The organism is Thiocapsa imhoffii, from assembly GCF_016583985.1.
In the GTDB taxonomy this organism is placed as follows: domain Bacteria; phylum Pseudomonadota; class Gammaproteobacteria; order Chromatiales; family Chromatiaceae; genus Thiocapsa; species Thiocapsa imhoffii.
On sequence record NZ_NRSD01000004.1, the window covers coordinates 230,687 to 271,181 of the forward strand.

Sequence of the window (40,495 nt, forward strand, 5' to 3'; positions counted from 1 at the left end):
TCTTGAGCGTGTTAGAGTGATGGTTGAGAGTTCTGCCCCCTTCTTGCCCCCAGGCTGCAAGGAATAGAGTTCACCATTGCGCAACCGCTCCAGGATGATTCTCACGCAGGCGCAACGGTCGACAACCGGATGGGTCGCACTCACCGTCGCGTTGACGATGAGTGTCTTGATCGTCCACCAGGCAGCCATTGACATCCCCTCTAGGACGCGCGCGCAGCAGGAAATGATCGCGAGCGCCTTGCTCGAGCGCCTCGCCGCCGCCATCCCACTGGAACTCGATGAGGCCGATACGCATTGGGTCGAGCGACTCCTCGCCCTGGAACGTCTCGACCTTCAGGTGCTTGAGCTTGACCTGATCGCGGACGCACCAGGAGAGCCGGTAGGAACCTTCACGTCGACCCAGGTTGGCTGGTTCGACGGGGACAGCGCCACGCGGTCGAACCTGCTTGACGCGGCACGCACAGCGGCGATGCAACCACAGTTCGCCACCCTGACCGAGCCGCGCCGCCTCCTCGCCATCATGGCGCTCGGCGATCCTCCAGCAACACCGAGCCCCAGCAACGCTGCGCCGCCGCCCCTCCCGGTCGTCTCGTTGGTGATGGAGCTCGCGGCCATCGAAGCGGCACAACGCCGACAGTTGCTCGCCTGGACGAATCCATTGATCTGGCTCTTCGCGGCCGCTCTCGTGCTCTCCATCACCCTGATAACAAACGCATCCCCCCATCAGGCGGGCACCAGCACCCAGGGGGGTCGCACGCTCCTGAATCGCGCGACCGAGACGCCGCTCCATGGGGTTCGAGCAACGGATGCCTTCAGTCAACGCCTCGCGGATCTCGAGCACATTCTTGATATCGCCGCGGTCGTGCTGGTCGGGATCGACGCGCGGGGGCACGTTCGACTCGTCAACCGCAAGGCGTGCTTGGTGTTAGGCCTGGCGCGCGATCAGATCATCGGTCGTGACTGGGTCGACACCTTCATCCCGGAGCGGGAGCGTCCTCGGACCCGGCACATCCTAGCCAACCTGATCGACGTGGAGCAGGCCGACCACGCAGAACTCATCTCCGGGATCGAGGGTGCGCTCCTCTGCGCGGACGGATCAGAGCGTCTGATCGAGTGGAACAACAGCCGGATCTTGGATCCGGCGGGTCACATTATCGGCGCCCTGGGTTCAGGCACCGACATCACCGAACGCAAGCAGGCTGAGCGGGCCCTGTCCTATCTGGTGACCCTCGAGACGGTCCTGGTCGAGACCTCGCGCTCCTTGGTCGCGGCCCCGGCCGACGCCGTCGGGCCAGTGGTCGAAAATGCATTGGGCGCGGTCGCCCGCCGCATGCATGCCGATCGGGCCTACGTCTTCGTGCTGAGCCGCGATGGCCTGAGTATGCGCAACACCCACGAGTGGAGCGCGAGCGGCTTGGGCTTGATGAATGAGTCGAGTGCCCCGCGCGTGCCCACCTCGCTCATCCCGCGCTGGATGGAAACCCTCCAGTACGGTGATGACATTCGCATCGACGACGTGGCGCGACTACCCGAAACCTGGCGCGTGGATCGGGAGCAACTCGAGCAGCTCGAAGTGCGCGCGGTGGCGGCCGTTGCCTTGCGTGTTGCCGGGCGGCTCGGCGGATTCGTTGCCATCGAAATGGTCAGCGAACCGCGTGTTTGGCGCGATTCGGAGATGCGGGCGCTCGGTTTTCTTGGTGATCTGATCGGGGGGGCCTTCGAGCGACGACGCAATGAACTGAAACTGATCGAGAGTCGGCGCAAACTTGAAGAAATCGCCCTCTACGACCCCTTGACCAGACTCCCAAACCGGCGGCTGCTCGCCGAGCGCATGGACGAGGCGGTTGCGCAAGCACGTGAGCGTGGCGATCTGCTCGGCGTCTGTTACCTGGATCTCGATGGCTTCAAACCCATTAACGACACCCTGGGACACAAAATGGGCGATCGGGTTCTGATGACGGTCGCCAGCCGCCTCCGCGCCTGCGTCGGCGAACAGGATACGGTTGCGCGTCTTGGGGGCGACGAATTCGTGTTGCTCATGACCCACCTGGAGTCCCTCTCGGATTGCGCGGCCGGGCTCGAGCGGGTGCTCGCGTCCCTCGCCCAACCCATTCTCATCGACGGCGAGACACTCGGGGTCACGGGCAGTCTTGGCGCCACGCTGTTCCCGCAAGACGCAGGGGATGCCGACACCCTGCTGCGACATGCCGACCACGCCATGTATCAGGCGAAGCAACAGGGCCGCAACCGCTATCAGTTCTTCAAGTCACTCGACGATCCGTCCGATCAGGCACAGAAGGCCGAGTTGTCGCGCATTCGCACCGCGATCGAGGGGCATGAACTGCGCCTGCACGTCCAACCCCGGGTGGACATGCGTTCCGGCCAAATCGTGGGCGTGGAAGCCCTGGTGCGTTGGGAGCATCCAGAACGCGGGCTCCTGCCGGCACGGGAATTCGTACCGCTCATGAAGGGCGACGAGCTCCTGAAAGACCTCGATTGGTGGGTCATGGAGCATGCGCTCGAGCTCCTGGAAGCGTGGCAGCAGGATCACCCTGGATTATCGATGAGCCTGAATCTATCCGGCTGCACGCTTGATGATCCCGCCTTCATCACCCGCCTGCAGGACGTGCTCGCCCGGCACCCTACGATTGCCCCGGCGCGCCTGCAACTCGAGATCGTTGAATCCGAGGCCCTGCACGATGTCGAGACAACGGCCTCGGTCATCCGCGCCTGTGCGGTCCTCGATGTGCGTTTCGCGCTGGATGGCTTTGGCAATGGCTATGCGTCACTCACTGATTTTCGCTGCCTCCCGGCACAGATCGTCAAGATCGACCAAGTCGTGGTCCGCGATATCCTGCGGTCACGCGACGACCGCTGTCTCGTCGAGGGCGTCATCGGGATTGCGCATGCCTTCGAGCGCGAGGTCGTGGCCGAGGGTGTCGAATCGGCCATGCATGGACTGCTGTTGATGGACCTCGGATGCCGGCTCGCGCAAGGCTATGGCATCGCCGAACCCATGCCGCCCGAGCAACTCCGAGCCTGGATGACCACCTATGCCGTGCCATACCTATGGAACGAGCGCCCGAAGGTGGATTGGACGGTGGAGGATCTCACGCTCTTGAGCCTGGAGGCACTGGTCCGCGGCTGGGTCAAACGGCTCATTCGCAGTGCGTCCTCGGACCCGGCCGCGAGGCCGCTCGAACCGCGCGCCGAAGCCAGCGAATTCAGCGCCTGGCTTGCGGGTGAAGGGAAGACCCGTTATAGCGACCGGCCGAACTTCATCCCACTCGAAACCTCGCATCAGCGACTCTGCGAACAGGCCTCACTCCTGCTCGAGGCAAGCCGTTTCGAACGCAGCGCCGCGGTACATCGCATCCCGGCATTGTTCCAGCAACGCGATGCCCTGATCCAGGCGATTCAAGCCCTGCAACAGGACATCCTGGAAGACAGGGATCGCCACTCGGGACGCATTGTGCGGTCGCAGCATTCCGCTATACTCGAAGCTCGGAATCGCAGTGCAACGCAGGCATGAGCGCGGCACATTCCGAGGTTGGCCCTCTGCCCGCGGTGATTCTGAGCCGCCTCGAGGAGCCGTGCTGAGCCGGCGTCGTCGAGAACCGACTCGCTCATCCGGCCCGCTCCATCGGGTCCCCTCATCGGGCTGGGTCGAACATCGCGATACAGACGACCGAGGACCCCATGAAGCCACTTGAGCCCAATTTCAAAACCGCCGATCTCGTCGATCAATACGAAGAGAGCGTGCGCGTCTGTGATCCACTTTTTCGCGACTTCGGAGGGCACACCCGCTTCCATGGACGCGTGGTCACCCTGAAGTGCTTCGAAGATAATTCGCTGGTCAAAGCGACACTCGCCGAGCCCGGGCACGGCCGCGTGTTGGTCGTCGACGCCGGCGGATCCTTGCGCTGTGCCATGCTGGGCGACCTCATCGCGGGCAGCGCGGTCGAACAGGGTTGGGCGGGGGTCATCCTCCATGGCTGCATTCGCGACAGCCGCGAGATCGCGGCTATGCCGCTCGGGGTCAAGGCCCTCGCCACGCATCCACGCAAGAGCCTCAAGCGCGGCGAGGGACAACGGGATGTTCCGATCACCTTCGCCGGCGTGCGCTTTGTGCCGGGTGACCTCGTCTACTGTGACGAGGATGGCATCCTGGTCAGTGAAGAGGCCTTGTGTCCTGATCACTGAACAGCCTGCCGGTCAGCGCCAGGATTCCGGGTCCGGGCCGAGCCCTCCGCTCGTTCGCCGGTCACCGCGCAGCATCTCTGCGATGCATCCTCCGCCCCACTAGCGGAGATCCTGCCCCGCCGGCGCGCCAGCCAACGTCCCAGGGCGACTTGGAGACGGTAATTCGACAGCTAAATGCCTTGAGGTGATCGCATGGCCTGGACCGAAGCAAAACAAATCGCCGAGGCGATTCTTGATGGATTCGGTCGTCACTATCGGTTGTTCCGCGAGATCACGGGTGGGGCGCGCACGCGTTTCGAGTCAGCGCAGTGGGCGCAGGTGCAGGCCGCGGCACGCGAACGCATCACCTTTTACGATGACCGGATTGGTGAAACCGTCGCGCTCCTGCGCCGCGAGTTCCACCTGCGCGACCCCAATGACGTCCTGTGGCGCCGGATCAAGATCGAGTATCTGCGCCTGCTCCCCCTGCACCATCAGCCAGAACTCGCGGAAACCTTCTATAATTCCGTCTTTTGTCGGCTGTTCGATCGCCGTTACTACAATAACAGCTACATCTTCGTCTGGCCGATGATCTCGACTGAGCATCTGGAGGCCGAAATCCCCATTTTCCGGCCGTACTATCCAGCACGCGACGGTTTCGCGCATGTCATCGCCCGCATGCTCAGCGACATGGGGTTCCAGCGCCCCTTCCGCCACCGTCGCCATGACATCCGCTGTTTGATGCGTGCGATCCGGGATCGCTTTCCACGGCGACGCACACTGCACCAAAATTTTCAGCTCGCCGTCCTGTCCGAGCCGTTCTACCGCAATAAGGCGGCCTATATCATCGGCAAGGCGATCAATGGCGCGGATCAAATTCCCTTCGCGATCCCGATCCTCAACGACGAGGGCCATGACCACTCGCCCGGCGGTCTCTATGTCGACACCCTGTTGTCGGGCGGGGACGAGATATCCGACGTCTTCAGTTTTTCGCGGGCCTATTTCATGGTCGACACCGAAGTGCCAGCGGCGGTGATCGACTTTTTACGCCCCTTACTCCCGCACAAGGGCAAAGCTGAACTCTACACTGCCATCGGTCTGCAGAAATTCGGCAAGGCGGAATTCTATCGTGACTTCCTCAAACATCTTCGCTACTCCGCCGATGACTTCGTGATCGCACCCGGTATCCGCGGCATGGTGATGTGCGTCTTCACACTGCCGTCCTTCCCGTTCGTCTTCAAGGTGATCAAGGACCGTTTTCCACCACCGAAGGAGATGACGCGCGAAACCGTCAAGGAGAAGTACCAACTCGTCAAGCTGCACGATCGTGTTGGACGCATGGCGGATTCCTGGGAATATTCCCACGTCGCCTTTCCGCGTCATCGATTTTCGCCAACACTCATCGAGATGTTGGAGAACGATTGCGCAAGTAGCCTTGAGTCGGACGGTGATCAGCTCATCATCAAACATCTTTATATCGAGCGACGCATGTCGCCGCTGAACCTTTACCTTCACACCGCGGATGATGACGACATTCGTCATGCGATCAGCGAGTATGGCAACGCCATTAAACAACTGGCCGCGGCCAATATCTTTCCAGGCGATTTTCTGTTCAAGAATTTCGGGGTGACGCGCCAGGGTCGCGTGGTCTTCTACGACTATGATGAACTCTGCTATCTGACCGAGTGCAACTTCCGCGAGATCCCAGAGGCGCCTTATCCCGAAATGGAGATGGCCGAGGAGGTCTGGTACAGCGTCGGTCCGAACGACGTCTTCCCGGAAGAATTCGAGACCTTTCTCTTGACCGACCCTCGGATTCGTCGGGTCTTTCGTGAGCTGCACAGTGACTTGCTCGATCCAGGCTGGTGGCGAGCGCGCCAGGATCACATCCGTGCCGGCCACCTCGAGGATGTGTTTCCCTACGCCATCGACAGACGGTTTGACTGTGCTCCAGAGCAGGAACGCACGCTGGAGCCTCCTACTTCACACGAATTCAGGATCACCGATGGGTCGTGACCCCTGATTCGCCATCTAAGTCGCACGCCGACTGCCACGCGTGCCGCCTCACCGCGGCATCGCCACCGGGGCGTCAGGCTCGCCCCATCGGCGCGTCGAGAATATTCCTGACGATGGATTGTCTGATGCAAGATGCGGACAGCACTCAGGTCGCGTGCGTCCTGAACGTCACCTCGCAATGTACACGCGACGCCAGACCCGCTCAGGTCGCCTCCGCTCACCGCCTTTGCAGCGGACAGGAGCAGGATCCAAGACCATACAAAGATGACGGGCAACCCCCACGCCGCCCGCGCAGTCTCCTTGAGAACACCACTGAACAGGAGCAACCATGAAGATATTCTCGACGCGGATCGCCCAGATGTGCTGGCCACTGCTCCTGGCCAGTTCACTGGTCACAGCCGCCACCGATGGGCCAGCCGACCTCGGTCCCGCACTCGTCAATCCCGGATATCAGGAACAGCCAGACTGGTTCAAGAACTCCTTCCTGGATATCCGCGAGGACATCGCCGACGCAACGGCCGAGGATCGGCGCCTCATGCTTTATTTCTATCAAGACGGTTGCCCTTACTGCGTCAAGCTGTTGCAGGACAACTTCGGTCAGCCGTCGATCGCCGATTACACGCGTGAACAGTTCGACGTGGTCGCCATCAATCTGTGGGGCGATCGTGAGGTCACCGGCTTCTCGGGCGAATCCACCACGGAGAAAGACTTTGGTGCCGCCCTAAAGGTTCAGTTCACGCCGACCATTCTGATGCTCGACGAGGCGGGACAGGTGGTACTGCGGATCAATGGCTATTTCCCACCTCATCGGTTCCAAGCGGCCCTACGGTATGTTGCCGAGCGGCGTGAACAGGTCGGCGAATCCTTTGCGGAATTCGTCGCGGATCTCCCCACGGCCGAGGCAACCGGCTCGATGCACGAGGTCGGCGGCTTCCTGTCCAGTCCACCACGGCTCGCGGAGAACCGCGATCATTCCATGCGTCCCCTGGTCGTGATGTTTGAACAACCGATCTGCCGAGACTGCGATGAATTGCATCTCGACATCCTGCGCCGCGAGCCGGTCGCCTACTCACTGAGCGCATTCGACGGTGTGGTGTTAGACACCTATTCATCCGAGCGGATCCAAACCGTCGACGGCCGCGAGATTCCGATTCAAGACTGGGCGAAGGAACTCGGGATCACCTACACCCCGACCCTGGTCTTCTTCGATCCTGCCGGTCGCGAGGTGTTTCGCACCGAAGGCTACTTCAAGGCCTTCCACATCCATGGTGCCTTGGATTATGTTGCAACCGGCGCCTACCAATGGGAGCCAAGCTTTCAGCGCTACCTCGCCACACGTCGCGAGCGACTCGCCGAATTGGGCGTTGCGGCCAATCTCATGGACTGAGCGCGGCGCACATTTTGGATCAGGACGTCAGCCCCTTCGACCGCAGCGCGCGTCATGTCAGACCACCTGGACTGAATCAGGGGCGCCCGAGGCGACAGCACCGACGGCGGCGTACACCAGGCGTCCGGTTCAGACAGCCAGATCGGAGGTACGAACAGTCCATTCAGCCGGATTCGGGGGGACCTCGAGAGTCACCGCGGAGGGGCGAGAAAAGGCTGAGAATCGACCGAACCATTGGAGATGATCGACCCGAGGGAGACTGATGCGGGCCGGCCACCAAGCGCTTTCGCTTCAGTGCCCGGTGGTGGTCAGGCTCGCCAGCCAACGTTGAACGTGCTCGCATCGCCGTTGCTCGATGAGCCGGTTGCGAATCGCCGCACGAACCTCGCTAAAAGCTCGGAGGCACGCGGGATACACACGCTCACAGTACAGCAGGTGCGTCCCGCGGGCGGTGATGACGGGCTGGCTCACCACGCCCTCTCGCAAGGAGAACAAGACGAGGTCGAGTTCAGGGGGCAACCGGCCGCGGTCCACCACGCCGAGCAAACCACCAGCGACAGCGGTCGCACGATCATCTGAATAACGGCGTGCGAGATCGTCGAATTGCTGCGATTCGATACGACCCGCCTCGCCCAAGGCAGCGGCCAGTTCCGCAAGCCAAGTCGAGGACTTCTCGGCCCCAGCTGGTGAGCTCTCGAGCACCCTGGATGTCACCAGCAGGTGGCGCGCCAACCTCCGCTCGGGATCAGAGTAACGCTCGGGATGTGCCTGGTATTCGGCCCACTCATCGGCCGCCTCGACGGGCGCATGATCGGCTGCGACGCGTTCCAACACCACGTCGTAGACCAGTTGACGTCGCAGGCCAGAGGCCAGGGCGTCGATCGTCAGACCATCACGGCCCAGGGCCGTCATGAAGGCGTCTCGGTCAGGGTAGCAGGCATTGAGATCGGCGATGGCCAGCGAGACATGGCGCGGCAGGATCACCACGCCGAGCGCAGCGGGTGAGGCGAGAACCTGATTCTCAAGATCGATGTTCAGTTCAGCCTGGCGTGCCGCCTCCGAAAGCTGACGTCCGCTCAGCTCCTCGAGATGGCAACCGAACCGCGCGGTGACCACCCGATGCATGTGATAGGAAAAGAGATCGTCATCTGCTTCCTGTGAGTGATCGCTGCTTGGGGTCGAGAGATTGAGTTCGAGTGCCATATCGTTGTCGATTCGATTGCACACGTTTGAAAGAGAAGGCGGTTCGACTCACCGTCTGGTCGACACCCAGCGCCTGGTTCTCTTGCTCTTTCATCCGTGCGTCTCCATCCGCTCCAGGATTAACCCGGGCAATCTTACCGCCCGCAAGGCAACGACGAGGCCATCGCGCAAAAATCTTTCACATCGGGTAATCAATCAATAATACAATCAATCAATAAATATTTTTAATATGATAGAATTTTTTTCTGCGCGAACTCTGATTCTGGGCAGGGTTCTGAGGACACCTGTAAGCAGAGACTCGTGCCGCATGCGCGTCACAAGCCCTGAGACGATTGGCAGCCGCCGGTGATGCGATGTGCTGGAATCCACTCGGCTCATCACGAACCGAATCCGCTTGGGCAGGACGGGAATGACGCGACAGTCCGACCCGGGCTACTCCTGATCCATCCCCGGTGAGAGCAGGCGGGCCAATTGGGCGATCGTCAGTGGGAAGGGAGCGTCATGGCGTCGCCGATGCTGTTCATCGATCAACCGGGCAAGACCGGATTTGTTGAGTCGGAGTGCATCACCCTTGATCGCCACGCGTCTGACGTCATTGAAGCGTGAGTCCAGGATCTCGCAGAGCAAATCGAGCGCGAGGGCACGATAACGCAATCGTTGCTCGGTGCGGCCATGCATGGTCAAGCGCGCCACGGATTCAGATTCCGAGAGCTTCAGGCGCAGTTGCTCCAGCTCGTCCTGCGCGGCCTTCAGCGACTCGGCCAGGGCTTGATTGCGCAGCTTGAGATTGGCGGTTGAGATCGCCGAAGCGGCATCGGCGGCAAGCCCAGTCGGACGCGGGACCTCACCCAACAGCAGTGTCACCAGGGTACAGCTATAGTAGAAGGGATCCCCCGCGGGTCCCCGCGGGGCGATCTCGCCGTAGGTTTGAAAACCCACGATCGGCATCTGGGTCACGAGACCTTCGGTCGCCGCGCGATATTCATCGGCCGGATCCTTCTCCAGCACGAGTGCGCGATTCACACAAGAAAACCACAGCACCCCCGCGGCGGGAGTCAGCTCCGCGTCGTTGGCGAGCGTCTGTAGCAGATTGCGGCGCGCCGCCCGGACGATGGCAGGAGGATCTGGCTCGGTCAATTGAATCTGACACAAGCTGGGCAGGCTCTGGGCGCACTCAAGCATACCCGTTGCGGTGTCGAAACGGATCACATCACACAGCAAATGGTCGTCACTCGCGCGATCTGGATAGATCGCGAAGGGATGGACGTAGGACCAGTCGCGACCTTCTACCGGGTAGCGCGTCGTCAGGTAATCGAACACCGGCTCCCCTTCGATCGTGCGGATGAAACGCCCCTCGCACACCGCGTCCAGCCGCTCGCTGACCGGATCCCAGCCCGCGCTCAAACCCTGCGTGACCGACCAACTGAACCGGAGTGGACCGAAAAAGAGGAGATAGGGAACCGCGTGCTCGAGGATCTCGGTCTCGAAGAACTGCAGGGTCCGCTGATTCTGCAGGTTTTCGGCAGTCGAGCCGCCAAACAATGGCGTCTTCGGCAAGACATTGGCAATGTTTCGAACCACGGATGTCCCGTCCACGCCCAGACCGTCTGGCAGCAGCAGGCCGAGGGCAGGCTGTTCGGACGGTGCTCGCAGATGCCCCAATTGTCGCTCGATGGAATCGGCTTGGGCGAGTTCGTCGTCACCCCTCAGATTGCGTAGCACGCCAGTGCGGATCTCGATCGTATCGCTCGCGAACAGGATCAACAATGACGAACCCAGGCGATACCCGAGTGCGCGCGAGACCTCGCCATACGAGCTTCCCCCCACGATCGAACAGTCGGGCCATTGCCGCTTCAACTCCCGCAGCAGGGTGGCATGGTCCAAACCAAAGGTGGAGAAGAGCAGCGCGGCATGAGGTGTTTCACCATGCAACTGGGCGGTCGTCTGCGCGACGAGCGCAGTGGCGCAGATCTCCATGTCTGCGGCAGTGCTATGTCCAACGGCGATGACGAACATGTTGAATCGACCTGCTTTCCTTGCGGTGACCCGGTCGCTACGGCTGGCCGGGGCGGAAACCCGCATGACCCAAGCTGATGTGACGGAGGCGGCGCCGATGGTAACGCGGCGAACGTCGCGACACGTGGCTGTCCCCAATTCAAGATGACTGATCTCGCCGCAAAGGTCAACAAAGCGCGGACTCTGGTTTGGACCCCGGAAGCCTGAGCGGACCGCTAGCGCTCGGTTTCATCAGCGATGCGCGGCGGCGCGCACTCGGTGGCGCGAGCCAGATCACACTCAGCCTGTACGAACCCTCCAGTACACGCGCTCAAGACATCGGGAACCCGCTGAATGGCCTTGTTGGTTCATGGCACTGCCCTCAGCCTGGGATGCCCTAGACTCAGGGCCAACGCTGTGACCCAAGTTCGAACATCGGCCTGCTTTCTGGACCAGCATCATGGAGCGCCGGATTCAAGCGATGCAGATCCAGCGATGGTTTGACCTTCAAGGAGAGCAGCGAGGGATCGAGGTAGCGTTTCATCAAGCGCCGGGCATCCCCAAGATTGCGTGTCCCGCGCAGCGCATGCACCTGATTCAGCGCGGCCTGCGTGGGCTGCGTCCCTCCATTGCGGCGATAGAAATTGATCACCGCCTCGGTGTAATTCAGGGTCTCCCGATAGGTCACTTGACTGTTGGTCCGATCGACAACCCCCTCCCCGGCATTGTAGGCCATGATGACCCGGCCATAGTCATTGTCGTATTTGCGCAAGAGCCGTTTCAGATGACGGGTGCCAGTGTCCAGATTGATCTTAGGATCAAATAGATCGTCGACCGACACCACGCCATAATCGGCAGCCGTGGGCGGCATCAACTGCATGAGACCGATCGCACCGGCACGGGAAATGGCGTGCGCGTCATAATTCGATTCCGCGGCGACGACCGCCTGGACAAGCGCCACTTCAACCCCGTGACGCTGCGCGACCGCTGGGATCATGGCCTTGACTTCGGCGCGACTGGGGCGCGGCCGCTGTGGCGGGACCGCGAAGGTGGTTCGTGTGGCCGCCGCGGTGGTGGCTTGAGGCGCTGAGGCCGTGGCCGCATCCGCGGGCTCTGCGTTGGCCTTAGGCACGGTCCCCGGCAGGCTCGCCCAGCTGACGAGCGGCACGCACAGTACCAGGGCAGCAAGCCCGCGTCTGACGTGCGCGGAGCATGCGCATGATCTTGGCTTCATCCGTTCACCTCGCTGTGTCGACGGGCAGGAGCGGGGGCGCATCCGGGCCGCCTTGCCCGGCCCCTCGGTCCATGGATGCGGAGCCGAGCCAGGGCGAGAGGAGATCCGCCACCTCAGCGGCTCCGGTTGGCGCTTGGGCGGGCGGTTGCGTCGCACCCAAGACGTCCGCGATCGCGTCGCTCAGGCGACCAGCCAGGAGCGCATCCAAAGCGATTTCGCGGGCAGGCATGCGTGCGGTCAGCCAGGTCACCAAGGCGGGTTCCTCTGGCCAATCGCCGCGTTTCACATAGAGAACCGAGGTGCGATTCACCGCCGCCTCGGCGAAGGTTCCGTAGCCTGGTTTGCAGATCATCAGGTCGCACGATCCAATGACCTGAGGCACGATCAAGCCCAGCGCGCTCAGGCTGGTTGCATCGCGGCGTCTGCGTGCGGGACGCTCCTGGACCAAATAATGCACCTCATCCTGTTCAGGCCAGTCGCGTAGCGGATCGAAACCCGCAAAGCCACCGAATTGCACCAGGACCAAGGGGCGCTCGTTCGGAATCCCGCGGCGCGCACGAAGCGCCGCGCGAAGGTCCGGGTAACGGCGCGCGATCGGACCCACGTCCCGGGCGTTCGGCAACCACTCCATCGGCATCGAAGGCGCCGGACGAATGAAGAGGTCGGCCCCCGCGTAGACGGTTCGCATGCGTTCCATCACGGTCGCCGGCACCTGATCCGCAACCGGCCCCAAGCGCAAAATATCAAACCAATTCAGAGAGCACAAAGCCACGGCCGGGATGCCCAACCGATGCGCGGCATCAAGCGGCAACCAAGGGACATCCGCCAACACCAAATCGGGGGCCGCGGCGCGCAAGAGACTAATCTCACGCTCAAGATGCTGGTCGTAATCGGCTTCGAATGCGGCATAGTGCTTCACACTGTCCGCCCAGCACGTGCGCAGGGGGCCGTCCATGAGCAGACCGACGTCGGTTGCCTCCGGCAGATGCTGAAACGGCGCGGGCAAAATGCGACGGGCCAGATCGGGATCGATGTCGCTCTGCAACGTGAGCCGCAACCTGGGCCAACGTCGAATGAGTTCATCGATCACCGGAGCCACCTGCGCCAGATGGCCAAAACCGTGAGCGGTCACGGCGAGCAGGAGATGCGGCATGGACAGGGTCCGGATTCTGTTTCGAGTCCGTACGCTGCGTGCGGACTCGCCAACCGACCTGACATGACGATGGAGCAAGGGGTATCCGTCAGTCTGTGGTGGGTCGATCTCTGGGGGGCTTTAGACGTCCCATGGACGAATGGTGCCCATGATCAAGGATCACTTATGACACTGATAACCAATTCCGAGACACTATAGCATCATCCCGCGTTTCTTTGATGAACCCACTCCGGCTGATCTCAAGACGTGGGATGGGCTTGCGCCGCGGTTGCCAGAGGCTGTGGATCACCCCACCCGACCCGGAGCACCCCGACACCCAAGCCTTCGATCACGAGCTCTTGCGCGTTCAGATCCACGAGGATCGGAGCAAAATCCGGATTCTCGGCACGCAATTCCACCAGGTGCGCTGCCGCATCCGGTCGATACAACCGCTTCACGGTGACCTCGTCGTCTAAGCGCGCCACGACGATCTGGCCACTCTGCGCCTGGGAGGTGGCATGGACGGCCAGGAGATCCCCGTGCAGGATGCCGACATCGCGCATGCTGTCGCCGCGCACGCGCAGCAGATAGTCCGCGCGGGGTCGGAAGAGGTTCGGATCGATCCCACAGTCGTCCTCGACATGGTGCGCGGACAGGATCGGACGCCCGGCGGCAACCCGCCCGATGATCGGGAGCCGGCACTCGCCCTGGCACGGATTGGACCCGATCAGGCGAATGCCGCGCGAGCGGCCCGGCGTGAGTTCGATCACGCCACGACGCGCCAAGGCCCGCAAGTGGTCTTCTGCCGCGTTAGCGGAACGAAAGCCCAATTTCGCAGCGATCTCTGCGCGTGTTGGGGGCACGCCGGTCTCCTGAATATGAACCTTGATCAGCTCCAGGATCTGACCTTGACGTTGTGTCAATTCGCCACGCATCGTGGTTGTTATCTCTCTGCCACCGTCAAAGCTGATAGTTTATCCAGCAACCGGATCATTTCAATCGCATTTCAGTATGCCGGTGCCGCGATCCTTCAGGCATGCCGTTCCCGTGCAGGATCTGGGATGCGATGATCCGCCGCAACCAGGCGGTCACGGCGCCGAGCAAACCTCATTGTGGTGTCATGAATCAGAACAAGCGCATTCAGATCTTCGAGCGATGGAGCGCAGCCAACCCGGCGCCGACGACCGAATTGATCCACGGCTCACCGTTCGAGTTGCTCATCGCCGTCATCCTCTCGGCGCAAGCCACCGACAAATCCGTCAACAAGGCAACCCAGCCGCTCTTCGCGCGCGCCAATACAGCCTCGGCGATCCTCGCACTCGGCGAGGACGAACTCAGGACACACATCCGCAACATCGGGCTGTTCAATAGCAAGGCGAAGAACATCATCAAGACCTGCGCCATCCTCGTCGCCGAGCATGAGGGGCAGGTTCCACGGGACCGTCAGGCTCTGGAGTCACTCCCGGGCGTCGGGCGCAAGACCGCCAATGTCGTTCTGAACACCGCTTTCGGAGAACTCACCATGGCGGTCGACACTCACATCTTCCGGGTCTCTAACCGGACGGGCATCGCACCGGGCAAGACACCACTCGCCGTCGAGCGAGCATTGCTCCGCCACATTCCAAAGCGCTTTCTCAAGAACGCCCATCACTGGTTGATCCTGCATGGACGCTATACCTGTCTCGCGCGCAAGCCGCGCTGTCCCGAGTGTCTGATCGCCGATCTCTGCGACTATCGCGACAAGACAGCAGCGGCGGTTTAACCCACTATGCTCTGACCCAATTGTGTTTTTGTGCGGGCTCGCCGTACGGCCGCCCCACGTCATCGAGATCCATCACGCCTGAAGGACGCCGACATGTTCCCCTCCGATCGTCAAGGCCATCGCAGGATCTTCATCCAGGCTTGGCAAAAGGCTCAAGCCGGCGTACCACTTGAGCCGCTGGAGGATCAGATTGTGCTTCTCCTGCGCCAACATCCTGAATATCACGTCCACCTCGATGCGACCGAGACGCTGCTCGATCAGGACTTCCCACCTGAGCTAGGCCGGCCCAACCCCTTCCTTCACCTGGGCCTGCACCTTGCGATTCTCGAGCAACTCAGCATCGATCAGCCCACGGGCATTCGGCGACTCTATCAAGGGCTCATGCAAGCGACCGGTGGTGATGCCCATGCTAGCGAACACCAGATGATGGACTGTCTTGCCGAGGCCCTCTGGAGGTCGCAACGCAATCAGGCCCCCTTCGATGTGACGGGCTATCTCGATTGCATCAGACGGGCCGCGCAACCGGCTCGCTCACACCCATGACTTCCGCTCCGGGCCTGTTAAACTGAAGTTGACGGGTGCGCTGAACCAGCCGTCCAACCGAGGCCCCGGCTGACACTCGCATCCTCTTATGACCTTCGCTAGGGTCGCAGGAATCGCCAACGGCGGATCCTGACGCCAGCATCCGTCGCAGCCGACGCCTCACCGGGGCGGCCCTGTGATCCAGGGGTTGCCGGCAATGCACGCGATGATCGCCAGCCCGCGCGAGAGGTCCGGTCCCGGTCGAGCACGACCGGGCTCAGAACGTCAGGCTCAAAACAGGAGTACCGCGACATCATGTCAACCTGGATATTGGCCGCTGACAACAGCCGCGCGCGCATCTTCACTGCCACCAAGGCCACAGACCCACTGTATGAGATCCATACCCTTGCATTCCCCGAGGGCCGCCTGCACGAGGGCGACCTGACAACCGACAAGGGTGGACGCGGACATGACAGCATTCGGGGCGCGCACGGAATCGACACGGAAGGGGCACATCGGCAGGAGAATGCGGAGCGCTTCGCGAGTCTTATCTGCGATACCCTGGAGACCGGCCGCAACAAGGGAGCGTTCCAAAAACTCTACGTGATCGCGGCCCCGGCGTTTCTCGGTCTCCTTCGCAAGCATCAATCCCCGCCTCTCAAGCAACTGGTTGCAGGCGAGATCGACAAGAATCTGACCACGCAACCGCCCGCGTCCATTCGCCAGAGCTTGCCAGACTTTCTTTGACCCAACGCCTTCCCCGAGCCGCCTCGGGTGAGTGAGTGCGTCTGCACGCGGCGACACGGAAGTCGCCGTTCAGTATCCCGGAGGAAGGCCCCACCCCTCCCGTAACCGCCCTTGACACCTCAGCGGAGACCGCCCCCATGACCAGCAGGACCTACGACACCATCGTGATTGGCTCTGGCCCCGCAGGTGAGGGGGCCGCCATGAAGCTGGCCAAGGCAGGGCAGCGTGTTGCCGTGGTTGAGGTCCATGACGCCGTCGGCGGTGGATGCACCCATTGGGGCACCATCCCCAGCAAGGCATTGCGTCATTCGATCCAGATGCTGGCGGATTATCGTCGCAACCCTCTCTTCCAGCACACACAGCATCAAATCGAGGCGGCCTTTCCCGACCTCTTGCGTGCCGCTGACACGATCATCAACGAGCAGGTAAGGACACGTTACCGCTACTATCAACGCAATCGCGTCGAAGTGGTGTTCGGGCGCGCGCGCTTCTTGGATCCCCAGCGCATCGAGGTGCAGCGCCCGGGAGGCATCGCCGAACAACTGCAAGCGCGGCACTTCGTCATCGCGACAGGATCTCGTCCCTACCAACCGGATGACGTCGACTTCAGCCATCCCTGCGTCTATGACAGCGATTCGATCCTCGCACTCCAGTACACGCCACGATCCATGACCATCTACGGCGCTGGGGTCATCGGCTGCGAATACGCCTCGATCATGGCCGCACTCGACGTGAAGGTGAACCTGGTCAACACCCGCGACAGACTCCTGTCCTTCCTCGATGACGAGATCACGGACGCACTCGGCTACCACTTGCGTCAGCAAGGCGTGGTGATTCGGCACAACGAGACCTATTCGTACGTCGAGACACGTGACGACGGGATCGTGCTGCATTGCGCGTCGGGCAAAAAATTCAAGACCGACATCCTGCTGTGGGCCAATGGCCGCACCGGCAACACCCATGAACTCGCGCTCGACGCCATTGGTTTGACCGCCAACACGCGGGGCCAAATCGAGGTGAATAAGAGTTATCAGACAACGCACCCGCACATCTACGCGGTAGGTGACGTTGCGGGACCACCGGCGTTGGCCAGCGCCAGCTACGACCAGGGGCGTTTCGTTGGTGCCCACATCGCCGATGGGTCATGCGATTGGACCCTAATCGAGGAATTTCCGACGGGGATCTACACGGTTCCCGAGATCAGCTCCATCGGCCGCAGTGAACGGGAGCTCACCGCGCTGCAGATTCCCTACGAGGTCGCTCAGGCTGACTTCAAAAGCATCGCCCGCGCCCAGATCACCGGTCACACGGTCGGAATGCTCAAGCTGCTCTTCCATCGCGAGACGTTAGAGATCCTCGGGATCCACTGCTTCGGCGAGCAAGCCGCCGAGATCATTCACATCGGCCAGGCCATCATGTCGCAGCCAGGCGCGGGGAACAACCTGCGCTATTTCACGGAGACGACCTTCAACTACCCGACCATGGCCGAGGCCTATCGGGTTGCCGCGCTCAACGGTCTGAATCGGCTCTTCTAAATCACGACGTCCATCACCCGAGCGAGGGCTCGTCCATGGCGCGCCCCTGCGCCATGTAATCGGCCAGAAAACGGTCAAAATCGCGGTCATCCGCGGCCTCGATCGCCGCCTGCCGCGCCAGCGAATCGACCGCCAGGTGGTCGAGCAGGGCTTCGCGTTGTGGATCGATTCGATGCTGCTCGAAGGTGTGCCGATGCGCGATGGCGTGCCGCAAGGCAAAGCGAAAAAAGCTCTCCCCCGATGCGCGCATCTGGGCAAGAATCTGGGCAGACGGCGTCGCCTCGGGTTCCAGGACCTTGTCCCGTTGCCGCGCGACACTCTCGCCATAGGGGCCAGAAGAGGCCCCATCGAGCAGTTCCGCACACCCCACCATGTCGTCGAGAATCTCATGCGCCCAGGCTCGTAACGGAACCTGGGCGCGGGAACGCCAGAGACTCAGCCCGGGTGCGCGTCCATGGTGTGCCGTCAGCACCTGATTCTCGTCGATCTCGCGCCGCTCGCGTGCGGCGATGCGAGGACTGTCGAGGAGGAAACAATGGAGCATCAAGATCTCGAAAAAGCGAATCTGCTCGGCAGTCACGCCCACGGGTGAAAAGATATTGATGTCCGGTGAGCGCAATTCGACATAGCGGATCCCGCGCCGGCGCAGCGCCATGGTTGGGCGCTCCATCCAGCCGGTGATCTGTTTTGGGCGCACCGTGCTGTAATACTCGTTCTCGATCTGCAGCACGTTCGCATTGAGCTGCTCATAGCGCTCGCCCACCTTGATGCCGATTTTTTCATACTGTGGACAAGGAGTCTCGATCGCCCAGGTCAGGCTCCGAATATAGGAATCGAGGCTATCGTAGCTCGCCTTCATTCCCGTACCCTGCTCTTGCTGATTCTGGTAACCGATATCGCCCATCCGCAAGGAGGTGGCAAAAGGATAATAGAGCGTGTGCGGATCGAAGACCTCCAGATCGGTCTCCTGACCCTCGACGAAGCTCGCGCAGACCGCGGGCGAGGCGCCAAAGAGATAGGGCACGAGCCACCCAATACGCTGCAGATTGCGAATCATGCCCATCTGCGCATCAGAGCGAAAGACGACATCCGCTTCTTTCACGCCTTGAAGCGCGCCATAGAGCTCGAAGAAGCCGTCGGTGAAGGAGAAGTTGAAGTGCAGCCCGGCAATGACCTGCATGGTGCGTCCGTAACGATTCGCCAGCCCGCGCCGGTAGACGGTCTTCATGGTGGCCGCATTCGAACTCCCATACGAGGCCAGCGGAATGCCCGCGCCGCCATCGATCACGCAGGGCATGCTGGTCGGCCAGATCAGTTCTTCGCCAAGGTGCCGATAGGCGTAGGCATGCAGATCCGCCATCAAGGCAAGGGCTTCATCCACCAACGCTGTTGGGGGGGTAATGAACTCCAGTAACGCCTCGGAAAAATCCGTGGTCAAATGCGGATGTGTCAGCGCCGAGCCGAGCGCACGCGGATGCGCCGTGGTCGCCAGTCGTCCCGATGGCGACGCCCTGAGCCCTTCCTTTTCCAATCCGATGAGATTACCTTGGAGCTGCTCAGTCGCGCCCTCACAGCTCAGGCGAGCAATGCGCGCTGCGAGATCCATCCGGGGTCGATTCAAAGTGTGTTCCTGCGATCGGCTGTTCGTCACTGGGGCGCATGCATCCACTACCGCAACGGCGCATGAATGAGGTTCAAACGAGCTGGTTCAACCGACCAAGATACCGATCACAGGCTCACGCGTCGAGTCGCGCGTACCCGGAACACCAGAAAACGAGGATCTGGAGTGCTGCCATGAGGTGCTCCACGCACGATCCCTTGCAGTCTCCTCCTCACCGCCCGGGCGCGCCTCTGGACACCGGCGCCTCACCACAACCACGACCGAGAGGATCACAACATGTCTCGCCCCACCACTCCGTCCGTCTCCAGCATCCTGTCCAGCGTCCTGCTTGGCGTTTGTCTGCTCAGTCTCCCGCTGGGATTGACTGCCGCTGAAAAACCCGATGATCACCGGGCCTTGGAGGGTGTGACATCCGGCAAGGTTGCCTGGGACATCAATATGGGCAATGCCCGATCACTCAGTCTCTATTTAAAGGTCATCGATGAAACCTACGAGGACCTGAAGCGTCAAGGGGTCGAGCCAGACATGGTCTTCACCTTCCGTGGCCCGTCCTTGCCTTTGATCTCGACCGAGCACGAGGATGTGCCCCTCGACGAGGAGGAACACATCGAGGCGATCGCATCCCAGATTAAGGATCTGCTCGCCAAGCCCGGGGTGCGCATGGAGGCCTGCTCGATTGCCGCTCGCCTGTTTGGGGTGGAACGCGCAACCCTATTGCCCGGGATCGATTTCGTCGGCAACACCTTCGTCTCCCAGATCGGCTATCAGAACCAAGGCTACGCCAGCATCCCCATTTTCTGAGCCATGGCGTGCCGGGTGGACGGCCCGGCACGTACCGAACATCGTTCCATTGCGTGCAAGGATGGCTAGACCGCTCGGGCGGTGGCCACGAGCGGAGCTTCTCTTGTCGCGCGATGCCTGACTGAGATCGCGGTCTGTTGTTCAGCAGAACCTCTGGCCTGGGGGCGAGACGCTACTGCACGCCCAACCAGCCCGATCAGCGGGCGTCTGGTCTCGTGCGTCAGTCCCGCATGACGGCGCGCGGACGATCAGTGCGATCGAGCAGGATGCTATCGGCGAGGATGCGCGCGGCCTCGTCGACCTGAATGCGCGCGATCACCTCACGCTGCGCGTCGAGCTTGTCTTCGTCGATCTGTTCCGCGTCTTCATCAATCGGCTCCATGCCGCGTGTGCGCAGAAAACTCTCCTGCTGCTGCTTAAAGACGCTGCCACGACGCTCATCCTCCGCGCGACGCACATCCTCCCGCAGCGAGACCTGAGACTGGGCTTCCACATCGCGCATCAGCTTATTGCGTTCGATCAGCATCGCGAAACCGGGGTCACGCGACACCCGATCCGCTGATTTCAAGGCCAGCAGCTCGACACTGATGGAGCCGACCTTCTTGTAGTCCGCCGCGCGGATCCGCGTCCAGGGTAAGGCGTTGTCGAGGGCGCGCTCGCCATGATCAGTGACGAACTCCGCTGTCGGGAAGCGAATATCCGGCTCGACCCCACGGAGCTGGGTGCTGCCTCCACTGATGCGGAAGAATTCCGCCATCGTCAACCGTAAACGACCGAGGTTATTCTGCTCACCCGGTACATATCGGTTCAGGTCGATGAGGGTTTGAACCGTCCCCTTGCCAAAGGTCGGCTCACCGATCACGAGTCCTCTCCCATAATCTTGAATCGCACCGGCAAAGATCTCCGAAGCCGAGGCACTGTCACGATCGACCAAGACCGCGAGCGGGCCTCGATAGGCCAAGCCGGGTTCGGGGTCACGCTCGACCTCGACCTTACCGGTGGAGTCCTTAACCTGGACCACCGGGCCGGTATCGATGAAGAGCCCGGTCAATGAGGTCGCTTCGGTGAGCGATCCCCCCCCGTTCCCCCGCAGATCGATCAGAATGCCGTCGACGCCCTGCATCACCAGTGCATCGATCAACCGCCGAACGTCTCGGGTGGTGCTGCGAAAATTCCGGTCCCCAGAACCCTCGGCCTGGAAATCGCGATAAAAGGCGGGGATCTCGACGACCCCGATGCGCAGACCAGGCGCATTGCCGAGGTCATCGATCACAAAGCTTTTCGCTGCCTGATCCTCGAGCTTGATCTCATTGCGCACCAGCGACACCTCGCGGACGCGCCCGGTCATCGCGGCGGATTTCGGGAGCAGTTGCAGACGCACGACCGAGCCCTTGGGCCCACGGATCTTGTCGACCACATCCTGTAGACGCCAGCCCACCACATCCTCGATTGGCCCCTCAAGACCCTGCGCGACACCGACGATGCGATCTCCCGTCTGGACCTGTCCCGACTCGCGCGCCGGCCCACCGGGAACGGTACTTTGGATCACCGTGTAGTCGTTATCCGCCCGCAGCACGGCGCCGATCCCCTCCAGCGACAGCTTCATGCTGATGTCGAAATTCTCCGACGTACTCGGCGACATGTAGCTGGTATGCGGCTCGAGAGTCTGGGTGAAGGCGTTCATGAAGGTCTGGAACACATCATCCCCGTCGAATTGTTGGGTTCGGCGGGCTAGGCCCTCGTAGCGCTTGCGCAAGCGATCGCGGATCTCCTCATCGGGTTTGCCTGCCATGCGCAGACTCAGAAAATCATTCTTCACGCGCTGACGCCAACGCTCATCGAGTTCCGCGCCGTCCTTCGCCCACGGCGTTTGTTCCGCATCGAGCACAAAGGTCTCGTCGATCCCGAAGTCGAAATCCTGTGCGAGGAGTCGTTTCGCATGCTCAACCCGCTCATCGACGCGCATGCGATAAACCCGGAAGACATCGAAGGCCAGACCCAATTCACCACGCCGCAGCCCCTGCTCGAGTCGTCTTGCGCCGCTCTGGAAGCGGTCGATATCACGAGCAAGGAAGAATGACCGCGCGGGGTCGAGTGCCTTCAGGTAGTTCGTGAGCACCGATTGGGCAAAGGCGTTGTCGAGTGTGATTTTGCGATAATGAAAGCGCTCAAGAACACGGTTAATGACGACCGCGGACTTTTCCTGCGAGGGGCTCGGAAAAAGTTCCGAGAGTGGGATCTGGCGCGGCGCGGCGCCGGCCAGCGTCGCAACACAGAGTGCAATGAATCCGATAACGAAGCGTTTGGTGCGCAGTCTCATGGTCGATTCTCGTCTTTCGATCTCTGTGCACAGAGACAACATTGGTCACGCGCGGTTCGGCAGCGATGGGGCCCGGGTCCTCGTCTCCGCGGCATCAGCCAGTAGCATCGCGCTTGCGACGTTCAAGCGTCGCGCATCGTCACCACTGAGACATGGGGGCTGCGGTCACGTTTGATACACCTTTCGCCGGTACAGGTCAGTGCGGCGGCTGACCACCCGATCGACGAACAAGAGACCGTCGAGGTGATCGAGTTCATGCTGCACGGCACGCGCCTCGAAGCCCTCCATCTCGAAAGCGAGCTCCTGGCCCTCGAGATCCTGCGCCTTGAGCTGGATGTGCGTGGCACGGATCACATTCCCGGTATAGTCGGGAACGGAGAGACACCCCTCACGCCCGATGGCGAAGCCGTCCCAATGTACGATCTCGGGGTTGATCAGGATCAGATGGCCATGGTTCGGCGTCTTGCGCCGACCGGAGACATCGACGATCACGATGCGCTGGAAGCATCCCACTTGTGGCGCGGCGATCCCCACCGCGGCCGGTCCAGCACGACGCGTCTCCTCGAGGTCCGCCACGAAGTCGCGCAAGGCGGCATCGAAGATCTCCACTGGACGCGAACTCTGGCCAAGACGCGGATCGGGCAACGTCAGGATCTCGAGGATCGCCATGGTTCAACCAATTAGAAGATCGACCGAGGCAACGTCGACCGACACCCCATCATCGCTCAGCATGGCGAGCGCGGCGCGCACCGACTCGATGCTCCGCTCGCAAAAGCCTTGGATGCTCATGATGTAGAGGGGGCGTTCGGCATCACCCGCGACATCGGACTCGAGTTCCAGGACATGGAATCCCTGCGCGGCGAGGATGCCCGTGACATCCGCGACCAGACCCGCCCGATCAGCGCCAAAAACCCGGACTTGGAGATTGGGAAGCAGATGTTGGTGCAGTCCTCCAGGCGCGGGCTCGAGATGGATGCGCAGACCCAACTCCTCGGCGATCGGGCGCAATGCCGCGGTGAGATCCGCGCGACGCTCACCCCCACTCACCATCAGCATCATCGTGAAGCAACCGCCTAGGCGGATCATCGAGGCCTCACCGAGATTGCAGCCGTGCAGGTAGAGGGCGCGCGTGACCCGCGCAACGATTCCCGGACGGTCCGCACCGACCAAGGTCAACATGCTCCAATCAGGCATGACGCGTGCCTCCATCAGCGGCTGCGCCGTGCGGGTCGAGCCAGATCAAACTCGCCATCCGGCCGGTGACCCCGTCGCGCCGATATGAAAAAAAGGTTGCGGGGGCGGCCACCGTACAGTGACAACCACCATGGATCTCCCGCACTCCACAGCGGCGCAGACGCTGACGCGCGAGCGCGGGAAGATCAGCGAAGAAGCGCCCCGCCCGGCCGGGACGAAACGCCTCCGTCGCCTCCGGATCCTGTGTCACGAATTGCGCCCGGACCTCGGCCCCGACCTCGAATGCATCCGGGCCGATCGCGGGACCGAGCCAGGCAATGAGTCGTTCGGGACGACGCTTCCCGAGGGTCGCGCAAGCAGACTCCAGGATGCCCGCGGCGAGACCGCGCCACCCCACATGCACGGCCGCCACGCAGGTTCCAAGGTCGTCGCACAAGAGGACGGGCAAACAATCCGCGGTCAAGACGACACAGACCACCCCAGGGACACGGGTGTAGGCGCCATCCGCCTCGCACGTACCCCGAGGTGCCGTCGCGGGTTGAGGCTCCTGATGCGGGTGATCCACCTCAAGCAGCCGACAGCCATGGATCTGTGAGAGCCACAAGGGCTCGGATGGGAGATGCAGCCGCTCGCGGATCAAGGCGCGGTTGACGGCAACTCGTCCCGGCTCGTCCCCCACATGGGTCCCCAGATTCAGGCTCGCATAGGGCCCACGGCTCACGCCACCGCTGCGCGTCGTTGAAACCGCGATCACGCCCGGGGGGGCAGGCCAATCAGGCTCGATCAACTGCACGTGACGGACTCGTGTCGCAACAGACCGAGAAGATCCGCGAAATCCGCGGCCATCGGCACCTCCCAGGTCATCGTCGTCCCCAGCGTCGGATGCTCCAGGCCGAGGCGGATGGCATGGAGCGCTTGCCGTGGAAAGGTCTGCAGCGCCAACACCAGGGCCGGCGACGCCTGTTTCGGCGGTCGCGGTCGCCCTCCGTAAACCCGGTCTCCAACCAGGGGAAATTGGATCGATGTCAGATGGACGCGGATCTGATGCGTGCGTCCCGTCTCAAGCTCCACGGCCAGGAGTGTATGGCCCCTGAATCGTTCGAGCACACGATACCGGGTGGCCGCAAAGCGCCCGTCACGGACCACCGCCATGCGTGTGCGGTGGGTCGGATGACGCCCGATTGGTGCCTCGATGCGTCCGCCCGCGACTACCTCACCGATCGTCAGGGCACAATATTCCCGGTGCACGCGTCGCGCCTGCAACTGCGCAACCAGGGAACAATGAGCATGCAGCGTTTTGGCCACGACAAGCAACCCGGTCGTGTCGCGATCCAGGCGATGCACGATCCCCGCGCGTGGCACGCTCGCCAGGTTCGGGGCATGGTGGAGCAGGGCATTCTGGAGGGTTCCATCCGGATGGCCGGCTGCCGGATGGACGACGAGGCCAGCGGGTTTGTTGACGACCAGGATCTGCTCGTCTTCAAAGACCACATCGAGGGCAATCGACTCGGGGCGACAGTCTCCAATCGGCTCGATCCGGGCTTCTAACTCAATGACCTCGCCTGCCCAAACCTTATCGCGGCTCCGTCGCGGCGAGCCGTCGACCCGCACCTGACCCGACGCGATCCAGGCTTGCAGACGGCTACGCGAAATCTCTGGAATGCTCACCGCGAGGACGTGATCAAGCCGTCGTGCGGCAAGCCCGGGATCGACCCGAATCGCGCGGCGAAATCGCTCCGCGGCCGGCACGGCGGGGCAACCCAACCCGTCCGCGCCACTGAGGCGAGGATCGGTCACGTCACCATCCTTAGTCGGACGGGTCCGCAGACGCACGCGCGAGGCGTGCGACCTTCGGTTATACTCGCCAACGAATTCAACAGGTATCTCCGATTCATGAGCAGAACGTTATCACGACTCCCCGCGCTCGTGCTCGTCATCCTACTCAGCGGATGCGGGATCTTCGGCAAGGAGATCGATCTCACCGAAGGATGGAGCGCGGAACGACTCTACGCCGCGGCGTCCTCCGAGTTGGATTCGGGCAACTATCAAAGAGCGATCGAATACTACGAGAAGCTTGAGGCACGGTTTCCCTTTGGTCGCTACGCGATGCAATCACAGCTCGACATCGCCTATGCCCACTATCGTGCTGATGAACCGGAGGCCGCGATCGCCGCCGCCGACCGCTTCATCAAGCTCTATCCGCAAAATCCCTATGTTGATTACGCTTATTATCTCAAAGGTTTAGTGAATTATAATCGCAGCGTGGGATTTCTCGACCGCTATATCCCGACCGATCCCTCTCAACGCGATCCGGGATCAGCGCTCGATGCCTTTGTGGATTTTTCGATCCTCGTCGAACGCTTTCCGGACAGTCGCTATTCCGAGGATGCGCGACAGCGCATGCTCTATCTTCGCAACAATTTGGCCAAACACGAGGTCAATGTCGCCCGCTACTATATGCGGCGCGGGGCTTATGTCGCGGCAGCCAATCGCGCAACGTACGTGATTGAACGTTTTCAGCGCACGAGTGCGGTCGAGAGTGCGCTTGAAATCCTGGTCGATGCCTATCGTGCGCTCGACAAACCCGAGCTCGCCGCCGACGCCCAGCGCGTGCTCGACCTTAATCGCGAAGCCGGGCGTTTCATTGCCGATCAACCGCAGCCCGGGGATGTCAGTCTGGCACGGCGACTCTGGGATTACCTCAGCCTCGACGAAAATTGAGCGTCCGGCGCGGCCACTCTCCGTCAATGTCCCACGGCATGGGGCCTGCAATCTGTTGATTGAGCCTGTCAACCGCCCCCTCACCCCTGCCCTCACCCCTGACGGAGCCGGGGTGAGGGATCATGACAGCGGCCTCAGATCGCGGCTTCGTTCTCCTCGCCGGTGCGAATCCGCACCACATGCACCACATCGGAGACGAAAATCTTACCGTCGCCAATCTTGCCGGTGCGTGCGGCGGTCGTGATGGCGCTGATGCAGGCATCGACCTGGTCATCGCCGAGCACCAATTCGATCTTGACCTTGGGTAGGAAATCGACGACGTATTCGGCACCGCGATAGAGTTCCGTGTGACCCTTTTGGCGCCCGAACCCCTTGACCTCGATCGCCGTCATCCCGGTGATCCCCGCGGCCGAGAGCGCCTCGCGGACGTCGTCCAGCTTAAAGGGCTTGATGATTGCTTCAACCTTTTTCATGACGCTCTCCAGTATCAGAATCCGCCGACTTCGGCGCGTGAGTATAAAAGCCAGACCTCCCGATCAACAACAAAGCAGATCCCGCAGCCACTCGGCGCAGCGGGATCGGTGCCTGCGCGCGCAAGGGCGCGACGGGCGACTAGAATCCACTGGTGATCGGATAGCGACGATCGCGACCGAAAGCCCGGTTTGAAATCCGCACTCCCGGGGGGGCTTGACGTCGCTTGTATTCGTTACGATCCACCATGCGAGTCACCCGCCGCACGACCTCAACCGGAAAGCCGCGCGCGGCGATCTGCTCCACGCTCTCGTCCTCCTCGATGTAGAGGCGCAGGATCGGATCCAAAAGCTCATAGGGCGGCAAACTATCCTGATCCGTCTGATCCGGACGCAATTCCGCGGATGGCGCGCGGGTGAGTACGCGCTCGGGGATCACCGGCGCGCGGCGGTTGCGATAATGCGCCAACCGATAGACCAGCTGTTTCGGGACGTCCTTGATCGGTGCGAAACCACCGGCCATATCGCCGTAGAGGGTCGCGTAACCGACCGCCATTTCACTCTTATTTCCGGTGGTGAGGAGGATGCGGCCGGTCTTGTTACTCATCGCCATTAAGATGATCCCGCGACAGCGAGCCTGAATATTTTCCTCTGTGACATCCGCTGGATAACCCGCGAACGCCGGCTCAAGCATCGATAGGAAGGCGTTGAAGGCCGGCTCGATCCCGATGCACCGCGTCTTCACACCGAGCCGCTCGGCCTCTTCGAGCGCATCCTGATTGCTCATGTCAGAGGTGTAGCGCGACGGCATCAAGACGCCCTCGACCACATCAGCCCCGAGGGCATCGACGGCGATCGCCAGTGTCAGGGCCGAATCGATGCCCCCAGACAGACCCAGTACCGCGCCCTGGAAGCCGTTTTTGCGCACATAGTCGCGCACCCCCAGGACCAGCGCCTCATAGAGACTCGCCAAGTCCTCTTCCTCTGGCGCGTCCGCGGTGGACCCGGACGCGGCCAACGGCAATCCTTGATGCACATCCCCCGCCGCGGACGCGAGCAAGTCCTCGACCTCGAGGGTCAGCAGGTCCTCGGCAAACAGGGATGCGCGCGCCCTGATGTGGCCTCGGCTGTCGGTCGCGAAGGACCCCCCATCGAAGACCAACTCATCTTGCCCGCCAACGAGGTTGGCATAGACCACGCCAAGAGCCTGCTCACGGGCCCGCCGCGCGACCAGGTCCTCACGCAACAGCCGCTTCCCGGCATGGAAGGGCGAGGCATTGAGGCTGATCAGGAGCTGCGCGCCAGCCGCGGCGGCCTGCCGGGTCGGTTCCTCCTGCCAGATGTCCTCGCAGATGCTGAGGCCGATCTTGATGCCGAGATGATCAAGGACCAACGGCCCTGTTCCCGGTTGGAAATAGCGTTTCTCGTCGAACACACTGTAATTCGGTAAATGCTGTTTGGCATACTCGCCGAGCACCTGTCCATCACGCAGCACCCCAGCGACATTGTAGAGGCCGCCCACGGCGTTCAACGGGTAGCCCAGCACCAGGGTGACACCATGGCATTCGGCGCGAATCCGCGCCACGGCGCGCTCCACCCGCCGCGTCAGCTCAGGGCGCAGCAGCAGGTCTTCCGGCGGATAGCCCGTCAAGGTCAATTCGGGGAAGACAAGCAGATCGACCCGATCCTGGCGTGCCTGCGCCGCGGCGGCAATCACCCGCTCGGCATTGCCCGTCACATCCGCGACCAAGAGATTCAACTGCGCAACGCGAAGACGACATCCCACGGTGAATCCCTCTCGTCTCAACACTTCAGTCTTAAGGATCTCGGCTCGGCGAGCATGCGCCGTGATGGCATCAGGTTGCAAGCAGCTCCGCGAGCCGTCGTCCCATCTCCGCGGGGGAGCGGACGGTCGCCACGCCGGCTTGCTCCAACGCCGCGTACTTGCCCTCGGCGGTACCACGCCCACCGGTGACGATCGCGCCCGCATGCCCCATCCGCTTGCCCGCCGGCGCGGTGACGCCGGCGATGTAGGCGACGACGGGCTTGCTGATACGCTCACGAATCACCTCGGCTGCCGCCTCTTCGGCACCACCCCCGATCTCACCGACCAGAATGATGGCGTCGGTCTCCGCATCCGCCTCGAAACGGTCGAGACAGGCCACGAAGTCGATTCCATGCAGCGGGTCGCCGCCAATGCCGACACAGGTGCTCTGGCCAAGCCCGACTTGTGTCGTTTGCCAGACGGCTTCGTAGGTCAGGGTTCCCGATCGCGACACGATCCCCACCCGACCCGGACGATGGATCTCGCCTGGCATGATGCCGATTTTACAGCCCCCTGGCGTGATGATCCCGGGGCAGTTGGGGCCGATCAGCACTGTTGGACTCGTCGCTAGAGCCGCCTTCACCCGCAGCATGTCAAGCGTCGGGATGCCCTCGGTGATGCAGACGATGACCCGAATGCCCGCGTCCGCGGCCTCGAGTATGGCGTCGGCGGCATGCGCCGCCGGCACATAAATCATGGTGGCATCCGCACCGGTCGCGGCGACGGCTTGATGGACGGTATCGAAGACCGGGCGCTCGAGATGACGCTGCCCGCCTTTGCCGGGCGTGACCCCCCCCACGAGTTGGGTGCCATAGGCAATCGCTTGCGTGCTGTGAAAGGTGCCTTGACGACCCGTGAACCCTTGACAGATGACCCGTGTTTCCCGATCGACCAAGATGCTCATGATGGACCCCCATCAACCGTCGCGGATGCCGCCGCGGCCGCCGCGACGACACGCCGTGCCGCCTCGTCGAGACTCGCCACCGTCTCGAGGGCCAATCCGCTCTCGGCGAGCATGCTCAGCCCTTCACGCGCGTTCGTGCCCTCCAAGCGCACGACCAAAGGGACCGCGACCCTGGCCTCGCGCACAGCCTCGATGAGCCCCTCGGCTATCAGGTCACAGCGGACGATGCCGCCAAAGATATTGACGAGCACCGCCCGCACCTGCCGCTCGGAGAGGATTAGTTTGAAGGCCTCGGTCACCCGTGCCGCGGTGGTTCCACCGCCGACATCGAGGAAGTTCGCCGGTGCGCCGCCGTGCCATTTCACGAGATCCATGGTGGCCATGGCCAGACCAGCCCCATTGACCATACAGCCAATATTGCCCGTGAGCGCAATGTAGTTCAGACCATGCTGCTGCGCGGCCAGCTCGCGTGGATCCTCTTGGCTCGGATCCTGGTGCAGACGTCGCTCCGGGTGGCGATAGAGCGCATTGTCGTCGAGCGTGATCTTGGCATCCAAGGCAATCAGGGCCCCGGCCTCCGTGACCACGAGAGGGTTGATCTCGATCAGGCTGGCATCGGTGTCGATCAAGAGCCGATAGAGACTCGCCAGCAACTGTCCCAAAGCCGTCCGTTGATCCTGGTTCAGACCCAGCTCGAAACCAAGTCGGCGCACCTGGTAGGGCTGCAACCCGACGGCAGGGTGGAGCCGCACCCGCACCAAACGCTCCGGATTCTCAGCGGCGGTGCGCTCGATGTCCACGCCGCCAGCGGCCGAACCGACGAAGAGCAGCCGTTCGGTCTCGCGCTCGAGCAGGAGCCCCAAATAGAACTCGCGGGCGATCGCGATGGGGCGTTCGATCAGCACCCAGTCGACCGGTCGCCCCTCTGCCGTTGTCTGCGCCGTCACCAAACGCTGACCCAAGAGACGCCGGGCCGCGGCCTCGACTGCGGCTGGGGTCTCGGCCATGACCACGCCTCCAGCCTTCCCGCGCCCCCCGGCATGGATCTGCGCCTTAACCAACCAGCGTTCACCACCCAGTTGGCGGCAGGCATCGGTAGCCGCCTCCACGCTGCGCACCGCACGCCCATCCGGAACCGGGATGCCATACTCCCGGAAGAGGCCTTTCGCCTGGTATTCGTGTAGATTCATGATCTGCCTGCCATGACGCCAGTACCGAACCCTCGAGGTCGCGTGCCCCTGCTTGGCCGCAACCTCGACATTCTGGTCTAATCGGCCAATGGTTGGCAAAGGTGCGTCACATGTCCATGATCGCGTATGCCGTTTGCGAGTGCGCCAAGAGCGTGGCACGACACCGCATCGCAGGCTTCGAATGACAATGAATCATGCGCCCGAGCGCCAAGGTCCGCTGATGCAACAGGCGCCTTCGCGTCATGGCAACCCTTCCCGGCCAGCGGCTCTTCATCCGACCTGGTCGGCACTGCGTTGGTTGTTCCTCTTCAGGCTCGTCCTGCTCGGCGGGCTGCTCCTGCTCTTCTCGCCACTCGTCAATGAAGTCTTCACCGAGACGGTCGATCTCCCGCTGGCATGGCTGATCCTGGCGGTCTATGGCGTGCTCGTCCTGCTCAGTGGCATCGCACTCGCCGCGCGTCGCCCTGGGCGCGCGAGTCAGGTTCACCTCGCGATCTATCTCGACATCATCGCCTTCACCTTGCTGATGTTCGCCAGTGGCGGCATCACCAGCGGTTTGGGACTGCTGATCGGCGTGACGATTGCTGCCGGCGCGCTCATGATGGAGGGTCGCCTCGCCTTGCTGTTCGCCGCCCTGGCCACGCTCGCGGTGCTCACCGCGGAGATGTACGCCAATCTCCATGGCGGCGGAGCGGCAACGGGCTACACTCAAGCGGGTTTGCTCGGCGTCCTCTTTTTCACCGTTGCCTTGCTGGCGCACATTCTTTACCGTCGTGTGCGGGCGGCCGAGGCTACGGTCGCTCGGCATAGCGTCGACCTGGCCAATCTCACCACCCTCAACGCCTATGTCATCGAGCATCTCGACATGGGCGTGTTGGTGGTCGATGGCGAACGGCGCATTCGTCTCGCCAACAAAGCAGCCTTGGTGCTGCTGAATCAGACGAAGGCTCGGCCGGGGCGCCCGCTCGCACAGATGTCACCATCACTACACGCTTGGTTTACACAGCAGTTGCCCATCGTGCAGCAGGATCGCACGACGGTGCGCCATGGCGCGCGGACCTTGCGCGTCAGCATGAAACTGCTTGGCGAGACACCTGCGTCCGGAGCACTCATCTACCTGCAGGACACCCAAGAGGTCGACCGCATCGCTCAACAGATCAAACTGGCTGCGCTCGGCACCCTGACCGCGAGCATCGCCCACAACATCCGCAATCCGCTGAGTGCCATTACGCACGCGAGTCAATTGTTTGCCGAGGACAAACAGCTTTCGGAGGAAGATCGGCACCTGCTGGACATCATTCGACGCAACAGCGCACGCATCGACGAGACCGTGCGCAGTGTCCTGCAACTCTCCAGTCGCAACCAGATTGACCCCGCGCCCATCGACCTCGCAAGCTGGCTGAGCGATCTGGTCGAGGAGTTTCGCGAGACCCACCGACTGGCGGAAAACCGTTGTACACTCACGATCGAGGTACGACCCGAATGGGTCGAGGTCGATGCACGGCATCTCCAGCAGATCCTCGCCAATCTCTGCGAAAATGCCCTCGTTCACGGCGACACCGAGGACCAACCCGCACGGATTCAGATTCGGCTCACACAGACCGACGATGCTCAGCACCCTCTCCCGGTGATCGAAGTCAGCGATGAGGGCCCGGGCATCGACGAGGCCATCGTGCAGGACATCTTCAATCCCTTCTTCACAACCAAATCGACCGGCACGGGCCTTGGACTCTACATCGCGCGCGAGTTGGCCGAAACCAACGGAATCGGCCTGAGCCACGAGCCTGCCAAACCCCATGGCAGCCGTTTCAGACTGGTATTCGGCGCCCGCTTGAATCCGGCCCCCACCCATTGAACATGATCATTCCGCGCCATCGAAGACCCGGCAGCGTGGTGGCCGCACGCGGTGATCGGCACCCGGGTTCAACGCCTCATGCGTGCCAACGTCCGCCGCGCGCTCCGTGCCGTTGCCCGCTCGTCGTGAACGCCGGGAACGCATTGAGAACGGTGCCCGTGAGACGCCTGACAAGGTGTTGCCGCGCGTCGCTCCCGCAGACGGAGTCAGGGTCATGACCAAGGCGCGTGCACTCGTCGTCGATGATGAGCGTGACATCCTCGATCTGTTGTCGATGACCCTCGGGCGCATGGACATCCAGGTCTCCACGGCAGACAACCTCACCAAGGCCAAACAACTCGTCGAGACAGACCGTTTCGATCTGTGCCTGACCGACATGAGCCTCCCTGATGGCAATGGTGTCGACTTGATTCGCTTCATCGCGGCGCAACGACCACAGCTGCCGGTGGCCATGATCACCGCACACGGCAACATGGAGTCAGCGGTTGCCGCGATGAAGGCCGGAGCCTTCGATTTCGTCGCCAAGCCGGTCGATCTCAAACAGCTCCGCCTGATCGTCGAGGCCGCGCTGCGCTTGCGCGGCATCGCCCAAGCGGCCGCGGATGATGACCTGGCCTCTGCTCATCTTACTGGGACTGGGACCACGTTGATCGGGGCCTCCACGATCATGCAGCAGATTCGCCGCTTGATCCTGAAACTCGCCCGCAATCAGGCGCCCGTCTTCATCACCGGGGAGAGTGGGACCGGCAAGGAGTTGGCCGCGCGCATGATCCACGCACAAGGGCCACGCAGCGCGTTTCCCTTCGTCGCCGTCAACTGTGGTGCGATTCCTCAGGATCTGGTCGAAAGCGAACTCTTTGGCCACAAGAAGGGCAGCTTCACCGGCGCGGTGAGTGACAAAGACGGTCTGTTCCAAGCCGCCTGCGGGGGCACCCTGTTTCTCGACGAGGTCGCCGAGTTGCCGTTGGCGACGCAAGTCAAACTCTTGCGCGCCATTCAAGAAAAAACCGTGCGTCCGGTCGGCGCCCAGCAAGAAACGTCGGTGAATGTACGCATCATCAGCGCCAGTCATCGCGACCTCGCACTGGCGGTCGACAAGGGGACGTTCCGCCAAGACCTGTTCTACCGCATCAATGTCATCGAACTGCGCATGCCCGCCCTGCGCGAACACCCTGAGGATATCCCCTTGTTTGCCGAGCGCATCCTCGCGCGGCTGGCACCGGATCCAGACCATGTGCCGCAATGGCGGCTCACGACCGCCGCGCGGCAAGCCTTGATGGATTACGATTTTCCCGGCAATGTCCGGGAGCTTGAAAATATCCTTGAGCGCGCGACCGCCCTCTGTGAAGAAACGGCCATTGGGGTCGAAGACCTCTATCTGCCCGTGACCGCCCCCCCGGCGACGTCACCTCCTGACGACGATCCGCAGGAGACGGTTCCGCTTGAGGACTATTTGGGCGAGATCGAGCGCAAGGTCATCCTCGATGCCCTTGAGAAGACTCATTGGAACCGGACCGCGGCCGCTAAACAGCTTGGTATGACGTTGCGGTCATTGCGTTATCGTCTCGCAAAACTCGGCATCGAATAGAGCAACGGCAACAGTAAGCGCGTGCTGCGCGACCCATCCATGACCTCACATCCGCGTTCCCCATCCACCACGGCACAGGAGGCTACTGCCCCGCGCGATCCCTTCGTCGATTGGATCCGCCTGGCGACGCCGTATATCCACGCACACCGTGGTCGAACCTTCGTCATCGCCTTCGGGGGCGAGGCCGTCGCCGACCCCGAATTCCCGGAGCTGGTCCATGATGTTGCGCTCCTGCATGGGCTCGGGATCCGTCTCGTCCTGGTGCATGGAGCGCGTCCCCAGATCGAGACCCGCCTCGCCGCACGCGGCGCGCAACTGCGTTACGTCAACGGCCTGCGGGTTACGGACCGCACCGCCTTAGCCTGTGTGAAAGAAGCCGCGGGCGTGGTTCGGGTCGAGATTGAGGCACTCCTCTCGCTCGGATTAGCCAACTCCCCCATGGCAGGGGTGCGCATCCCGGTCGTCTCCGGAAATTTCATCACGGCGCGGCCTCTGGGCGTGCTCGACGGGGTCGACTACGCGCATACTGGCGCCGTACGGCGTGTCGACCGCCCAATGCTCCGGGCCGTCCTCGACCAGGGCGCCGTCGCCCTCATGCCACCGCTCGGCTACTCACCGACGGGCGAGGTCTTCAACCTCAGCGCGGCCGACGTCGCCCGCAGTGCCGCGGTCGCCCTCGGCGCCGAGAAACTGATCTTCCTCGTCGAACAACCGCTGACGGTTGCCAAACCCGATGCTGGTGAACCGGCGCTACTGGGCTCGAACCTCTTAGTCCGGGATGTCGAAGCACAACTCGCAAACACCATCGGTATCAGCGAGGAACTCGCCCAGTGTCTGCGCGCCGGTGCCGAGGCCTGCCGCAACGGCATCCGCCGCGTGCACTTGGTGCCCAGACAACGCAGTGGGGCATTGCTGCGAGAACTCTTCACGCCCGACGGAAGCGGGACTCTGATCTCGTCGGAACCCTACGAGGATCTGCGCCCAGCACGCATCGACGACGTCACCGGTATCCTCGAGTTACTGCATCCGCTCGAACAGCATGGCATTTTGGTGCGGCGTTCCCGCGAGCGTTTGGAGACGGAGATCGACCGCTTCGTCCTCACCGAACGCGATGGCCTGATCACCGCCTGCGCGGCACTCTATCCCGACCCGAGCGAGGGAATGGCCGAGTTGGCTTGCCTGGCCGTGCATCCTGATTATCGTGCGGGTGGCCGCGGTGACCGGCTGCTTGCGCACATGGAGGACGTCGCTCGAACGATGGGGATCGCCCGCTTGTTCGTCCTCACGACGCAAACCGCGCACTGGTTCCGCGAGCGCGGTTTCGAACCGGCATCGATCGACGCCTTACCCATGCAACGGCAAACGCTCTACAACTTTCAGCGCAATTCCAAGGTCTTTATCAAGACGATCTGATCGGGATGACTCGCGCGCTGGGATGGAGGTCGAGACGGAGACGGCCGAGCCGTTGCGACGCGTGCCGCACCAACAGCGCCAGTGGGAGTCTCCCGAACCAAGACAGCACAACCCGATCGCCCTGGCGGTTCCCAATTGGATGTTCGCGAGCCTCCTGTCCTCTCGCTCTCTGACCATGATGCTATCACCATGTCGCCCCAACGCTCATTCTTATACGTTCAGCAGTCTGTTGCGCCTGATGTGACACCCAACTGGCGTCTCATCCTTGGACTCCTCATGCTCCTGACCGCGCCATTGTCGCCGGCGCAGGATGCCAGTGAGTCCATCGCGCCCGGTGCCGAAGAACGCGACACCACCCTGACCATGGTGCCGCAAATTCAGGCCAAATTAGCCGAGGTGAGTGCCGACCCGACGCTCGATGAGGCGAGCCAAACCGCCCTGATCGAACAATATCGACAAGCCTTGGCAAACATCGAGATCGCTAGGACCTTCAACGGCAAGACCGCTGAGCTTGCCCACACCCTGACGAGTGCGCCCGCCGAGACCCGCGCGATCCTGGAGCGGCTCGAGCAGCGGCGCGAATCTCCAGCGGACGTCGCCGCCGCCATCCCGGATGACCTCGCTCCCGATGACCTCAACAACCGTCTAAGCACGGTCTCCGCGGATGCCGCGATCGAGGAGACGCGCGCCGCCGCACTCGATGCGCTCATTGAGAACAGCATGCGCCGACCCGGCGAGATCCGGACACGCCTGGCGGAGCTGAAGATCGCGAGCGAACAGACCGAGAACGATTTGCGCCAACCGCCGGCGCCCGGGACGCAAGCCGACCCGATCGAGGCACGCCGCTGGGTGCTCGAAAGTCGCCGCTCCGCCATCGCGGCCGAGACCCGCATGCTCGAGCAAGAGTTGCTCAGTCAACAGGCACGCGAGGCCTTGCATCGCGCGCAACGCGATGAAGCGCGTCAGAGCTGGGAGCTGTTACGCGCACAACAACAACGGCTCGAAGACCTCCAAGGACAACGGCGGCGCGCCGAAGCGGAGACGGCGCAACGTGAATCCGAACAGGCACAACGTGACGCGACCGGCAAGCATGCGTTGGTCCAGGCCGCCACCAAGGAAAACGCCGAGATCTCGGCTTCGACGCGTGACCTGACCGAACGGCTCGAAATCCTCGATACCCAGAGCGAGGAACTCGAGACCCTCACCAAACGAATTGATGCGGATTTCAAGTCCTCGCAACAGCGCGTGGAAGCCGCTGGAATCAGCCGGGCACTCGGCCAGGTCCTCGTCGAACGGCGCGAGCAGCTCCCGGATCTCCGCTCGTATCGCCGCGCGATCCAGGCAAATGAAGACGAGATCGCGGAGATCACCCTGCGCCTGATCCGTTATCGCGAGGATCAACGGCGCCTCGGCGACCTTGACGCCTATGTCAATGACCTGGTCGCGCAAGACAAAGACACCGACCAATCCAACGAGGAACTGCGCACGCAACTGCGCGAGACGCTCCAACAGCGACTGCGACTGATCGACCAAGCGCTCGTCGTCGGAGAAGAGTCGGTGCGCCAGTTGGGTGAACTCAACTACAGCGCCGATCAGTTGATTCGGATCGTCGAGAGCTACGAGGACTTTCTTGCCAGTAGCCTCCTCTGGGTGCGCAGCGCTCTTCCGGTCAGCATGGCGACCCTCGCCAGCCTCCCGGCGGCGACGGCCTGGCTCCTCGACCATCGTCACGGCGTCGAAACGATCTCCGTCCTGCTTTACCAATTGCAGCATGCACCACTCTTGTGGCTGGCACTCGCGGTCATCCTGATGTTGGTCTGGAAGCTCCCCGCCCTGTTAGCAGCGATCCGTGCGACCGCGGAACCCTTACGGCGAATCCGCACGGACAGTCTCGGCCATACTCTCCGTGCGATCGGACTCACACTGTTGTTTGCCGCGCCGCTCCCGTTGCTGATTCTCGTCCTTGGCATCAATCTCTCGGGGTCGACCCAGGCGACGACCTTCACGCGGGCACTGGGCGTGGGGCTGATCGCGATTTCGTTCGGACTCTTCTATGTGCGGACCTTCCGATCGCTCTGTATCCGCGGGGGCGTCGCCGAGCGCCATTTTCGCTGGAGCCAAGCAACCCAAGCACGGGTTCGGCGTGAGTTCGACTGGATCAGTGTCTATCTGCTGCCGGTCGCACTGACCGCCATCGTCGTCTATCGGGACAGTGACCCCGACGTCACCAACAGTCTCGGACGGCTCGCGCTGGTCGCAACCATGATTGGTTTTTCAGTCTTCTTCGCGCGCTTGCTCAGCCCGAAGACCGGAGTCTTCCAGCAGTTGCTCGCCAACTACCCGAACGGCTGGCTGAATCGACTGCGCTACTTGTGGTTTCCGCTCGTCGTCACCGCGCCACTCTCGCTCGCCCTGCTCGCGCTCCTGGGCTACACCTACACCGCCGGGATCTTGTTCGAATCCCTCGTACAACAGACCTGGTTGGCACTCGGTTTGATCGTCCTGCATCAGGTCATCGTGCGTTGGTTGATCATCATCCGTCGTCGCCTTGCCCTGCAGGCCGCGATCGATCGTGCCACCACGCGGCGCGTACAAACCGAAGCGGAACGGACGGCCACGCCTTCAGCCAACTCACCGACCCAGGTCGAGGAGCCCGAACCGGATCTCGCGGCGCTCGACGAGCAGACCAGACGACTCCTCAATGCCTCGATCTTCTTCCTCGGCGTCCTTGGCGTCTGGTTAACCTGGTCCAATGTCCTCCCGGCGCTCTCGGCTCTCGAACACTTTGAACTCTGGCATTACAGCGCCTTGATCGAGGGTAGCGAACAAATGGTGCCCGTGACGGCTGCTGATCTCGGCTTGGTGTTGGTCATCGTCATGGCCGCCGTGATCGCCGCCAAAAACCTCCCAGCCCTGATCGAGATCCTCTTGCTGCAAACGAACTCGGTGTCCGCGGGGAGCCGTTATGCCATCAAAACGCTCGCGAGCTACAGCATCACCGTGGTCGCATTCCTGACGGCCTTCAGCACCCTGGGATTGAACTGGGGCCAGGTCCAATGGTTGGTCGCGGCCTTAAGCGTTGGGATCGGGTTCGGTCTCCAGGAAATCGTCGCGAACTTCATCAGCGGCATCATCATCCTATTTGAACGGCCCGTGCGCGTCGGAGACATCGTCACGATCGGCGACACCACCGGGGTCGTGACCAACATTCAGATCCGCGCCACCACCATCCGCAACTGGGACAAGCAAGAACTGCTGGTTCCAAACAAGGAGTTCATCACGGGGCGTCTGTTAAACTGGAGCCTGACCGATCAGCAGAATCGCATCACCATCCCCATCGGAATCGAGTACGGAAGCGACACCCGCAAGGCCCTAGCGATCCTCTCCGAGATCGCCGAGCACCATGAGCGGGTGCTCAGCGATCCCGCACCCTTAATCAGCTTCGAGGGATTTGGCGACAATGCCCTCACGATCGCGCTGCGTTGCTATCTTGATTCGCTCGACGGACGCATGGGCGTCATCACCGAACTCAACCAACAGATCTACGACCGCTTCCGCGCCGAGAGAATCGGCATGGCCTTCCCGCAACGTGATGTCCATCTCGACCAACGCAAACCGCTCGACATCCGTCTCCTGCAGGATGCGCCATCGTTCGACGAACCAGTGGGCCCGACACGGAAGCGGGAGCCAGGCGCTGAGCTGACCGGCACGGTAACAACACAGAGCTAGTTCAAATCATCGAAGTCCGGATCATCGAGCAGTTCGCGCAGCCGCTTCAGTTCGCGCATGTGCTCGATCCGGCGACGCACCAGCAAATCAGACGATGCGCTCCGTGTCTCGCCACCCACGATCGGCGGAACGCGCTCATTGGTTTCGTCCCCATACAGGCTCTCGTTGTCCAACATCTCCCACAACCTCGGGTCAGGCAATCATGGATCTGCGCCGCGTGTTTACCCAAAGAAGGTCGAAAGCAACAGTCAGATTTGTCAATCATCAGAATCGACAGATGCAATGATTTGGGCGCGGCGTCTGTATTGCTGGCAACACCGCTTCCGCTGCCTTAGCCAGACCGGCGTCTTGTTCCGCCGGCTGTTGGAATCCGCGCAACGAACCGCCTATAGTTCGCGTGGATCCGCTCCTTCACAACGGATGGACAGGGGTCGGCCTTGCCCCAACTCAGACCTTGCCACACTAGGAGACTGCCCGATGGATCATCGCCGAATTTTGGTATGGGATCTCCCCACCCGCCTCTTTCACTGGCTCCTGGCCGTGCTCATCGCCGCGGCCTTCGTGACCGGCTTGCAAGGCGGCCAGCTCATGGTCTGGCATGGCCGGATCGGCCTGTGGATCCTCGGATTGCTGGCGTTCCGTCTCGCGTGGGGACTCTTCGGTTCGACCTATGCGCGCTTCAGCCAATTCGTGCGCGGACCGCGGGCGATTCTCGACTATCTGCGCGGTCGCTGGCAGGGCGTTGGGCACAGCCCACTCGCCGCCCTGTCCGTGCTGGCCCTCCTGATCGTCGTGAGTTTTCAAGTCATCAGTGGCCTCTTCACCAACGATGACATCGCCTTCCGTGGACCGCTCTACACCCTGGTGACCAAGAGTACGAGTGACTGGCTCACCGGACTGCACCGTCAGAATATCTGGCTGATCGGAGCACTCATCGCTCTGCACATTGTCGCGGTGCTCTTCTACACCTTTTGGCGTCGCGACAACTTGATCCTGCCGATGATTCACGGACGCAAGGTGGTCACGCTGGCCACGGCGAGGAGTGCCGTCGGTGGTGGTTGGATCGCCTTCGCCGCGGCACTCGCCGTCGCCATCGCCGCGATCTGGATCGGTGACGGCGGTCTGCTGCCGCCCCCACCACCGCCCCCA

31 protein-coding genes are annotated in these 40,495 nt (G+C 62.1%); 15 read left to right on the top strand and 16 right to left on the bottom strand.

Annotated features, from left to right (window positions below; translation table 11 throughout):
- Positions 1–157: 157 nt before the first annotated feature.
- The 4 genes from CKO25_RS06265 to CKO25_RS06280 all read left to right on the top strand — a co-directional run bounded on the left by CKO25_RS06265 (position 158) and on the right by CKO25_RS06280 (position 7,585).
- A complete protein-coding gene (locus tag CKO25_RS06265) occupies positions 158–3,532 on the top strand; it encodes a sensor domain-containing protein (RefSeq protein WP_200387057.1) in 3,375 nt (1,124 codons plus the stop codon).
- Positions 3,533–3,699: 167 nt separating this feature from the next.
- Complete coding sequence (gene rraA / locus CKO25_RS06270; RefSeq protein ID WP_200387058.1) at positions 3,700–4,203, top strand: ribonuclease E activity regulator RraA; 504 nt, start codon at positions 3,700–3,702, stop codon at positions 4,201–4,203.
- Positions 4,204–4,395: 192 nt separating this feature from the next.
- Entirely contained in the window at positions 4,396–6,198 is a 1,803-nt protein-coding gene (gene aceK / locus CKO25_RS06275) for a bifunctional isocitrate dehydrogenase kinase/phosphatase (protein ID WP_242467449.1), read from the top strand.
- Positions 6,199–6,526: 328 nt separating this feature from the next.
- Positions 6,527–7,585 (top strand): thioredoxin fold domain-containing protein, encoded by a 1,059-nt coding sequence (locus CKO25_RS06280; protein ID WP_200387059.1) that lies wholly within the window; start codon positions 6,527–6,529, stop codon positions 7,583–7,585.
- A 291-nt stretch (positions 7,586–7,876) separates the two neighbouring features.
- On the opposite strand, the gene CKO25_RS06285 is transcribed toward CKO25_RS06280, so the two are convergent.
- From CKO25_RS06285 to lexA, 5 genes are all read right to left on the bottom strand, one after another.
- Positions 7,877–8,788: a peptidylprolyl isomerase gene (locus tag CKO25_RS06285; RefSeq protein WP_200387060.1), complete on the bottom strand. Its 912-nt coding sequence runs from the start codon at positions 8,786–8,788 to the stop codon at positions 7,877–7,879.
- A gap of 432 nt (positions 8,789–9,220) precedes the next feature.
- On the bottom strand, positions 9,221–10,804 hold the full coding sequence (locus CKO25_RS06290) for an FIST signal transduction protein (protein WP_200387061.1): 1,584 nt from the start codon (positions 10,802–10,804) through the stop codon (positions 9,221–9,223).
- Positions 10,805–11,186: 382 nt separating this feature from the next.
- A complete protein-coding gene (locus CKO25_RS06295; protein WP_338115075.1) occupies positions 11,187–11,951 on the bottom strand; it encodes a lytic transglycosylase domain-containing protein in 765 nt (254 codons plus the stop codon).
- Positions 11,952–12,021: 70 nt separating this feature from the next.
- Entirely contained in the window at positions 12,022–13,170 is a 1,149-nt protein-coding gene (locus tag CKO25_RS06300; protein WP_200387063.1) for a hypothetical protein, read from the bottom strand.
- Positions 13,171–13,409: 239 nt separating this feature from the next.
- Positions 13,410–14,084: a transcriptional repressor LexA gene (lexA, locus tag CKO25_RS06305; protein ID WP_200387064.1), complete on the bottom strand. Its 675-nt coding sequence runs from the start codon at positions 14,082–14,084 to the stop codon at positions 13,410–13,412.
- Positions 14,085–14,269: 185 nt separating this feature from the next.
- Between lexA and nth the strand changes: the two genes are divergently transcribed.
- The 4 genes from nth to sthA all read left to right on the top strand — a co-directional run bounded on the left by nth (position 14,270) and on the right by sthA (position 17,715).
- Positions 14,270–14,911: an endonuclease III gene (nth, locus tag CKO25_RS06310; protein ID WP_200387103.1), complete on the top strand. Its 642-nt coding sequence runs from the start codon at positions 14,270–14,272 to the stop codon at positions 14,909–14,911.
- 93 nt (positions 14,912–15,004) lie between these two features.
- Positions 15,005–15,454 carry a DUF1841 family protein gene (locus CKO25_RS06315; RefSeq protein WP_200387065.1) on the top strand — a complete coding sequence of 150 codons (450 nt, stop codon included), beginning with the start codon at positions 15,005–15,007 and terminating at the stop codon, positions 15,452–15,454.
- 294 nt (positions 15,455–15,748) lie between these two features.
- Positions 15,749–16,180, top strand: a complete 432-nt coding sequence (locus CKO25_RS06320; RefSeq protein ID WP_200387066.1) for a host attachment protein — start codon at positions 15,749–15,751, stop codon at positions 16,178–16,180.
- Positions 16,181–16,317: 137 nt separating this feature from the next.
- A complete protein-coding gene (gene sthA / locus CKO25_RS06325) occupies positions 16,318–17,715 on the top strand; it encodes a Si-specific NAD(P)(+) transhydrogenase (protein WP_200387067.1) in 1,398 nt (465 codons plus the stop codon).
- A gap of 13 nt (positions 17,716–17,728) precedes the next feature.
- On the opposite strand, the gene gshA is transcribed toward sthA, so the two are convergent.
- Positions 17,729–19,321: a glutamate--cysteine ligase gene (gene gshA / locus CKO25_RS06330; RefSeq protein ID WP_200387068.1), complete on the bottom strand. Its 1,593-nt coding sequence runs from the start codon at positions 19,319–19,321 to the stop codon at positions 17,729–17,731.
- A 291-nt stretch (positions 19,322–19,612) separates the two neighbouring features.
- On the opposite strand from gshA, the gene CKO25_RS06335 reads away from it, so the two are divergent.
- Complete coding sequence (locus tag CKO25_RS06335) at positions 19,613–20,137, top strand: DsrE family protein (RefSeq protein WP_242467450.1); 525 nt, start codon at positions 19,613–19,615, stop codon at positions 20,135–20,137.
- A 220-nt stretch (positions 20,138–20,357) separates the two neighbouring features.
- Here the strand turns inward: CKO25_RS06335 and CKO25_RS06340 are convergent, their stop codons facing one another.
- The 5 genes from CKO25_RS06340 to rluD form a co-directional block, all read right to left on the bottom strand.
- Positions 20,358–22,457, bottom strand: a complete 2,100-nt coding sequence (locus tag CKO25_RS06340) for a carboxy terminal-processing peptidase (RefSeq protein WP_200387069.1) — start codon at positions 22,455–22,457, stop codon at positions 20,358–20,360.
- A gap of 165 nt (positions 22,458–22,622) precedes the next feature.
- Positions 22,623–23,126 carry a peptide deformylase gene (gene def, locus CKO25_RS06345; protein ID WP_200387070.1) on the bottom strand — a complete coding sequence of 168 codons (504 nt, stop codon included), beginning with the start codon at positions 23,124–23,126 and terminating at the stop codon, positions 22,623–22,625.
- Positions 23,127–23,129: 3 nt separating this feature from the next.
- Positions 23,130–23,651 (bottom strand): glycine cleavage system transcriptional repressor, encoded by a 522-nt coding sequence (locus tag CKO25_RS06350; protein WP_200387071.1) that lies wholly within the window; start codon positions 23,649–23,651, stop codon positions 23,130–23,132.
- The gene (pgeF, locus tag CKO25_RS06355; protein ID WP_200387072.1) at positions 23,644–24,444 is read right to left on the bottom strand and encodes a peptidoglycan editing factor PgeF; all 801 of its coding nucleotides are present in this window, start codon (positions 24,442–24,444) and stop codon (positions 23,644–23,646) included. The genes CKO25_RS06350 and pgeF overlap by 8 nt, the downstream gene beginning before the upstream one ends.
- Entirely contained in the window at positions 24,435–25,400 is a 966-nt protein-coding gene (gene rluD / locus CKO25_RS06360; protein WP_371829702.1) for a 23S rRNA pseudouridine(1911/1915/1917) synthase RluD, read from the bottom strand. The genes pgeF and rluD overlap by 10 nt, the downstream gene beginning before the upstream one ends.
- Positions 25,401–25,544: 144 nt before the next feature.
- On the opposite strand from rluD, the gene CKO25_RS06365 reads away from it, so the two are divergent.
- Positions 25,545–26,372: an outer membrane protein assembly factor BamD gene (locus CKO25_RS06365; protein WP_200387073.1), complete on the top strand. Its 828-nt coding sequence runs from the start codon at positions 25,545–25,547 to the stop codon at positions 26,370–26,372.
- A gap of 134 nt (positions 26,373–26,506) precedes the next feature.
- Here the strand turns inward: CKO25_RS06365 and CKO25_RS06370 are convergent, their stop codons facing one another.
- The 4 genes from CKO25_RS06370 to sucC form a co-directional block, all read right to left on the bottom strand.
- Positions 26,507–26,845, bottom strand: coding sequence for a P-II family nitrogen regulator (locus CKO25_RS06370; protein WP_200387074.1), 339 nt, complete (start codon positions 26,843–26,845; stop codon positions 26,507–26,509).
- Positions 26,846–26,984: 139 nt separating this feature from the next.
- Positions 26,985–28,628, bottom strand: a complete 1,644-nt coding sequence (locus tag CKO25_RS06375) for an NAD+ synthase (RefSeq protein WP_200387075.1) — start codon at positions 28,626–28,628, stop codon at positions 26,985–26,987.
- Positions 28,629–28,698: 70 nt separating this feature from the next.
- A complete protein-coding gene (sucD, locus tag CKO25_RS06380; RefSeq protein ID WP_200387076.1) occupies positions 28,699–29,571 on the bottom strand; it encodes a succinate--CoA ligase subunit alpha in 873 nt (290 codons plus the stop codon).
- Positions 29,568–30,761 carry an ADP-forming succinate--CoA ligase subunit beta gene (sucC, locus tag CKO25_RS06385; protein ID WP_200387077.1) on the bottom strand — a complete coding sequence of 398 codons (1,194 nt, stop codon included), beginning with the start codon at positions 30,759–30,761 and terminating at the stop codon, positions 29,568–29,570. Before sucC ends, sucD begins: the two co-directional genes overlap by 4 nt.
- A 181-nt stretch (positions 30,762–30,942) precedes the next feature.
- Here sucC and CKO25_RS06390 point away from each other — a divergent pair, with 181 nt between their 5' ends.
- The 4 genes from CKO25_RS06390 to CKO25_RS06405 all read left to right on the top strand — a co-directional run bounded on the left by CKO25_RS06390 (position 30,943) and on the right by CKO25_RS06405 (position 39,346).
- The gene (locus CKO25_RS06390; protein WP_242467451.1) at positions 30,943–32,616 is read left to right on the top strand and encodes a sensor histidine kinase; all 1,674 of its coding nucleotides are present in this window, start codon (positions 30,943–30,945) and stop codon (positions 32,614–32,616) included.
- A gap of 214 nt (positions 32,617–32,830) precedes the next feature.
- Positions 32,831–34,204 carry a sigma-54-dependent transcriptional regulator gene (locus CKO25_RS06395; protein WP_200387078.1) on the top strand — a complete coding sequence of 458 codons (1,374 nt, stop codon included), beginning with the start codon at positions 32,831–32,833 and terminating at the stop codon, positions 34,202–34,204.
- Between the two features lie 39 nt (positions 34,205–34,243).
- Complete coding sequence (gene argA / locus CKO25_RS06400; protein WP_200387079.1) at positions 34,244–35,617, top strand: amino-acid N-acetyltransferase; 1,374 nt, start codon at positions 34,244–34,246, stop codon at positions 35,615–35,617.
- Positions 35,618–35,806: 189 nt separating this feature from the next.
- The gene (locus tag CKO25_RS06405; RefSeq protein WP_200387080.1) at positions 35,807–39,346 is read left to right on the top strand and encodes a mechanosensitive ion channel domain-containing protein; all 3,540 of its coding nucleotides are present in this window, start codon (positions 35,807–35,809) and stop codon (positions 39,344–39,346) included.
- On the opposite strand, the gene CKO25_RS06410 is transcribed toward CKO25_RS06405, so the two are convergent.
- Positions 39,343–39,522: a PA3496 family putative envelope integrity protein gene (locus CKO25_RS06410; RefSeq protein WP_200387081.1), complete on the bottom strand. Its 180-nt coding sequence runs from the start codon at positions 39,520–39,522 to the stop codon at positions 39,343–39,345. The genes CKO25_RS06405 and CKO25_RS06410 overlap by 4 nt on opposite strands.
- 301 nt (positions 39,523–39,823) lie before the next feature.
- Between CKO25_RS06410 and CKO25_RS06415 the strand changes: the two genes are divergently transcribed.
- Positions 39,824–40,495 (top strand): cytochrome b/b6 domain-containing protein (locus tag CKO25_RS06415; protein ID WP_200387082.1); only part of this gene is annotated, 672 nt, incomplete at its 3' end.

Coding starts and splice junctions, on each gene's coding strand:
- sthA (WP_200387067.1), top strand. CDS start 16,318: ATGACCAGCAGGACCTACGACACCATCGTGATTGGCTCTGGCCCCGCA.
- def (WP_200387070.1), bottom strand. CDS start 23,126: ATGGCGATCCTCGAGATCCTGACGTTGCCCGATCCGCGTCTTGGCCAG.
- aceK (WP_242467449.1), top strand. CDS start 4,396: ATGGCCTGGACCGAAGCAAAACAAATCGCCGAGGCGATTCTTGATGGA.
- CKO25_RS06300 (WP_200387063.1), bottom strand. CDS start 13,170: ATGCCGCATCTCCTGCTCGCCGTGACCGCTCACGGTTTTGGCCATCTG.
- lexA (WP_200387064.1), bottom strand. CDS start 14,084: ATGCGTGGCGAATTGACACAACGTCAAGGTCAGATCCTGGAGCTGATC.
- argA (WP_200387079.1), top strand. CDS start 34,244: ATGACCTCACATCCGCGTTCCCCATCCACCACGGCACAGGAGGCTACT.
- CKO25_RS06340 (WP_200387069.1), bottom strand. CDS start 22,457: ATGAGACTGCGCACCAAACGCTTCGTTATCGGATTCATTGCACTCTGT.
- gshA (WP_200387068.1), bottom strand. CDS start 19,321: ATGGATCTCGCAGCGCGCATTGCTCGCCTGAGCTGTGAGGGCGCGACT.
- sucC (WP_200387077.1), bottom strand. CDS start 30,761: ATGAATCTACACGAATACCAGGCGAAAGGCCTCTTCCGGGAGTATGGC.
- CKO25_RS06265 (WP_200387057.1), top strand. CDS start 158: ATGAGTGTCTTGATCGTCCACCAGGCAGCCATTGACATCCCCTCTAGG.
- rraA (WP_200387058.1), top strand. CDS start 3,700: ATGAAGCCACTTGAGCCCAATTTCAAAACCGCCGATCTCGTCGATCAA.
- CKO25_RS06395 (WP_200387078.1), top strand. CDS start 32,831: ATGACCAAGGCGCGTGCACTCGTCGTCGATGATGAGCGTGACATCCTC.
- CKO25_RS06390 (WP_242467451.1), top strand. CDS start 30,943: ATGACAATGAATCATGCGCCCGAGCGCCAAGGTCCGCTGATGCAACAG.
- CKO25_RS06280 (WP_200387059.1), top strand. CDS start 6,527: ATGAAGATATTCTCGACGCGGATCGCCCAGATGTGCTGGCCACTGCTC.
- sucD (WP_200387076.1), bottom strand. CDS start 29,571: ATGAGCATCTTGGTCGATCGGGAAACACGGGTCATCTGTCAAGGGTTC.
- CKO25_RS06405 (WP_200387080.1), top strand. CDS start 35,807: ATGTCGCCCCAACGCTCATTCTTATACGTTCAGCAGTCTGTTGCGCCT.
- nth (WP_200387103.1), top strand. CDS start 14,270: ATGAATCAGAACAAGCGCATTCAGATCTTCGAGCGATGGAGCGCAGCC.
- CKO25_RS06285 (WP_200387060.1), bottom strand. CDS start 8,788: ATGGCACTCGAACTCAATCTCTCGACCCCAAGCAGCGATCACTCACAG.
- CKO25_RS06370 (WP_200387074.1), bottom strand. CDS start 26,845: ATGAAAAAGGTTGAAGCAATCATCAAGCCCTTTAAGCTGGACGACGTC.
- CKO25_RS06365 (WP_200387073.1), top strand. CDS start 25,545: ATGAGCAGAACGTTATCACGACTCCCCGCGCTCGTGCTCGTCATCCTA.
- CKO25_RS06290 (WP_200387061.1), bottom strand. CDS start 10,804: ATGTTCGTCATCGCCGTTGGACATAGCACTGCCGCAGACATGGAGATC.
- CKO25_RS06410 (WP_200387081.1), bottom strand. CDS start 39,522: ATGTTGGACAACGAGAGCCTGTATGGGGACGAAACCAATGAGCGCGTT.
- CKO25_RS06350 (WP_200387071.1), bottom strand. CDS start 23,651: ATGCCTGATTGGAGCATGTTGACCTTGGTCGGTGCGGACCGTCCGGGA.
- CKO25_RS06315 (WP_200387065.1), top strand. CDS start 15,005: ATGTTCCCCTCCGATCGTCAAGGCCATCGCAGGATCTTCATCCAGGCT.
- CKO25_RS06320 (WP_200387066.1), top strand. CDS start 15,749: ATGTCAACCTGGATATTGGCCGCTGACAACAGCCGCGCGCGCATCTTC.
- CKO25_RS06335 (WP_242467450.1), top strand. CDS start 19,613: ATGTCTCGCCCCACCACTCCGTCCGTCTCCAGCATCCTGTCCAGCGTC.